The sequence below is a fragment of the Acinetobacter kookii genome, assembly GCF_900096895.1.
GTDB classification, from domain to species: domain Bacteria; phylum Pseudomonadota; class Gammaproteobacteria; order Pseudomonadales; family Moraxellaceae; genus Acinetobacter; species Acinetobacter kookii.
Window position 1 is genome coordinate 288358 of sequence record NZ_FMYO01000002.1, and the last position, 42761, is coordinate 331118.

Genomic DNA, 42761 nt, shown 5'->3' on the forward strand with positions numbered 1-42761 from the left:
CGACCCGCATCAGCAGGCAACCTTAAGCCGGATGATTTCGAAACAGACACAGCGGATTGACCGGATTATACAAGACACCCTGAATATGGTGCGCAATAAAGAAACCCATCCCTCAACCATTGAGCTGAAACAGTTTATTCCCTTACTCATTCAGGAAGATTTGGCTGATATTGCGACCCAAATTAAATATACTGTTCACAGTAATATTTTTGTTCATTTTGACGAGGCACAACTTCGTCAAGTGCTGATTAACCTGATTCGCAATGCCATTCGACACAATTCCCCAGAACATTCACATATCGAATTGAATGTTAACTTACATGAAGCCAATGTGCGCATTGATGTTCGTGATTTTGGGGCGGGCGTTGCTTCCAAGGACTTGGCTAATTTGTTTCAACCTTTTTTTAGTACCGAAATCACGGGAACTGGTTTAGGATTATACTTATCACATAGTTTTTGCGAAGCCAACCAGGCAAAACTGAACTATGTAAAACAAGAACAGGGAGCATGCTTTCGAATAGAATGCCTGCGAGTCGCTTTATAAATGAAAATTGCTGGGGTGTATTGTGGAACAACAACCACTTGTTTTATTGGTGGATGATGAGGAAGACTTGTGTACCCTCATGCAAATGTCTTTATCCCGGATCGGGATTAAAACCCATATCGCCTATCGTCTTGAACAGGCCAAAAAATTCTTGTCTGAATACCGCTATGATGCCTGTTTAACCGATTTAAATTTACCGGACGGCAATGGCCTGCAACTGGTGGAATGGATTAACCAACATTATCCATCCATACCCGTGGCGGTACTGACCGCATATGGCAATATGGAAATTGCCATCGCAGCACTTAAAGCGGGTGCCTTCGATTTTGTTAGCAAACCCGTGAATCAGAAGCATCTGGAACAGCTCCTGCAAAAGGCTTTCAACAAACCACAAGAACTGTTACAGATCAAGGAAGATAGTCTGGAGCAAAAATTGCTGGTCGGACAATCCCTGCCGATTCAACAGTTACGGGTGACCTTAAATAAAATTGCCCGCTCTCAGGCACCCGTCTTTATTACCGGTGAATCCGGAACGGGAAAAGAAGTCATTGCCAATCTGGTGCATCGCCTCAGTAACCGCAATGAAGGCCCTTTTATTGCCATTAACTGCGGAGCCATCCCGACTGAATTAATGGAAAGTGAACTGTTTGGGCATAAAAAAGGCAGCTTTACCGGCGCCACTCAGGACAAACAGGGTCTGATTCAATCTGCCCACGGCGGCAGTTTGTTTCTGGATGAAATTGCTGAACTGCCTTTAAGTATGCAGGTTAAACTGCTGCGTGCCGTACAGGAAAAACGCATTCGTCCAGTCGGTTCAGACTGTGAAATTGATGTCGATTTCCGCGTGATTAGTGCCAGCCATCAGGATCTGGAAGCCCTGGTTCAGCAAGGTCGCTTTAGACAGGACTTGTTCTTCCGCATTCATGTCATGGATCTGGTCTTGCCTCCACTGCGTGAACGCGGTGACGATATCATTTTATTGGCCCATCACTTTATTCAGAAAATTTCTCAGGAATGGGCTATTCCTCAAAAACAGCTGACTGATCGTGCGAAAAGCTTTTTACTGAGTCAATATTATCCCGGCAATGTGCGTGAACTGCGCAATATCATTGAACGCGCGATTACCTTAAGCGATGATGAAATCATCGACTTGCAACACTTGCAAAGCGCACCTTTACGCTATCCTACTGCGGCAGCATCAGAGGTAACGGAAGACCAGCACAGCTTGCGTAGTGACATCCTGATATCTTCCAAGAAATTGCCTGATGAAGGTCTGGAGCTTTATCTGGAAAATATTGAAAAAGATATTTTACTCAATGCACTGAATTTAACCCATTGGAACAGGACCCTGGCGGCCAAGAAACTGGGCATGTCTTTCCGTTCCTTGCGTTATCGTCTGAAGAAATTTGGTTTAGATACCGACGAGGACTAGGCTATTTTTAAGGATTAGACGGTTTTATTTATGGCTTAAAATGATCTCTGCAACATGTTCCAGATAGTTTTCTTCTTTCATGTCATGTTGCAGCAGATAGGGTTGATTGGGCTGAATCCCCACCCCTTCAATCATTTGCCCTTTAGGGGTGTAGTAATGCGATACCGTCATCTGTAAAGCTGCACCATTGGAAAGGGGAAACAGTTTTTGCACTACGCCCTTTCCATAGCTTTTATCACCCACCACCCAGGCACGCCCATGATCTTTCATCGCTGCAGTAAACACTTCAGCAGCAGAGGCAGAACGGTTATTGATTAAAATACCCAACTTTAAATTCTGAAATTCAAAACTGGGTAAGGCCTGAAACTGCTGGTCGCCTTCAGAACGGCTTTTGGTCGAAACGATGATGCCCTGATTCAAAAAAAGATCGGCCGATTCAACCGCAGCAGACAACAATCCGCCCGGGTTATTTCTTAAATCCAGCAATACCGCTTTCAAGCGTGAAGAAGAATGCTCTTCAATCAGGCGTTTGATTTCATTGGCTGTATCTTGCTGAAATACCTTGACTTTGATCACCAGCACCTGATTATGCAGCAGGGTTGCCTGAATATCGGTTTCTATTTTTTTATTACGGACTAAAATCAGCGGCTTGCTACTTGGTGCCAGCTGTAAACTTAAGGTAGAGCCAATCGAACCATTCAGCAAGCTGTTCACCTGATCATGATTGAATTTTTTCAGTTCCTGATCATCAATCTTAAAAACACTGACCCCATTGCGCAAACCTTGCTTGGCTGAATCCGCATTTTCCTTTAATCTTCGAATGACCCATTGATGCAACTGTGAGTCATAAGCCAGTTCAAAATCGACAGAGGCGATATCACCTTCGGTATATTGTAACAGCTGCTTATAATCTTCTGGACTTAAATAACGGGAATAACGATCCAGGCCACTGACCAGACCTTTAATGGCCTGTTGAAACAAGGCTTCATCATTTTTGGCATCGACATAATTTTCTTTGACAATGCTGTAAATCTGCACGAACTGCTGAATTGATTCCACCGGAACTTCAGCATAATTCTGTTCCACTTCATCATCAAAATCTAGAACTGGCTGAACCTTGCCTTTTACCGCGGCAAGGGCGGAATGGCTCACACACATGAATAACGTTGTTAAAATGACAACCTTGTTCCAGCGCTGTAAAGCCATCCATCCACCTGTTTATACGAAAATTTTTATGATTTTAAAGTAATCAAATTACGACCTTGCATTTCTGCAGGTACAGGAATTTGCATGAGATTCAACAATGTCGGTGCGACATCTGCAAGCACCCCCCCTTCAGCAATCGTGGCAGAAGTCGGGCCTGCATAGATAAACGGAACCAGTTCAGTGGTATGTTGGGTATGTACCTGACCGCTCTGGTAGTCCTGCATTTGCTCTACATTACCATGATCGGCAGTAATCAGCATATGACCTTTTTGTGCCATCACCGCTTCATAAACACGGCCCAGACAAGTATCCACCGCTTCCACTGCTTTCACTGCGGCATCAAATACACCGGTATGCCCAACCATATCACCATTGGCATAGTTCACCACCAAGAGGTCGTATTTACCTGAATTAATTGCAGCAACCAGTTCATCAGTCACCTCATAAGCACTCATTTCCGGTTTCAGGTCATAAGTCGCCACGCTTGGAGATGGAATCAAAATGCGTTTTTCACCCGGGTATTCATCTTCACGACCACCACTGAAGAAGAAGGTCACATGGGCATATTTTTCTGTTTCGGCAATACGCAGCTGGGTTTTACCCAGACTGGATAAATACTCGCCAATCGAGTTTTTCAGCCCTTCCGGCATGTAAGCAACCGGCGCATCAATGGTCGCCTGGTAACGGGTCAGCATCACAAATTTAGACAGGCTTGGAACCACTTTACGCTCAAAACCGGCAAAGTCCTTTTCTACAAAGGCTTTAGTAATTTCACGCGCACGGTCGGCACGGAAATTCATGAACACTACACTGTCGCCATCCTGAATTTTCGCCACATCACCAATACGGGTCGCTTTGACAAATTCATCACTTTCTTCAGCTGCATACGCCTGTTCCAGACCTTCAACAGCTGTTGCAGCGGTACGTACGGCTTCACCTTCAGTCAGCAGACGGTAGGCCTGTTCTACACGATCCCAACGGTTGTCACGGTCCATGGCAAAATAACGGCCGATCAGGGTCGCAATACGACCCTGGCCCGGATATTGGGCAAATAACGCATCTAATTTTTCAAGCGAAGGCTGCGCACTTTTAGGCGGTGTATCGCGACCATCCAGAAAAGCATGCAGATAAACTTTGGCACTGCGTTTCAGTGCCAGTTCAGCCATGGCCACAATATGGTCTTCATGCGAATGCACGCCACCTTGCGACAGCAAGCCCATAATATGTACTGCACCATTTGCAGCTTTGGCTTTTTCAACGGCATCGACCAGCACTTCGTGCTCAAAAAAAGCACCGGTACGGATGTCTTTGGTAATACGAGTGAAATCCTGATACAGCACACGGCCTGCACCCAGGTTCATATGACCGACTTCAGAGTTGCCCATTTGACCATCAGGCAGGCCGACATCTTCACCTGAACCTGAAATCAAACCATGCGGATGCTTTTGTTGTATAGCAGTTAAATTAGGTCGTTTTGCTGCCAGGAAAGCATTGTCTTCGACCGCTTCGCGATGACCCACACCATCCATGATTACCAATACGTGAGGGATTTTGCCAGCAGTTGCATCCGTCATAATGAACACTCTTTTGTTTACAATTTCATCGTCATATCTTACCGAATTTTCGGTCAAGACTCTATGTGCAGATCATGACTAAAGCTGATCATGCACATTGTTTTTATCACTGTCGGGTCTGTTAACGTGCGCGGCGCAGTAAATAACCGCCGACCAGCATCATCAGCACAATCGGTACAAACACAAACCAGGCCGGCGAAGGTGAATAGACCAGACTTGCATAGCCCATAAAATCTTGCAGGTAGAAGAATCCCAGACCGATAAATAAGGCAATGACCAGACGGAAACCCATCGACTGTTGGCGTAAAGGACCAAAAATAAAGGAACAGGCAATCAGTACCAAGGCAATCAGCGCAAAAGGCGAAGCGACTTTTTGCCAGAATGCCAGCTGATAGGTTTTCGGCACCTGGCTATATTCATGCATGTAGCTCATGAAACTCACCAGCTGACTTGGAGATAAATCTTCCGGGTCAATGGTGACCATATGCACATATTTCGGTTGCAGGGCTAAAGCCAGCGGTAGCTGTGCTGTCTGTGCCAGAGTAGCATTGCCTTGAGGCAGAATATCTATCTGGGTTGCCTGCTGCAGCTTCCAGTCACCATCTTTAATGAACTGGCCCTGTTCCGCATTCAATACACCTTTCAGATAATAATTGTCATCAAAGTCGACCACCTGAACATGCTGAAGCTGGCCTTGTGCATTGGCATAATCAATATAAATAAAACGCTGACCTTCCCGGGTCCAGTAGCCCCTCACCTCGCCCAATGCACTGGCGCTACGGTGATCCTTGACACTTTTGGCCTGTTCATTGGTATACGGAATTACCCATTCACTCAAGACAAAGGATAAAACCACCAGAATCAGCGCCGAACGGATGACCCAACCCACAATACGCCACAGGCTGATTCCCACCGAGCGCATCACCACCAGCTCACTATTGGAAGCCAGGGTGCCTAAACCCAGCACCGCACCAATCAGGGCAGAAATAGGTAAAATTTCATAAAGATAACGCGGCGCACCCCATAACACATAGAGAAATGCCTGCCAGGCTCCGTAGTTCTCGTTCAGTGAACCCAATTCACCCAAATAGGTAAACAGCACCTGTAAAACAGAGAGTACCGCGGTTGCCCCCAGCATGGCGAGTGCCGTGGTTTTGGTCACATGTTTGGCGACTATTCGACGTGCTAACATTTTAAGACCTCACCTGCTGAATTCGTTTCTTGATTTTGGGTGCCAGTTTCTGTTTGCGGGAAAACAGTGCTGCCGCAACAGCATAGGCCAGCAACACCAGAGGATAGGCCCATATGCCCATTTCATCTTTACTGATGCGCGTTTTGACTGCCATCAGGGCGACAATCAGGCTGGCAAAAATCAGTAAGGCCGGGAACAGTTTTAAATAACGTCCCTGACGCGGACTCACTTCACACAGGGCAATCGCCAGCATTAAGGCAGCCACAATGGAAAAGGGTACGAAGATCCGCCAGCCCAATTCACTCGCAACGACAGGATCGTTGCGGTTGGTCCAGAGCTTGGCAATTGGCAAGGCTTCCACTTCGGCGCTTTCAAATTTGGCTTCTTGATCATTTTCCAGACGTAAACGGTAAGACTGGAATTCGGCCTGGGTATACTTGGGGGTGCCGGGGAAAATCTCATAACGGCGCCCTTCTACCAAATCGACAATACTGGCGGTTTCATTGGCCACTTCAACACGGGTGGCTTCTTTGGCCAAAATCATGATGTCAGGTTTGCCCGGTTTCTGGGCACGCTGATAGAAAAACACATCTTTCAGATTTCGACGGTCTTCGGACAGGTCTCCGGCATAAATGGTATAGGGACCCGAGGAAATAAACTCTTTGGGACGGACCAGATCGAAACCGGTTCTCACTGCCTGCTTGGTGGTCAGCTCTTCAAACTGACGCAGTCCCCAAGGAGACATCCACACCATTAACACCGTTTGCACGGCAAGAAAAACCACCGTCAACGGAATCAGCAAACGTCCCAACTGGTTACGGCTGATGCCACTGCCATTCATGACCGCCATCTCATGATCGACATACAATCGGCCAAATACCAGCATCAAACCGATAAAGAAACCTAGTGGAAGAATTAAGGTTAAAAATTCCGGTAGCCGATAACCAATAATACTAAACAAAATACTGGCATCCAGACGGCCTTGTGCCGCAACACCAAAGTACTTGATCAGTCGACCACCCATCATAATTAAGGTCAATAAGGCAATTACCACCAAGGATGTAGACAGCACTTGCTTGACCAGATAACGCCGAATAATCAAATTAATTCTTCCAGAAAAAGGGCAAATAAAAACTAGCGCTAGTTTACCCGAATGGTGAAAATATAAAACCTATACTGTTGTTGCGCATTGAAACTCTATTCATAGAAATGTTTCAATGGTTTAATGGTTTGCAATCTTTCCAAGGCATGAATACAGCACATGAAACTGACAATTAATACGTCATTCCAAGAGAATGCATCTAGCCCATGTTTATTGATATTAGTAGATTCCGAGCAGCTTCAAAAGGCTTCTACCACTTATCAAATCAATGATTTAAATAGTTTAGTCGAAGCAGCACAATTCAAGGCGAGCCTAAGCGAATCTTTAGCCCTGATTGGGAAAGTGGCGGCCTGTACCAATACCACGCTGATTGGCTTGGATAAAGCCGCTGAAATTCAGCCGGCTAAATTAGCAAAAATCGCACAAACCATTATCAAAGCGTCACAAAAAAAATTCAAACAGATCAGCATTGATATTTCTGCCCTAGCCCCTGAACAGCATTATTTGTTTGCACTGGCGCTGACTCAGGCCAGTTACGCATTTGATGAATACAAATCAAAGAAAAATGAATTTGTGCTTGAAGAAATTCATCTGATTGCCGACAACAGCACCTTAAACCTGCAACAGTTATCTTTGATTCATGCGGTACAATCCGGTCAAAATTTGGCCCGCGATTTAGGCAACCGTCCAGGCAATATCTGTTTTCCTGAATATCTGGCTGAACAGGCTCAAGCCTTGGCAGCACAATATCCGGACTTGCTGAAAGTGACCGTGATTAATGAACAGCAAATGGCTGACTTGGGCATGAATGCCTTTCTGGCCGTGAGCAAAGGTTCAGACCGTCCGGGCCGTGTCATTACCCTGGAATATAAAGCCCATACCGAACAGGCACCTGTGGTACTGGTCGGTAAAGGCGTAACCTTTGATACCGGCGGTATTTCACTGAAACCGGGTCTGGGCATGGATGAAATGAAATTCGACATGTGCGGCGCAGCATCCGTTCTTGGCACCATGCGTGCATTATGTGAGGCAAAACTGCCGATTCATGTAGTCGGTGCCATTGCCGCTGCGGAAAACATGCCTTCAGGTCATGCGACCCGTCCGGGTGATATCGTGACCAGCATGAGCGGACAAACGATCGAAATTTTAAATACCGATGCGGAAGGCCGTTTGGTGCTATGTGATACCTTAACTTACATCCAACGCTTTAATCCGGCGCTGGTGATTGATATTGCCACCTTGACCGGTGCCTGTGTGGTGGCCCTGGGTTCAGTGTTGTCGGGTTTATTTACGCCAGATGATGAATTGGCTGCAGAAATTAGCGCTGCAGGCCAGGCTTCATTTGACCGGGTATGGCGCATGCCGGTGATTGAGGATTATCAGGAGCAGCTGGATTCGCCATTTGCCGATATTGCCAATATCGGTGGACCGAAAGCCGGTTCTGTGACGGCTGCATGTTTCTTGCAACGTTTTACCCGTGAATACCGCTGGGCACATTTAGACGTTGCCGGTACGGCATGGAACTCAGGTACAGCCAAAGGTGCAACTGGCCGTCCTGTACCGCTATTGGTTCAATTCCTGGCAAACCGTGCGCAGTCGAATGGCTAAAGTCAGCTTTTACCTGTTTGAAAAAAGCAATGAACGGCAAGTGCAAAGCACTTGCCGTTTGTGCCGCAAGATTCTGAAACAGCCGGCACAGATCTGGTTGTATTGCGACAATACCGACTTGCAGCAGCAGCTCGATGAACAGTTGTGGACTTTTGATCCCGGCAGTTTCATTCCGCATGGCATTGACCAGGAACAGGCCACTATTTGCATTTCATCCCGGCTGCCGCAACAATCTGACTGTATTGTGTTTAATTTTAACAATCAAGCCCTTGAACAGATTGATAAATTTAGTCACATTATAGAAATTATCGAAAATAATGAATCGGCAAAACAACTGGGTCGTGAAAAATTTAAACAATATCGACGCTTAGGTATTGAGCCGCGAACGTTCAAGCTTTAGCCGATCAATTGAAATAAGGAGAGATGTGGTGGCATTAAATGTCGGTCAAGATTTTAAACAGCGCTGGTTAAATGTACCTGAGGCTGTTCGTCAGGCATTTATTGATGACCTACACCGCGTCTGCAATGTCCTCAAACCTGAAACCAATATTCATAAGTGGCTGGAAAAAGATAAAGAAGCCCAGCAGCAGTCTTATGAAAAAATTGAACGTGCCTATGTCGAACGTAAGGCCCAGCTGATTGAAGAAGCGCGCTTGCGCAAGCAACGTGCCCTGGAACAGTCACTGAAAAATAAGCGCGCCGAGCAGGCTGCTTATGCACGGGCATTACAGTTAGATGAAGAAAGACAATTTGCCGAACAAACCCATACCCTGGCTTTGATTCGTCAAAATATAGAGCACGAAACGCAAACCTATACTGCACGTTACCACAAGAACCCTGCCGGCCCGGCCCTGAATTTTGCCAAGGGCATGTTCCCGATGGCTGACCATGAAATATTATCGGAGCTGGAAAGCCTGCGTTTACGTCTGGAACTGGAAGCGGAAACGCTGATTGAGCAAGCGGTGACCGTGTTTCGTGCCAAGCTGCATCAAGCCAGTCAGGAAGAAATTGAATATATTTTAAAGAATTCGAATTTATCTTCGGAAAAACCTGCATCTTGAGGTTTCATCCTCGGTATTTCAGGTCTTCTTTAAATGTTATGAGCATGCCAGAAACAGTCCATTTCGGTGGGCTTTTTTAACTTCAGCATATGGAATGAGGCTGAAATCCAAAGCATTCAAAATTAAAACAAGTCCACGGCAAGACCTAACATATTCCCTGCGCCATAACCTATTCCCAATAACACGGCAATCCAGATGAAACCGCCGGCCACGTTATACAGCATAAAACTCAAGAGATTCATATGCCCTGCCCCTGCAGCAAAGGGCGCAAATGAACGTACGAACGGCACAAATCGGGCCACCAGAATGGTTTTACCGCCATGCTTGGTAAAATAATGGTTGGTTTTTACGATATAGGCCGGTTTTAAGTAGCGTGAATGTTCATGGAAAAACTTAAACCCCAAGATTTGCCCGGTATAATAATTGACGATATATCCCAGTACCGCAGCACTAAACAGCAACAATCCCATGGTGTTTAAATGGATCACATCTGTGGTTGAGCAGAGAGCCCCTATCGCAATCAACAGGCTGTCTCCCGGCAAGAAGAACATAAATACCGAACCGGTTTCGGCAAAGATAATCAGAAATAAAATGGCATAGATCCATAGACCATACTGATCTAGCAAAGTAGGTAACCATTGTTCTATATGCATTAGAAAATCAAGCATCTTCACCTACTCACTTTAACCACATTATTTTCATAACTTATTAAAAATAAAAACTAAAAATAAAAAAACAGCCTGACTTTTCAGTCAGACTGTTTTCTATTTTAGGATGTTTTACTTCAAGAAGCCATTTTCTGCCAGAAAAGCCATGCTTATTTTTGACTGTTCTGTGGTGTCTGCAGCCTTGTCACCCAGCATTAAACGCTCGATATAACGCGCTAACACATCGACTTCCAGATTCACTTTCGCTCCGGTTTTCCAGGTGCCAATATTGGTTCGTTCTGCCGTATGTGGAATCAGGTTCAGGCTGATGATATTGCCGCGCAGATGGTTAATGGTCAGACTGATGCCATCCACGGTCACCGAGCCCTTTTCGGCCAGATATTTGGCGATTTCCGCCGGAGCCGTCACCTCATAATAAATGGAACGGGCATCTTCACGTACCAGCGTGATTTCACCGACCGCATCGACATGTCCACTGACGATATGTCCGCCAAAACGGGTTGTCGGCAACATGGCTTTTTCCACATTGACCGCCTGCCCCACTTTCCAGGTACCTAAAGTGGTTCGATTCAGACTTTCACGTGAAACGTCAGCAGCATACCAGTTTTCGCCCCATTCAATTACGGTCAGGCAAATGCCGTTGGTGGCAATCGAATCGCCCAAATGAACATCAGACATGTCAAGGTCAGTGCCAATACGCAAACGCACATCGCCACCCACACTTTGCAAGCTTTCCACTTTACCTAAACTTTCAATAATGCCTGTAAACATAACTTTTTCTCTAATTCTGTCCCTGTTTTTACCACAATGCCAGTTGGGTGCTTACCCCGGTCGTATCCACACCGCCCAGTTCAGCAAAATGATACAGCTGACCCAAGAGTTGGCGTAATGGCGGACCTGATTTGGCATGGGTATCGGTGATGACAATAAATTCAAGTACACGTGCACGTTCTGACTGGCGCTGCTTGCTGACCCGGTAACGCGGCACATCCTGGGTCAACAAGGTGACGCGGCCACGCTTCAAGTTGGCCTGCAGCAAATCGCCCGCTTCAATATTACCATCGGTCGAATAGCTGGTCAGAATATAACGTGCATTAATGGTTGCCAATAATTTTTCATAGGCTTCTTTGGCATGCTTGGAAGAATTGTACTGGCTCGGACGCTCTTTACGCCACGCCCGGTCAATCCCGCTTTTGAAGCCTTTGGTGTCGGGACTCGGCAAATCGACCTGATCCCATAGCGTCAGGGCATTCAGCACATGATAGTTACTGCTATAGGCATGCTGGTTATACGGCGGATCCAGATAAGCGATATCGACTTCAAAATTACTCATCTGGTTGGCCAGATGCTGCGCATCGACACACCACATTTCCGCGGCCGGCTTTTTCGGGTCGCCAATTTCACAGAAGCGGCTTGGTGTCAGCCATAATAGCGATTCAATCCGTTCCAGAGCCGTTTGGGTTTTACCGCCCCAGCCATGATGGAAGCTTTTAAATACCCCGGAGGTATTGCTGACAAAACTGGCCGAATACAGCAAGGGCGCCAGCAATGCCGACATTTCTACATCATCAATGGCACCTTGTGCCTGCCAGGTCGCAATCTGCTGACGGATGGCATCGATGCGCATACCGTTACGACGTTTAAAGAACAGTCGGTCACGGGTCGGATCATAGATTTCATCATTGCGCGGACAAAGATTATGCGTCACCCAACCCTTCACTTCAGGCAAACGGTTCAGATAATCAATGGCTTTTTGATAACCGCCCAACTCTTTAAATGCGGGGGCTTCGACACAGGATAAAATCGCATTGTTCAAAGCATGACTGTAGGGTTCCCAGTCATTGGCAATGACCCGATAGCCATTTTGTCGCGCCAGACGCGAAACCACACCGGAACCGGCAAAAAAGTCGGCAAAAATCGGGGCCCGGCCATTGTGGCTATTCAAGGTTCCCGTACTCTCAAGGGCTTCCAAAATCAGATGCAATAAACGGCGTTTATTCCCCAAATATGGAACAAGCTGATTGAAAAGGTATTCATCTGTAGTACGCGCTGAATGACGACGTTTATGATAAACCGAAGACTCTGAATTCATACTGTCTCTTGAGAAGGGATTAACCTTAAGCGCACATCATTCCCGACTTGGGTCAGGTCTATGAGCTTAAATCGAAGTTGCTCTGCCATGCGGTCAAATTCCGCATTAAACATCGCACGAGCGGTTTGACCTAAAAAGGTCGGTGCAACATAGCTGATCATTTCATCTACCAGCCATTCCTGCAAAAAGGCCGTGGATAATGTTGCTCCTGCTTCCACCAACACATCATAAATTTGATGCTGGGTAGATAAGGTCTGTAGCACGTCTTTTAAAGGCTGTACTGCAAATTGTAGCACGCCTAAATCGGCCAGTTCCTGACGGAAAGGCCCCATCACCATGACTGTTTCAGGTTGCTGGAGTATTTTTGCATTCAGCGGTAAACGTCCCTGACGATCCAGCACCAGACGTTTGGGCTGAACCACCGTGTTGATATCTGCAACACCATTCAGCTGACGTACATTTAATTGGCAGTCATCGGCAAGAACCGTTTCTATGCCCGTAATGACGACACCGGAAATGGCACGCCAGTGCTGTACATCCTGACGGGCCTCGCTTCCAGTAATCCATTTAGATTCACCAGAAGCCATCGCTGTGCGGCCATCCAGACTGGAAGCCACTTTTAGACGTACATAAGGCATGCCGTTTGCCATGGCTTTTAAAAAACCGCGATTGAGCTGTGCTGCATCCTGTTCACAGATACCCATTTCAACTGCAATGCCGGCATCTTTTAGAATTTGTACACCCTTGCCAGCGACCAAAGGATTGGGATCAGGACAGGCAACAATGACTTTAGCAATTCCAGCTTCGACCAGGCCTTTGGCACACGGCGGTGTACGGCCATAATGCGCACACGGCTCCAAAGTCACATACGCCGTTGCACCGCGTGCCTGTTCACCAGCCTGGCGCATGGCAAACACTTCCGCATGCGGTTGCCCGGCCTTCGGATGAAAGCCCTCCCCAACCAGTTGACCATCTTTCACGATGACACAGCCGACATTAGGATTGGGTTTAGTTGAATATTGTCCGAGTCGTGCCAATTCAATTGCACGTTGCATCCAGGCTTGATCTTGTTGGGAGTTTTGATTTAACTCAGACATTAAATTGCTCTTGGAAAATAAATCTTAGTGTTCGCGCTGTTGCATCTGTTCAATTTGACGACGGAAGGCTTCAACATCCTGGAAATCCTGGTAAACCGAGGCAAAACGGACGTAAGCGACATGGTCTAAGGCAAATAAAGCCTGCATGACAATTTCACCAATGGTACGTGATTTGACATCCCGCTCACCTAAACGGCGAATCTGCAACTGGATATCACTGAGGACGGTTTCAATCTGTTCCTGGGTCACCGGACGTTTTTGCAAGGCATGCATCAGGGAACGGCGCATTTTTGCTTCGTCGAACGGTTCACTCTTGCCATCGGATTTGATCACCCGGGGCATGACCACTTCATAAGTTTCAAAGGTGGTAAAACGTTCTCCACAGCTGATACATTCACGACGTCGACGAATCTGGCAACCTTCGGCAGCCAAACGCGAATCGATCACTTTACTATCTGCGGCGTTGCAAAATGGACAATGCATAGCGGTTTAATTGAACAAATCAAATCGGATTTAGAGTGTAGCAAAAATTCTGCCCTTTGTAGAGGCTTACGCAAGATATGGAAAAAAAACAGCCCTGACGGGCTGTTTTACACAATATATTGATTATGAGTTTTTATCTTATTCTACACGTTCGCCATGTTGACTCAGGTCAAGACCCATACGTTCGTCATCATTCGCCACACGGATACCCATCACCAGATCAATCACTTTCAGAATGATGAAGGTCAATACTGCAGAGTAAGCGATGGTTGCCAATACACCTTCAAGTTGTACCCATAATTGATGCATCATATCTGTCGGTGCTTTATCGCCCATGATGAATTCACTGGCAAATACCGCAGTCAGGATTGCACCCACAATACCACCTACACCATGCAGACCAAAGGCATCCAGAGAGTCATCCGCTTTCAGTGCACGTTTAAGCGCCGTAATACCCCAGAAGCAGACTACACCACCAATCAGACCCATGGCTAAAGCACCGCCTACAGTCACGAAACCTGCTGCTGGCGTAATGACCACCAAACCTGCAACTGCACCAGATGCACCGCCCAATACAGAAGCTTTACCACGAATCACTTTTTCAGTGATCAACCAGGCAATGGCTGCTGCCGCTGCTGCAACTTGGGTTACGATCAATGCATAACCTGCTGAACCGTTTGCGCCGAGTGCAGAACCGCCATTGAATCCAAACCAGCCAACCCATACCAGGCTTGCACCAATTACGGTTAAAGTCAGGTTATGCGGAGCCATCGATTCACGGCCCAAGCCCATACGTTTACCCAGCATGTAAGCAGCAACCAGACCTGCAACACCCGAGTTGATATGAACCACCGTACCACCAGCAAAGTCGAGTGCACCATCATTCGCTAACCAGCCACCACCCCATACCCAGTGGGTAATTGGCGCGTAAACCACGATGCTCCAAATGGTAATGAAGGCAACGAAAGCTCCAAATTTCATACGTTCTGCAATCGCACCGGTAATAATGGCTACAGTAATGATGGCAAAGGTCATTTGGAAAATGACAAACAGAATTTCTGGAATCGTTCCTGTTAAGGCATCTGTGGTAATGCCGGATAGCATGATTTTATCCAGATTACCAATAAAAGCATTGCCACTGCCAAAGGCCAGGGTATAACCAATCACCACCCAGGTAATACTGACAACGGCTGCCGCAACAAAGCTATGTGCCATGGTGCCCAGTACGTTTTTCTTACGAACCATACCGCCGTAAAATAATGCGAGTCCCGGAATGGTCATCAATAAAACCAGAGCTGTAGACACTAAAATCCATGAGGTGTCACCTGTATCTAATTTTGGTTCTTCTTCGGCAGGTGCTGCTGGTTCAGCTGGAGCAGGGGCTGCAGCCAATTCGGAATTTGTTGTTAAAGATGGATCAGTAGTTTCAGTGACTACTACATTTTCAGAAGGAGTGGATGCTGCTGTTAGCGCTTCTTCAGCCCATGCAACAGAACCACCTAAAAGTGCGCCAGATAAACTCAGCGCAATGAGCATTTTTTTCATTCGTATCCCCCAACCTAGTTTTTTTGAGTTATTAGCTACTCAGCAAACTTCATGCCAAATTAAACAGCATCTGCACCTGTTTCACCGGTACGGATACGGATGACTTGTTCTAAATTAGTAACGAAAATTTTACCGTCACCAATTTTACCTGTGCTTGCCACACGCGTAATCGATTCAATGACTGAATCCACCATTTCATCGCTAATCGCAATTTCAATTTTTACTTTAGGCAAAAAATCAACAACATATTCTGCACCACGGTAAAGTTCAGTGTGACCTTTTTGACGACCAAAGCCTTTGACTTCAGTTACGGTGATCCCTTGAACACCAATGTCAGAGAGTGCTTCACGCACGTCATCCAATTTAAAGGGTTTTACAATTGCAGTTACGAGCTTCATGTTTGTTTTCCTTCGGCTTCTTTCACCAGTAAGGTTTTATGTTCAAATTTCGTGCCAAAAATTCTAAGGTTGGGGGAAATAGAAACTTTGACACGAGTTTTCTTTATAACCTATTTTATACTTTTAGATGTAGTCCGAGTTTTAAAAACTAGACATTTTTACTATAAAATTAACGATTTTACACATCGGATAAAGCTATATCCGGTCGAGTGGGGCTATGGTCCGGGTAGGAGCGATGTTACACTAGCGCCACTTCTCCATCCTTATATGGACACTGCAATGATTGAAACCTTATTACAAGCCATAATGGAACAACTTGATCAACCGAAAAAAGATGTCGAACATAATTTACGGGTCTTACTGAATGAAGCCGTCAGCAAGATGGATCTGGTTTCCAAAGATGAAATTGAACGTCAACGTACTGCACTCAATAATGCCAATTTACGTTTGAATGAACTGCTTAAACAAGTTGAAACTTTAGAAATTAAAATCAAGAACAATAAATAAGCACTTTTCTAGTGCACAAAAAGACCAAAAACGATTAAAAATAACGCACTACAATGGAACAATAATAAATGTCTTTTGCGAAAATCTATACACGAGGTCTGCTTGGACTTCATGCGCCTTTAATTGAGGTGGAAGTTCATGTCAGTCAGGGTTTACCCTCTTTAACCATTGTCGGGCTACCTGAAGCAGCAGTTCGTGAAAGTAAAGACCGGGTACGTTCTGCCATTATTAATAGTGGTTTCCAGTTTCCCACCAAACGTCTCACCATCAATCTGGCGCCTGCAGACTTACCCAAAGATGGCTCACGACTGGATTTGCCGATTGCTTTGGGAATTCTTATTGCGTCAGGGCAACTCCCTGAAAATGTGACAGATCAGCTGGAATTTATTGGTGAGTTGGCCCTGGATGGTCAACTTCGTCCCATCAGCGGTATTTTAAGCATTGCCATTGCCTGCCAGCAGTCTGGACATCAACTGATTTTGCCGCAGCAGAATGCCCAAGATGCCTCGCAACTGCCCGGTTTTGAAGTGTTTGCTGCCCATCATCTGAAAGATGTCTGTGAACATTTATCCAGCCAGCATCCGCTTCCACAATATCAGGCCAATACCACCAGCCCTATTGACCAATACAAATTTGATTTAGCCGATGTCAAAGGTCAGCTCCGTCCACGGCGAGCCTTGGAGATTGCTGCAGCGGGCGGCCATTCTTTATTGTTTAAGGGACCTCCAGGAACCGGAAAAACCCTGTTGGCTTCACGGCTGGCCAGTATTTTACCGCCTCTAGACATGCAGGAGAATCTGGAAGTTGCCAGTATTTACTCGGTTGCCAACAGTTCACATCCCTTTGGGCAGCGCCCTTTTCGTGCACCACATCATACCGCTTCCGCGATTGCCTTGGTCGGTGGCGGTTCACATCCCAAACCCGGTGAAATTACCCTGGCGCATTTGGGCGTATTGTTTTTAGATGAGCTGCCTGAATTTGATCGCAAGGTTCTGGAAGTATTAAGACAACCGCTGGAATCTAAAGAAATTGTGATCTCACGTGCCTCCAGGCAAATTACCTTTCCAGCAAACTTTCAACTGATTGCTGCAATGAATCCCTGCCCTTGTGGTTATGCCTTTAATCAGGATATACGCTGTCAATGTTCAGCGGATGCGATTAAACGTTATCAAAATCGCATTTCAGGTCCACTCCTGGACCGGATTGACCTGCATATTGATGTGCCTCCTTTGCAAGCACATGAATTGCAAGATACATCACCGGTTGAAAATTCACAGACAGTGCGGCAACGGGTGATTCAGGCCTATGAACAGCAGATGCAACGGCAACAATGCCTGAACCATGCTTTAACGCCCCAACAGCTGGAGCAGTTTGCCTGTCTCGATGCACAGGCACAGAAAATTATGGAAACAGCACAGCAACGCCTCAACCTGTCTGCCCGGGCTTATCATCGGGTATTACGCGTTGCGAGAAGCATTGCCGATTTATCGCAACATGCCGCGATTCAAAGCCAGCATTTAACCGAAGCGTTGTCCTATCGGGCACAACAGGGCTAATCCGAAATGCATAATTTACTGATTCGTAGTGAACATCCTGCTGATCATGCGGCAATTGCCCAGGTGATTGAACAGGCCTTTAAAAAGCAGCCCTATTCCAGTCATAACGAACAATTCATTGTCGCCGCACTGCGCAAGGCCAATGCGCTGACCATTTCTTTGGTGGCTGTTTTAAATCAGCAGATTGTCGGACATGTGGCTATTTCACCGGTACTGATTTCTTCCGGGGTGCAAGGCTGGTATGGCTTGGGGCCTGTCGCTGTTTTGCCGGAATGGCAACTGCAAGAAATCGGTTCAGCACTCATCCGGTCGGCTTTGGTTCAATTAAAAACTCATGCAGCCAAAGGCTGTGTAGTTTTAGGTGATCCGAATTTTTATTCTGAATTTGGCTTTAAAGTTGTACCTGATCTGATTTTAGACAATGTTCCGGCGGAATACTTTCAGGCTTTGTCTTTTGATGAGGATATCCCTCAAGGTCATGTGAGCTATCATGCTGCATTTTCTGCCCCATAAGCAAAATAAAGCATGGCCTTGGGGTTAGTGTAAGCAATGAAATGTTAGCCCCTTAAATTATCTCCATAAAAAAACCTCCAAAGTACAGCTTTGGAGGTTTTTTTAATCATTTTAAATTAAAATGCTTTGGTTAAGGTAAAGACCGCCCCTGTCTCTACGCCACGATTTTCAGGATCAATATCCGTACCAATCGCAGCCAATTCGGCAGTTAGTCCCTCAACGGAAGCGAATGAATAGGTTACCCCAGCTTTCCAGTCAAAATAGCTGTCCTCACTGCCAAAATAATTTTCATCCGCCAGCGTATAACCCAGTGCAGCAACACCGCCAAAGCCAGCAGCAAAAGGTACAGAATACGTTGCATTCAGGTACCATGCATCAGTGTCTAAACCCAGGAAATCATTGGTATAGTTAACCGCTGTTAATAGACTAGCACCTTCTGTCAACACGTCATTGAAAGTCAATTTACCGTATAATTCCAACCAGTTTAAGTCACTTTCACTTGGATAGGCGTAATACCACAAACCTACATCCAGTAACGGTTTATTGGCAAAGCTATCTAAAGTCGTTGCAAAACCGATGTAAGGGTCTAGCTCAATGTGTGCTGTACCGCCAAAATCAACATTTGAACCCCACACACCCGCATATACACCTGAGTCATGTGACAATACAAAACCTGCTTGTACGGCTGGATCATTAAAGGTTTGCGTCATACCACGATAACGGTAGTCCGAGGTTATTGCTGCAGTGCCACTTACAGATAAGCCGAATGGTGATGCTGGTGTTTCATCTGCAAAAGTGAAGCTAGACGCTGTTGCAACTACAGCTAAAGATAATGCTTTAAAAGTAAATTTCATTCTTGGATTCCCCCTACATCGTAGCACGATGCTATGTTTGGTTATTTCGTTAGACTCATATCAGAGTTAGCAATAGCTGTGCCAAAAACAGATTCCAGCCTTTAAAAAGACAGTCGTAAAAAAATATATAATTATAAATAATTGTTTTTATTATTTTTTTATTTATAAAGATAAATTTCCAATATCTGCGGAACAGCCAAGAATGCTAACCACATAGGACTGATATGAGCTTGACTCGACCATCCTATAAAATTCATATTTGCTTACATCACGCCTCTTTTTAAGGCTATTTTTTCACCTGTTTTTTTAATTATGCATAAAAAAAGTGCACAATTTTAAGGCAAACTGTACACTTTCAATTATTTCAACCTGTCAGGAAGTTATAAATTGAAAATTAAAGCCCAAACCCCTGATGGTCAAAATCTGTATCAAAATGGTCCTTGCCTCCCATCCCATAATCTACAGAAGCAGTCGCTCCAGTATTGGCTATTTCTTTACTTAAACCGATACGCACTTCCTTGAAAGCCCCATCACTTTTCGTTTCAATCCTGCTGTCATCACGGCTGCTCTTATCAATAGACGCACCAACCGAAGTGTTTAACATAAAATTTTGCGGTAAAGCATAACGATAAGCTGCTGTTAAATACCTATCTGCAGCATGACCTAAAGAAGCCTCCATCAGCATCACTGCCGTGCTTAACGTTAAATCCTTATAAGCCAGTTTGCCCAGTACATCAAATGCGGTGGTTTTAGGTTTATCGTCATTTTCATCATACCGTACCGCCATTTTGATCGTTATAAACGGCAGCTTGAACTTTATAGCTCCAATCCTGGTTCAGTGTCGTGCTATACACGACATAAAAATAACGCAATTTTGTGTGAAATTTTCAGCATTACATCTTCTTATAAAACCTGCTTGAGATTCTTGTTTAATGATAAATTCAGCTGTGAATTCTAAAAACTTTTATACTTTTTGGTTAATTTCTTTAAATCATTATCTTCTTACTTCTCTGCTACTAAAAACCAATAAAACCACCTAATATTGAATTAAAATCGAGTGTATTTTCAAAAAAATGAGATGACTTTTACACAAATATGAAACTTTTTAAAGTTTAAGGCTTTTCCTCTCGCCTTCTACCGAAAATCAATCATTCAGCCTCTCGAATCAATATTAGACTAAAGTTTAAAGCAGAAAAATTTCATAAATTTACCCTTAAATAGGGAATTTCGACTCGCTATTAGTGATCAGAATTACACGACAAATTATTTATACTTTAAATATATTATTGTTTTATAAAATAATTTTTAAAAATAGCAAACCTTAAATATTTTTATTGACTAAAAGGTATAAAATCACATTAAAAAATATTTAACTTTAGTTAAATAAAATGTATTAAAAAATGATTTTTTTGCGATACATTATGTATACAATTCCTTTCATTTCCTTCTCCCATTTTGTATAAGGCTCTCTCCCAATGCAAAAATCACAAAAACTTACTTTAGCAGTTTTAATTCAGGCTGCATTAATCTCAACAGCATATGCAAGCGAGCAAAGCGAGTCTAAAGGCTTTGTTGAGGATGCTGAAGGCTCTGTACTTTTCCGTACCGGTTATATCAATCGTGACAAGAAAGCACCTGGTGTTAAAGATCAAAGTTCTGCTGCACAATCTGCTATCGTCAAACTCGAGTCTGGTTTTACCCAAGGTGTGGTAGGTTTTGGTGTAAATGTGGTTGGTGATGCTTCATTTAAACTGGGCGAAAACAAAAATGCGAATAATGGCATGATTCCTAAGCATGCACCGACTGCAGAAAATCCAAATGGTGATGCTTATGATCATTGGGCTCGTGGTGGTGCAAGTGTCAAAGCACGTATTTCAAATACAACTGTTGAGTACGGTACTCAAGTATTAGATATCCCTGTTCTTGCAAGTAATACAGGCCGTATGGTTCCTGAATATTTCACCGGTGTGCTTGCAACAAGCCACGAAATTGAAAATTTGGAAGTTATTGCGGGTAAATTCACTAAAAACCAGTATTCAGATCAAATCAACACTGATGGTGAAAACTTAGACCGTGCAGTAGTTTGGGGCGCAAAATACAAATTTAATGATGCTTTAAATGCATCGTACTATGGCTTAGATAGCAAAAATAAATTAGAGCGTCATTACGTAAATGCCAACTATAAACAAGCCTTGGCTAACGACAGCTCACTCACTTATGACTTCAGCGGTTATCACACTGAGTTTGATGAACAAGCCGCTACTTATTCTTCAACAATTGGCAATAAAGATGTTTCCGGTCGAAGCAACAATATTTGGGCAATTTCAGGCACTTATAATACTGGTCCACACAATGTCATGTTGGCTTACCAACAAAATACTGGCAACACTGGTTATGATTACGGCCAAAATGCTGACGGCTACCAAAGTATTTACTTGCCAAACTCTTACTTGTCTGACTTCGTCGGCAACCATGAGAAATCAGCACAAGTTCAATATACCTATGACTTTGGCGCAATGAAGGTTCCGGGCTTAACCTGGACTACTGCTTATGTCTATGGTTGGGACATCAATGTTGCTGGTAAAACAGGCGAAGGTAAAGAAAATGAATTCTTTAACCAAGTGAAATACACTGTTCAAAGCGGTTTTGCCAAAGATGCCAGCTTGCGTGTACGTAACTCAATCTATCGTGCCAACGATGTGTATGACAGTGCTTACATTGGTGACACCAATGAATGGCGTATTTTCCTGGATATTCCTGTGAAATTATTCTAATTCCACAGCTTTATTTAAGGGAAATAAAAAACCTGCACAATGTGCAGGTTTTTTTGTGTAAGCCTTTCAGGCTAAATTCGAAACAAACAATTATTTGTTTGCTTCTGCATAAGCTGCAATTGAGCTAAGCACTTCTTGTTTTGCAACGTCAGCACCTTCCCAACCACTTAACTTCACCCATTTTCCTGGCTCTAAGTCTTTGTAGTGTTGGAAGAAGTGTTCGATTTGGCTGATCAAAAGCGGAGGAAGATCGGTATATTCCTGAACGTCTTTATAGATTGGCGTTAATTTGTCGTGTGGAACTGCAACCAGTTTCGCATCAACACCACCGTCATCTTCCATGTTCAATTTGCCCACAGGACGGCAACGAATCACTGAACCTGGTTCAACCGGGTGTGGAGTCACAACCAATACGTCTAATGGATCGCCATCAAGAGACAAGGTGTTTGGCACATAACCGTAGTTTGCCGGGTAGAACATTGCAGTACCCATAAAGCGGTCTACAAATAATGCATCAGAATCTTTGTCGATTTCGTATTTGATTGGTGCTGCATTTGCAGGAATTTCAATAATTACATAGATGTCGTTTGGTGCATCTTTACCCGCTGGGATATTGCTGTAGCTCATAGCATCACTCTTTAACAAGTTAAATCTTTTTTAAACCGCAACGATTATAACGGTTTTTGCGTATTAAATAACTTTTCGATTATACATCTGCTGGATGAAAATATGTATTTGCACATTTTCAGGCTCAGGTGGTTAATTTAATCACCAGCAGTAGCAGGAAAATCGGACAAAGCAAGGACAAGGTCCAGATAATGGAACGCAAAGTGGCCCAATTGGCTAAATAGCAGATGCCGTAGAAAATACGGAGTAAAATATAGGCCATACCAAAGGTCATGATCAGGTTTTGAGAAACCACCATATATTCTGCCATTAAAATCGAGGCAATAAATAAGGGTAAACTTTCAAAACTGTTTTGTTGTACCGCATTGGCACGTGCGGCCAAACCTGTGGTTCTAGCCAGAAATTCACGCGGGTTCTGGTTATCTCGTGCTTTAAAACCTGCTGCTTTTTTTGCAATTGCGGTAAAAACGTAAGGCAATAAACATGCGATTAAGATGAGATAAATTATTCCGCTAATGCTTTGCATCTCATTTTTCTCATTAAGATTTTATGCTGCCTATCATAGCATGGTGTTTTCGCAATATTTTTTGTAAATTATAGTGTTTTTATAAATGAGCAATAAGGATCCATGATGGTTAATCCTGATCAAGAGAAAATGTTTGATGTACTTGAAAAGCAGCGCCAGCATCAACTTAAAGTGGATCGGATACTCAAAGTCGTATTGCCGATTGTCGGATTTTTACTTTCGGTCATGTGCGCCAATTTCAATCGGCTTTCCCTTATTTTCACCATTGTTATTTCAATTCTCGCGCTTTGGATGGTGGGAATTAAACGTCAGGCCCTGTGGATATGGACTACCGTCGTTGCGTTCTACTGCTTGCTTGATAATTTATATAGTTTTGGTGCATTTGATTTAAAGCGATACGTTTATCAATTCGGTAGCATCACGACCTTTCTATGGATTACGGGTATAGCACGTCCCTATATTGATCGATGGATGTTGAAAGATTAAAGCCCAAATAAAAAAGCGCCGATCACGGCGCTTTTTTATTGCAGTATTTATGCAGTTTTACGCAAGTCTTTACGCAAGATTTTACCCACGTTGGACTTTGGCAATTCATCTATAAACTCAACATAACGTGGACGTTTGTAGCCGGTTAAGTTTTCTTTAGCGAAAGCAAGTACTTCTTCTGTGGTGAGTGACGGATCTTTTTTCACTACAAACAGTTTAGGCACTTCACCTGATTTTTCGTCAGGTACACCAATCGCAGCAACTTCCAGCACTTTAGGGTGCTTAGATATTACTTCTTCAATTTCTGAAGGATAAACGTTAAAGCCAGACACCAAGATCATGTCTTTTTTACGATCGACAATCTTGATATAGCCACGAGCATCCATGACCCCAATATCACCGGTACGGAAGAAACCGTTGATCATCACTTTTTCAGTTTCATCTGGACGGTTCCAGTAACCTTTCATGACTTGTGGACCACGAATAGAGATTTCACCCTGTTCGCCAAGCGGCACTTCATTGCCGTCATCATCCAAAATAGCCACTTCAGTCAATGGTAATGGAATACCAATGGTACCGCTAAATTCAGTGGATTGCGGTGGATTGGCTGTTGCAACAGGTGAAGTTTCAGATAAACCGTAACCTTCAATAATATTCGTACCGGTAACTCTCTTCCATGCTTCAGCAGTAGAAGGCAATACCGCCATACCACCACCCATCGCCATTTTCAGTTTGCTATGGTCAAGCTGTTTAAATTCTTCATTATTTACCAAGGCATTAAACAGGGTGTTTACTGCCGGGAAGAATGACGGCTGGTATTTACGCAGTTCTTTCATTACCGCTGGTAAGTCACGCGGGTTTGGAATAAGCACGTTCGCCTGACCTTTATACATACCGTACAACGCACATACCATGAATGCAAAGATGTGATAAAGCGGCAAGGCACAGAAAATACGGTCGTCCGGTTGCCCATCTTGAGCACCAAATTTACTTTGGAAAATACCGTCACACTGCAACATGTTCGCAACCAGATTGCGATGCGTCAGTTCAGCACCTTTCGAAACACCCGTGGTACCGCCGGTATATTGAAGTACGGCTGTATCACTCAGTGTAAGATTAGGACGTTTATAGTTGCTTGGATTCACTTTAGACATTGCCGCGTTAAAGCGGATATGTCCTGGAATATTCCAGGCTGGAATTTGCTTACGTACCGAACGTAACACAAAATTCACTAATGTACCTTTTAAGGCACCCAGCATGTCGCCCACAGAGGCAACAACCACGTGCTTCACAGGAGTTTTACCAATAATCGCCTGGTAAACAGAGGCAAAGTTTTCAATAATCACCAGCACTTCAGAACCGGAGTCATTTAACTGATGCTCAAGTTCACGAGAAGTATAAAGCGGGTTCACGTTTACAAGGACTAGACCTGCACGGAAAATCCCCAATGCGACAACAGGATATTGAAGGACGTTTGGCATCATCACCGCCACACGTGTACCTTTTGCCAAACCTAAACTTTGCAGATAAGTCGCAAATTTACGGCTTGCTTCTTCCAACTCACTAAAAGTGAGAACTTTATCCATAAAAATAAAGGCGTCACGTGAGCCAAATTTCTGGAAATTGCGCTCAAATACATCAACCAATGAGGTATTTTCAGCTGGTAATTCTACAGTTTCCGGAATCCCGGTCTTCTGGTATTCAGCGAACCAAATCTTTTCCATAATGCCTATCACTCCAATCTTAATCCTTAGTTTTTAAACTGTTTTTTTCTTTGCTGAACCTGGTTTTTTCCTTTTGTATTGTTCAACAAAGCATCCATTTGCACGAATTACACCATATATAGCCTATTTCGTATTGGGGATGCTAGTTTTATCTTTGAATGAACAGTTTATTTGCTTTTTGATATCCTCGTGGTAAGAGTTGACCTTTAGTGCCTCGCTTACCAATATATTTTTGAAGATCATCACCTTTTAGTTTTAATTGTTGCTGTCCAGCAACCACTTGAATTATTTCATCTAAATTTAACATTGTCATGGATACGATTTGATCTTTTGCCTCGAGTTGTATCAATTTGTTACCTTTACCCTTACTCAGGCTTGGCAATTCTGACAAATCGACCACCAGCATTCGGCCGGCTGAACTGAGTAAGGCCACATGAGTCGCCTGTTCTACTGCTTGCAGTGGCATCGCTTTGCTATCGTCAGGCACAGTCAGAAAGGATTTACCTGCCTTGGCATTGGTATCCAGTTGTTTCGCCTGGGTTTTAAAACCATAGCCTTTGGAACTTAAGGCCAGAATTTCAGCTTCATCCTCGGCAATAAACACCTGAAGGAACCCCACCCCGCTGGCCGGAGAAAGTTTGGAACTTAAAGGTTCACCCAAACCCCGTGCCGATGGCAGCGTGTTAATGGCCAGTGCATAACTGCGACCGGTTTCGTCCAGCACATAGACTTTCTGATTGGATTTACCTTGGGCATGACTTAAATATTGGTCACCGGCACGGAAATTCAGGTTTTCGGCATCGACCTCATGACCTTTGGCAGAACGGATCCAGCCTGCTTCAGACAACACGACCGTTACAGGATCGGCCGGCAACATGTCCTGTTCATTAATGGCAAGTGCCTCGGCACGACGCACGATTGGTGAACGGCGGTCATCACCGAATTTTTTCGCATCTTCTTTCAGCTCATTAATGATCAATGCTTTTAAAGATTCAGGATTGGCCAGCTGCTCGCGGATAATGGCAGCACGCGCTTCCAGCTCTTCCTGTTCACGGCGCATTTCCATTTCTTCAAGTCTGGCCAAATGACGTAACTTGAGTTCTAAAATGGCTTCGGCCTGAATTTCGTCAATATTGAAATGGGACATCAGCACCGGTTTCGGCTGATCTTCTTCACGAATAATGCGAATCACTTCATCAATATTTAAATAGGCAATGATTAGACCCGCGAGAATGTGCAGGCGTTTTTCAATTTTATTTAAATGGTATTGCAGACGGCGCGTCACTGTGGTTTTACGGATTTCAATCCATTCCAGCAAAATGCGGCGAATCGATTTCACTTGTGGACGGCCATCAGCACCAATCATGTTCATGTTGACGCGATAGCTGGATTCCAGATCGGTTGTCGCAAATAAATGGCTCATCACTGCTTCGGCATCAATGCGGTTGGAACGCAGCACGATCACCAGACGGGTTGGATTCTGATGATCCGATTCGTCCCGCAAATCACTGACCAAAGGCAGTTTTTTTGCCTGCATCTGATCGGCAATCTGGGTAATGACCTTGGAACCTGACACCTGATACGGCAGGTCGGTAATCACGATTTCATTTTTTTCAACTTTATACACCGCACGCATACGGTAACTGCCACGTCCTGTGGTCTGTACTTTAAGCAGTTCTTCAGGGGCAGTAATAATTTCGGCTTTGGTCGGCAAATCTGGGGCTGGAATATATTCCGCCACTTTTTCATCGGACAGGTTCGGATTGCGAATCAGGGCAATGGTGCCTTTCACCACTTCACGCAGGTTATGCGGTGGAATGTCGGTGGCCATCCCCACGGCAATCCCGGTGGTGCCATTCAACAAGATGTTCGGCACACGCGCAGGCAAGTTCACCGGCTCTTTCAGGGAACCATCAAAGTTGTCCTGCCAGTCACAGGTACCCTGCCCCAGTTCAGACAACAGCACTTCGCTGTATTGCGACAGTTTGGCTTCGGTATAACGCATCGCCGCAAAGGATTTCGGGTCATCCGGCGAACCCCAGTTGCCTTGCCCCTCAATAAATGGATAACGGTAACTGAATGGCTGTGCCATCAGCACCATGGCTTCATAACAGGCAGAATCACCATGCGGATGGTACTTACCCAGTACATCACCCACGGTACGGGCAGATTTTTTCGGCTTGCCGCTATGCTTTAAGCCCAGTTCACTCATGGCATAGACAATACGGCGCTGTACCGGTTTTAAACCGTCACTGATATGCGGCAATGCACGGTCCATAATCACGTACATGGCATAGTTAAGGTAAGCTTGTTCAGTAAATTCGGCTACGGAACGATTTTCTGTCGCATGATGCACAAGGCTGGTCATAAAAGCGTGAAATCCTAAATAATTCGTTTTTGTATCTACGTTGTTATGCTATGTCGCAGCTGCGGACTACACAAGGGCAGTAACCCACACTCTGCGACAAATTGTGTCTTATGGACTAAAAATATCCATTTTATAAGGGTCAATCAACTAAAAAATCGGCAATTTTATAAGCCAATCGACTCTAAAGTTTTACCTTTAGTTTCTTCACCCAGCAGCAGAATGATCAGCGCTACGGCAATTAAAACGGCGGTAAACATCATAAAGACATAGCTGAAACCTTGCTCCATAACCATCATATGCGTCACAGCAAAGGGAGCCAGAATACCGCCAATACGACCAATCGCTCCGGCCCAGCCTGAACCGAAAGCACGGATATTGGCAGGATACTGTTCTGGGGTATAAGTATATAAAACGCCCCACGCCCCCAGGTTAAAGAAGGACATCAAACAGCCCCACAGCACAATCTGGGTCACATTGTCGGACTGGCCAAAGAAATAGGCCGACACCGCACACATGGCAATAAAACCGGCCAGGGTTGCCTTGCGTCCGAGTTTTTCCACCAGCCATGCCGCAGCAATATAACCCGGCAACTGGGCCAGAATCATCACCAATACATACTCGAAAGACTGCACGATGGTATAGCCTTCTTTGACCAGTAAACTTGGCAGCCAGGTAAAAATACCATAATAAGAAAATACGATACCAAACCAGATTAACCACAGCATGAGGGTACGGCGGGCAAAAATGCCGGACCAAAGTTGAGAGAAGCTAATGTCATGCTTTTCAGCCACCGGTTTGACTTCAAAAATTTCAATCACTTCCACGCCACATTGCGCTTCAATTTTTTTCACCAAGGCATGGGCTTCTTTATGTCGCCCCCGGTTAATTAAATAGGGAACGGATTCAGGTACTATTTTCCAGATCACGATGGCATACAGTGCAGGAATACCCCCAATCAGGAAAGCGGCATGCCAGCCAAAATCGGGAATCACAAAACGTGAAACCAGCGCCGCAACCAGCCAGCCCAAACCCCAAAAACTTTCCAGCAGCACAATAAAGCGTCCGCGGACATGGGCTGGAATATATTCACTTACCAGCGTTACGGCCACAGGTAGCTGACCACCCAATCCAAGCCCCACAATAAAACGAAACACCAGCAGCCAGGTCAGGTTCGGCGCAAAAGCGCAAGCCGCAGTTGCCAGGCTATAAATGACCAGAGTGGAAGCAAAGACTGTTTTACGTCCCCAGCGATCCGCAAGACCGCCTGAACACACCGCCCCAATCGCCATTCCAATAAAACCAATGGAAACCACCCAGCTTTTATCATCTGGCGTCATGGCCCAGTCTTCGGCCATTTTGGCCAGAATAAAGGAAATTAATCCGGTATCCATGGCATCAAACATCCAGCCCAGACCAATCACCCATAGCAAGGTATAGTGAAACTTACCAATCGGTAAACGTTGTATACGTGAGACTAAATCCATAACAAGAGCTCTGATTTGGTGAAAGAATGCATGCTGCTTTCCCAACAGGATTTATTGTTGTATTAATTTTTATACGCCAATTTGCAGATGATGACCGCTCATTTCGTCGGTCATTCATCATATTAAGGCAATATTCTAGGAAGCATCTTTGGAAGATGCAGACTGGTCGTCGTCATCTTTATAGATAAATTTCGGCATTTCCAGACCAAAATAAATAGCGATGCAGCGCAAAGAGAAACCGAAGATCAAGGTCGAAATGACCGTGATTTCCAGCGAGAAGCCAATTTCCTGACAAACCCAGTAACAAATTACGGAAACAAAGGAAATACTGGCATACAGTTCACGGCGGAACACCAATGGCACATCGTTACACAGAATATCGCGCAGAATACCGCCGGAAACGCCGGTCAGGACGCCAGCGACGGCGGAAACCACAAAACCATGCCCCATCTCCAGGGCAATCTGACAGCCAATGATGGTAAAACCGATTAAACCCAGGGCATCAAGAATCAGGAAGATGGAACGTAAATGGCGCATCCATTTGGCAATCAGGATGGTGACAAAGGCAGCACAACAGGTCAGCACCAGATATTCCGGATGCTTGACCCAGGTCAGCGGATAATGCCCAAGCAATACATCCCGGACCGAACCACCGCCCAGCGCAGTCACGCAGGCAATCAGCGTTACCCCAAACCAATCCATACTACGCCGACCTGCCGACAGTGCTCCTGTCATGGCTTCAGCCGTAATCGCAATAATATAAATGACCAATAGCAACATTGCCCTGCTTCCACTGAGGGTTATCGATGCGCGCTATTCTAAGGCAAATTCAGGTGAAAATTACAAAAATTGCGCACAACATTGCTTAAATTTTTTCCCTGAACCGCAAATACACGGCTGTTTCATGGTGATTTGCATGTTTGTGGTCGGATCAAGGAAATACCAGGCATCTGCATGCTTCACAAAATGTGAAACTTCATGATGGACCTGCGCCTGATTGCCATCGTGATAATGGGCCTTGAATTCGACCTGGGCATGGTTCTTGTCCAGTTTTTCCCGGGCCTGAACGACTTCCAGCTTGAGCCACTGATTGGCCTTGCTCCAGTCACGAATTGCCGCCACATCCAGCGCCTGTTGCTGGCCTAAGGCTGTGGTTTTCACAATATAGTCAATTTCATGCCGGGCAAAGGCACTATAACGCGAACGCATCAATTGTTCTGCACTTTGTGCTTTGAGCTGCCCCAAATGCAAGGGCTGGCAACAGCGGGCATACTCCCCTGCACCACATGGACACTTTTCTTCTGACATCAATTTTTTCCAATAAAATAGCCCGACTCTGCGGGCTATTTTAATTCAATCTCGGGGTTGAAAGATCATCTGTGCAGGATGAAATTAACTTTCAGGTTCATTTTGATTGAGCGGGATAATATGGACCTTATCAATTTTATGGCCATTCATCGTCACCACTTCAAAAATGTGTTCGTCGGCTTCCAGTTTCTCGCCGCTTTCCGGCAGACGTCCCAGATGGAACAGGATATAACCGGACAAGGTCGAATACTGTTCGGACTCATCCACCAGATCACGGTTTAACAGTAAGGAAACATGACGAATATCGGTAGAACCTTCCAGGATTAAAGTCCCATCTTCCAGACTTTCTGCTGCAGTTTCAAATTCATCTTCATCCGGGAATTCACCGGCAATGGCTTCTAGCACATCAATCGGAGTGGCAATCCCTTCAATCGAACCGTATTCATTCAGTACAATCGCCATTTGCAGCGGTGCCTGACGCAATTGCTCCATCACCATCAATACCTGGGCATTTTCATGCATGATGACTGGCTCGCGTAAATGGCCTTCAAAATTCAGTTTTCCGGTTTCGATATATTCGTTCATGACTTTATGGGTCAGTACCACACCGGCAATATTATCCAGCTCACCATGCGCCACAATTAAACGCGAATGGGTCGTGCTTAATAACTGCTCTTTAATGGAGGCTTCGTCTTCATCCAGATCAATCCATTCCAGTTCCGGACGCGGTGTCATCACCGATTTGACTGGCCGCTCCGACAGTCCAAGCACGCCTTGCACCAGCACACTATGGTAAACCCCGTTGTCTTCATCAAAAACCTCATCGGCAAAGGCACGGGTCGCCAGCACATCTTCGGCTTCATTGTTTTGCGATTCGCTTTTCCCCCCCAGCATGCGCATGACGGCAGAAGCGGTGCGGTAACGCAGGTCTGTCGTGGTCACCATCCGCTCCTGGTTACGGCGCATGGTCTGGTTGATAAATTCGACAATCACCGAGAAACCAATCGCGGCGTATAGATAGCCTTTAGGAATATGGAAACCGAAGCCTTCTACAATGAGAGAGAAACCAATCATCATCAGGAAGCCGAGGCACAGAATCACCACGGTCGGATGTCTGTTGACAAAGGTCATCAGCGGTTTGGATGCCCACAGCATGATCCCGACTGCAATCACCACTGCAATCATCATCACCGACAGGTCTTTGACCATGCCGACTGCGGTAATCACGCTATCCAGGGAGAATACGGCATCCAGTACCACAATCTGGACGATCACCATCCAGAACGCTGCATGCACCGGGTTTTCTTCTTTCTGCGGTTGGGCACCTTCTATGCGCTCATGCAGTTCCATGGTGCCTTTAAATAACAGGAATACACCACCAAACAGCAAAATCAGGTCACGGCCGGAAAAAGGATGATCCAGAACGTGGAACAGTGGCTGGGTCAAGGTCACCACCCAGGCAATCGAGGCCAGTAAAACCAACCGCATACACAAGGCCAGAACCAAGCCGATGATACGGCCTGCATTACGCTGTTCCGGGGGCAGTTTTTCCGCCAGAATGGCAATAAAAACCAGGTTGTCGATACCCAGTACAATTTCTAGAACCACTAAAGTTGCCAGTCCAATCCATGCCGATGGATCTGACATCCATTCAAAGATCATTGGATGTTCTCCTGTGCAGGATGATGAGGGACTGATTTTAGAAGGTTCATATTAAAATCGCTGAATATGCGATGAACAGCATTCTTTGTATTTTTTACGGAAGCATTGAAGTGTTCAGAGCGAGGACAACCACTACTCATGTTAATTCATTTATTGGAAAACAGATTTTTAGTATAGCAAGATGAAGTAGAAATTCATCCCTTTTTGCGTACCGGGCTGTTTTTCGCTCACCCAATATCAACAAATCTTTGCAAAGTCAGTATAAGGCGGATCACGGCCTGTCATATTTAACCATTAAGCTAGAGACTGAAAAAATAAAATGCTATGGTAAAAATATAATGATGAACAGTGTATTAAAAATGACTCCCAAACATAACAATCCTACTCCCAAAACAACTCAACCTTTAATTGCACTTTACTGTGGTTCACGTTCAGGCAATAAACCGATTTATCAGGAAAAAGCCGTGGCTTTGGCTCAGGCACTGGCGGACCTGGGTTTCGGAATGGTCTATGGCGGCGCAAGTATAGGCCTCATGGGGCAAGTGGCAGATGCCGTCAGACAGCGTGGCGGTGAAACGGTCGGGGTAATTCCTGAATTTATGCTGGATTATGAGATTGCACATCACCAGCTGACCGAATTACACATTGTACAAAGCATGCATGAACGTAAGGCCATGATGGCGGAACGTGCCAGTGCTTTTGTCGCTTTGCCCGGCGGCTTGGGCACTTTTGAAGAAATCCTGGAAATTGCCACCTGGGGGCAGTTAAATCAGCACCAGAAACCCATGATGCTCTATAACGTGAATGGCTTTTATGATGCCCTGATTAACCAGCTCGATCATGCCGTCAGTGAAGGTTTTTTACCGCCGCAGCATCGCGCCAAACTGATTATCTGCAATCATGCCGATCAGATTATCAATGCCATTAAAAATCTGGATGCACCAAAGCACTTTGCCATTTAAACCGATGTCCGAATACAAAAAGCGAGCTTACGGCTCGCTTTTTTTAAAGTTCAATTGAGCAGCTGTAAACATTAATCCCGAAGCCCTGTATCAAGCTGCGAATACTGAATTTGATCTGATCGAGTTTTTATTTGATTTAACTTTCAACTTTTTTATAACGCTGATCTTGTGCATGAACACCCCTCCCATTTCTGGACCAATTCATCTTCCTGGCTATGAATAGCACAACTTTTTCTTACACCCTCTTGAACGGATTGCTTTAAACTCTGTAAAAAATCGCTTTAATATTGTTATGAACGCCACCCCTTCGCATCAAGCCCTGCAACCTGAATTCCGACTGCTGGTTCTGTTGGTATCAATCGGTTTTTTTATGCAAGGTTTGGACACCACCATTGTCAATACCGCAATTCCGGCCATGGCAGCCAATCTGGCTGAAGATCCGCTGCAGATGCATAGCGTGGTGGTAGCCTATGTGCTGTCGGTAGCAGCCTGTATTCCCTTAAGCGGCTGGCTGGCCGACCGTTTTGGCGTGCGCAATACCTACTTTGCCGCCATCATTATTTTTACTCTTGCCTCACTGGGCTGCGGACTGTCCAGCAGTTTAAACCAGCTGCTCTTTTATCGGGTAATTCAGGGAATTGGCGGTGCCTTGTTACTTCCTGTAGGCCGGCTGGCAATGCTCAAAGTCATTCCGCGTACCCAGTTTTTATCTGCCATGAGCTTGATGAGCCTGGCCGGCCTGATGGGTCCCCTGATTGGCCCGACACTGGGCGGATGGATGGTCGAAGTGGCAACATGGCACTGGATTTTTTTAATTAATATTCCGATGGGGCTTTTAGGGGTTCTCATCACCTTTAAAGCCATGCCCAACGTGACCGAGCCTGGCGTCAAGCCATTTGATTTTTCAGGTTTTATTTTGCTGGTGATTGCCATGGTGGGTCTTTCACTGGGCATTGAAAATTTTGCCAGCCCGCATCAATCGTTATGGTGGAGTATGGGTCTGGTGCTTGCGGGTGTATTGGCAGCGATTATCTATGCCATTCATGCACATACGCATCACAACGCGCTGTTCCGGAGCACATTATTCAGCAATAAAATTTATGCCATTGGCATTATAGGGAATTTCTTCGCCCGCCTGGGCGGCAATGCCATGCCTTTCCTGCTCCCCCTGATGTTGCAGGTCGCCTTTGGCTTTGAACCGTTTATTACCGGCCTGTTGATGATTCCGACCGTGCTCGGTTCGCTCGCCTCCAAGCCGATTATCCGCCAGATTATTCAACGCTTTGGTTATCGTCAGGTATTGCTGGTCAATACCTTATTGGTCGGCGCATGTATTGCCAGTTTTGCCCTTACCACGGCGGATACGCCGATCTGGTTAAGAGCCTTACATTTCTTTGTCTTCGGCATGCTGAATTCTTTGCAGTTTGTTTCCATGAATACCCTGACGCTCAAAGATTTACCCCAGCAGGATGCCAGCAGTGGCAACAGCTTTTTATCCATGATCATGATGGTCTCGATGAGTATTGGTGTGGCATTAGCCGGAACCTTGGTCAATGTCTTTAGCGCCTATTTCGGTAGCGAGCAGATCGTGACGGCTTTTCACAGCACCTTAATTTTCCTCGGCTGCATTAACCTGATTACCGCAGCCATTTTCTGGCAAATTCCACGTCATACCCAGATATAATCATACGCTATCAGAAACAGCGTGGTCTGAATGTTCAGATCGCGTTATCATGTATTTGATAAATCATGCCTAAATTATCTATGCCTAAAAAACGATTCGCCAAAAACAGTCATAAAAAGCTCTACGCCTCTTGCATGGGCTTGGGACTGATTTGCGCTGCAATCGTATTGTATGTTTTTGTCTTGCATCATAATCCTGCTTCAGCACAGGAATATCCGGTCAAAGGTTTCGATGTTTCACATCATCAGGGTGACATTCAATGGCAGCAGATTTCCCCGCAGCGTTATCAATTTGTCTATCTGAAAGCCACAGAAGGCGGTGATTTTAAAGACCGGAAATTTCAGGACTACTGGTTACAGGCACGTGAACATGGTTTAAGGGTGGGTGCCTATCATTTTTACCGTTTATGCCGGGATGGTGCAATTCAGGCACAAAATTTTATTGAAACCGTACCGAATAAAGCCGATGCCTTGCCCCCGGTGATTGATCTGGAATATGACAGTAACTGCATCAACACCTATACCCGGGAACAACTGCTGAAAGAAATTCAGGTCATGCATGATCGACTGTATCAGCACTATGGCAAGCAACCGATTTTCTATATTTCCAAGTCATTCTATAACATTGTTCTGGCGGGAGAGTTTTCAAAAACACCACTGTGGGTCCGTGAATATCACGGCAAGCCAGATTTAAAAGGCAAGCCAAAATGGCTGTTCTGGCAGCATACCAATCAGGGCACCATCAAGGGCATTAACAAAGCTGTCGACTTAAACGTGTTTAATGGGAATGAAGATGACTGGACACGCTTTTTAGAACACAATGGAATCTATCCACTTAAAAAAGTTGAAGATTTACCCCCAAAATAACAGGATAAGTCCCTACCTTTAACCACAATAAAAAATAAAACTGCATAAAAACGGGAAACTTATGGCAAATCAAAAAGGGTTTTGGCGCGTGGCAGTAGGCATCGGCATACTCGTTGGAGTTGCTGCTGTCGTTTTGCTCCTGCAACCTTCAGGTCAGATGTCGAATTTTCAAAAATGGCAATATTCATCCTCTGAAAAAGCGGCTGCACCTGCAACGCTTCAGGTCAAATTCTTTGGCGTTTCCACCCTGCTTTTTGATGATGGCAAAACCCAAGTGCTGATTGACGGTTTCTTTAGCCGTCCTTCCATTGCACAGGTGCTGTTCACCAAAACTCAAAGTCAGCCTCAGGTCATTCAGCATATCGTGCAACAGCACCAGTTACAGCGCACCCAAGCCATTTTCGTGACCCATTCACATTATGACCATGCGCTGGATATTGCCGAACTCGGGAAACAGTTGCCAAACAGCAAAATTATCGGTTCACGCAGCACTTTAAATATCGCCCGAGGCGGACAGGTTTCAGAGCAGCAATTGCTCCTGGTGCAGCCTTTAAGACCCATGATGTTTGGCCAGTTCAGAGTCACTGCCATTCCTTCACAACATACCCCACCTACTGCCGTGAATAATGACCTGGGTGAAGAAATTACCCAGCCGCTGCAACTTCCTGCCCATTTCTCGGCATTTAAAGAAGGTCATAGTTTTGACTATCTGATTGAACATTCAGGTCAGCGCATTTTAGTCAAAGCCAGTACGGGTGCTGTACCGGATCAACTGAAAAATTTAAAAGTGGATACTTTATTTTTAGGCATTGCCCAGCTGTCACGCCAATCGGAACAATTTCAGCAAAACTATCTGGATCAAACCCTGAGAAGCTTACAACCTAAAGTCGTGGTACCGGTTCATTGGGATAACTTTTTCCAGCCGATTGACCAGCCTTTGGAATTTTTACCGTACTTGGCAGACAATACTGAACAAAGTTTAAAAATACTGATTCGGGCAGCCGAACAACAACGCACCCGGCTGGTTTTACTTAGTCAACCTGTGTCGTATCCACTTGATCCTGCTCTACAATCTGATCGGTGAAGATGAGATACTGAAGCCCAGCACGTACAGGCAGAGTTTGGGACTGCATGAGAAAAATCATTCACATCGATATGGATGCCTTTTTTACATCCGTGGAACTCAAAGACCGGCCGGAGTTACAGCATTTGCCGGTGGTCGTGTCTTCACATCATCCACGGGCAGTCATTTGTGCAGCGTCCTACCCTGCGCGCGAGTTCGGCTTGCGCTCTGCCATGTCGATGGCACAAGGCCGAAAGCTTTGTCCCCACGTGGTCATCATTGAACCCGATTTTGAAAAATATCGTGCCATTTCTGCGCAAATTCATCAGGTATTTCAAGGTTACACCCCGCTGATTGAACCCTTGTCTTTAGATGAAGCCTATTTAGATGTTACAGAAAATCTGAAAAATATTCCGAGTGCCACAGAAGTGGCCATGCGTATACGGGAAGATATTTTCAAAGTTACCGGTTTAACTGCCTCTGCCGGGGTCGCACCCAATAAATTTTTAGCCAAAATTGCTTCGGACTGGAACAAACCGGATGGCATTTGTGTCATTAAGCCATCCCAGGTGCAGCATTTTATTCAGGATTTACCGCTAAAGAAAATTCCCGGTGTAGGAAAAGTGATGCAAGAAAAGCTCAAGCGGCTGCAATTGCAAACGTTGGGAGATTTACAAAAAATTGAGCAAAATGTGCTGGTTCAGCATTTTGGCAAATATGGCAAACGACTTTTTCTCTATGCCCAGGGGATTGATGAACGGCCTGTACAAGTTGAACGTGAACGCCAGCAAATTTCCAAGGAAACCACCTTTGATGATGACCTGACCTTAATACAATGCCAGAATGCTTGGCCTCGACTGATTGATCAGGTCTGGAGCAGTTTGGAGAGAAAACAACTCAGTGCACGCGGGGTTTCAGCCAAACTCAAGTTAAAAAATTTTCAGGTCTTGCAACACAGCAAAAGTTTCAAACAGCCTTTACAAAATCGGCAACAACTGGAACAGGTACTGCAACAGCTAATCACTGAAATGCATATTCCAGAAAGTTATCAGTTTCGCCTGATTGGCGTTGGTCTGTACCAGCTTTCGGAGCAGCAGGATCAGTCACAGCTTTCACTGTGGTAGTATTTGCACGTTTTTCAATCAAAAGAATAAAATTAGACCAATTAATGATACACAAACATGATTTTTGCGGTAATCTATGGGCGCGATACATTTATCCATGTAAACGCCGAGATGCTAAAAATCACCTTTACTTTTAGCATGCTGTCCTGTGATTGGCGTGACGATCAAATCCGAATGTTACAGGGCAACTCTGTTGAACCGCATGGACTCTCCATCACATCTCTTCTGCATTTTTTATACACTCTCAAAAAACAGCATATTTTCATACTGCACTGAATCATTTTATCAATGCTGCTGTAAATCCGTCTGATTTGCTCCGGTATGTTCTGATTTTCCTCCCTGTTAATTTTAAAAATATCTTCCGTGACAGTTTCAGCTCCATCATGGCTGCCCCGATAAATGATTTACGCTAAAGGCGCATGGCATTATGATATTGCCATCTACTAGGCTGCAGGCTATGTGCCCACACTATAGCGCTTAGCAACTATGCCGAAAATAAAGGACTCTTATTATGACAGTACAACGTCTGCACGTTGAAAAGCGCTTTTCTGAAATTGCCATTTCAGGCAACCTGGTCCATCTGGCGGGTCAATTGGCTGCGGATACAACGCTAGACATTAAAGGTCAAACCCGGCAAACACTGGAAATTATTGATCGCTTGCTGGCCGATGCCGGTACAGACAAGAGTCAGATTATGTCGGTGACCATTTATTTAAAAGATATTGAAAATGACTACGCAGCGATGAATGAAATCTGGGATGCCTGGGTCGCTGATATTGAAGCCCTGCCTCGCACCTGTGTCGAAGCCAAGCTGTATGCCCCTGATGTTTTGGTGGAAATGACCGTCACTGCTGTGCGTGCATCAAATTAAAAGCAAAAAAATAAGCATGAACAGTCATTCATGCTTATGCTGATTTAACCTAACATTCGGATTTTCTTTCGTCCCAAATCTGGATAAAACTCATACTTTTTTATTGTAGCTTCTGTTAACTCATCCAGCTGAAAATCAGCAGGGTTTTCAATTAAAAAATCTTGTCTTAACTGAAAATATTCCGGTACATCTTCATAGCGAATCACCCGATATCCAGCCATCGCCAACAGCGCATCCTGATATTGGGCATTTTGCGGATGCCTTAAAGCCATCGGATCATCCAGTGCAATAATGGCAGAAACCTGATGATGTTCATCTAAAATCACAAAATCTGCCACCATGTTACGATATTTATGGCGGGTACGGCTGTATTTGGTCGTCAACAAGGCATCAAATGAAACATGCGTCAACACTGTGCTGTGCGGCAATATTTCTTTGAGACGTGTAAAAGTTATCTGTTCACTAATATTAAAAATAGCTCTTTGTTTTAAAGCACTATCTTGCTGTTTAGCACTACCTTCCAGACTTTTCCAAGCCTTCAGCAGAACGCCAAACAGAAGTAAACTTCCGACCAAAATATAAATTATCATCCTCTTAATCCTTTAATTTTTTATAGTCTTTTCCGGTGTCACACCGATGATTGTTATAAAATTCAGTATACAACAATTATTTTTATTAAATATTTCAAGTAAACAAACTGCATTTAATCATGACAAAATCATCATAAATGCTGACAAAAAGTTGTACTGATTTTATTTTTACCTCTATGTCCAAATTGAATCCATTTTCAGACACAAAACAACTGTATCGCAAGGCACAGTAGGGATGCAAGATTACTTTTTGAGATTGTCCTACAATTCCGACGAACTGTTTCATTCGCCATTATTTTTTTAACTTAATGATAAAAAAAGAACGCCGGAGCGCTCTTTTTTATTTTTAAATCAAGCTTTTGATTTAGGTTTAGATTTAGTTTTGGATTTAGAACCCGCAAATGGACGTTTTTCCCCGGTTTCACGTGGTGGCAAGCCGGTATGTTGAGTCAAAATCTGGCCTTTTTTAGGACGATTATTGTCATTTGTATTGGCAACATTACGTGATTGATTACGTGCAGTATTTTCACCTGTACGTTTTGCAGAATCTCCCGCCAAGGTCGAGTTTTTCTTGCGTGCAGACTGATATTGCCCTTCTGTGCCTTGTGGTTGATAGCTCGGAATCAGATGTTGTTTCGAATTACCAATCAAGTCTGAGCGGCCCATTTCTTTCAAAGCTTCACGTAACATTGGCCAGTTATTTGGATCATGGTAACGCAAGAAGGCCTTGTGCAAGCGGCGACGTTTCTCACCTTTCACAATATCCACATTTTCAGTATAACGCGCCACTTTCGCCAGCGGGTTTTTACCGGTGTAATACATGGTCGTTGCTGTGGCCATTGGCGATGGATAGAAGGTTTGTACCTGATCGGCACGGAAACCATTCTTTTTCAACCAAATCGCCAAATTCATCATGTCGTAATCGGTCGTTCCCGGATGCGCCGCAATGAAGTAAGGAATCAGATACTGTTCCTTACCTGCTTCTTTACTAAAGCGGTCAAACATCTGCTTGAAACGGTCATAAGTGCCAATACCCGGCTTCATCATCTTCGACAACGGACCTTTTTCGGTATGTTCAGGCGCAATCTTGAGGTAACCACCAACGTGATGGGTGACCAATTCTTTGACATATTCAGGGTTTAATACCGCCAGGTCATAACGTAAACCTGAACCGATCAGAATTTTCTTGATGCCCTTAATCGCGCGTGCTTTACGGTATAATTGCGTCAACGGTGCATGGTCGGTATGCAGGTTTTGACACACGCCCGGGAACACGCACGATGGTTTACGGCAGTTCTTTTCAATCTCCGGATCTTTACAGTGCAAACGGTACATGTTGGCCGTTGGACCACCCAAGTCCGAAATAATGCCGGTAAAGCCCGGTGCGGTATCACGAATCTTTTCCACTTCACGAAGAATTGAGTCTTCCGAGCGGTTCTGGATAATACGGCCTTCATGTTCCGTGATTGAACAGAAAGTACAGCCACCGAAGCAACCACGCATAATGTTGACCGAAAACTTGATCATGTCAAACGCTGGGAAACGTGCATTGCCATATGCAGGATGTGGCAGACGTGCATAAGGCAGATCAAACACATAATCCATTTCTTCTGTGGTCAATGGAATAGGTGGCGCATTCAACCACACATCACGTTCCCCATGCTTTTGTACTAAGGCACGTGCATTTCCCGGATTGGTTTCCAGGTGCAAAATACGGTTGGCATGCGCATACAGCACAGGATCATTCACTACTTCTTCAAAAGCAGGTAAACGGATTACCGCCAGTTCACGTGGTGGCAATTTATGTTTAATGGCTTTAGAAGCAGGTTGTAACTGCACAATTTGCGTATCGGCATCCAGATTGTCGCCTTCACGAACAACTGGATTTGCTACATGTTCTTTCTGGAAACCTTGGTATTGGCTTGAGTCTTTCCCCTGTTCAATCTCACAACCTTCAATATCTTCAGTCATGACATAAGGGTTAATAATCGGATCGACACGACCAATCGCATCCACATCATTCGATGCAATTTCAACGAATTTGGCTTTAGAGGCCCTGTTATGTTTATTGACAATAAATGCCGTACCACGGACATCCGTGATGTCGGTAATTTTTTCGCCTTTGGCCAAACGGTGCATCACTTCGACAATCGAGCGTTCGCCATTACCGTACATGAGAAGATCAGCTTTAGAATCCATCAATACCGAACGCCGAACTTTGTCTGACCAGTAGTCATAGTGCGCAATACGACGTAACGACGCTTCAATACCACCGAGCAATACCGGCACATCAGGATAGGCTTCGCGCACACGCTGGCAATACACGGTTGCCGCGCGGTCAGGGCGTTTATTCGGCACATTGTCTGGTGAATAGGCATCATCTGAACGGATTTTACGGTCGGCCGTATAGCGGTTAATCATCGAATCCATATTACCTGCGGTCACACCCCAGGCAATATTCGGTTTACCCAATACACGGAACGCATCCACACTGGTCCAGTCCGGCTGAGCAATAATCCCGACACGGAAACCTTGAGCTTCCAAAGTACGGCCAATGATGCCCGAACAGAAAGAGGGATGGTCAATATACGCATCACCGCAGACCAGAATAAAGTCACAACTGTCCCAACCGAGTTGATCCATTTCCTCGCGTGACATCGGCAAAAATGGCGCAGGTTCAAAACACGACGCCCAATATTTGTCGTAATCAAACAACGCTGTAGGCGCTGTCTGCATGGTATAAGCAGTAGACATGGCTAGCAATTCTCGGCTGGCAGATGATGGAAGACCTGAAAATTAGATCAAAGATGAAAGCCGAGTATTTTAGCATGAATTCGGCTGAGGTTGCTTGATTATAATTTGTACAAAACCAGTGATTTAATTTATCTTCCCAAAATAATCACTTCAGTTGAAAAAGCTTCTCCAGTAAGTGATCACCTATAGGGTTAAACATACTCATTCTTTGAAATATGCAAATTGGATGGGATAAGATTTGAAATATTTTAAAGTCAGCAAACTCCAAAATCTGATGATTAGAATGTTTGGACTCGAATCTTAGGAGCTAAATATTTCCCACGCATAAAAAAAGCCCCCTGCTTATGCAGAGGGCTTTTTAGAATAATGAGCTGGCGATGACTTACTCTCACATGGGTAATCCCACACTACCATCAGCGCTAAGAGGTTTCACTTCTGAGTTCGGGAAGGGATCAG

39 protein-coding genes and 1 rRNA gene (1 of these 40 running past the window's edge) are annotated in these 42761 nt (G+C 44.8%); 16 read left to right on the forward strand and 24 right to left on the reverse strand.

Features of this window, described 5'->3' with window-relative positions; translation table 11 throughout:
• Positions 1–544, forward strand: partial view of a sensor histidine kinase gene (locus BLP85_RS05965; protein WP_092819205.1) — the 3' end only. 1022 nt of this gene lie to the left of the window's left edge; only the last 544 of its 1566 coding nucleotides appear in the window; the start codon falls outside the window, past its left edge; its stop codon occupies positions 542–544.
• A gap of 19 nt (positions 545–563) precedes the next feature.
• On the forward strand, positions 564–1976 hold the full coding sequence (locus tag BLP85_RS05970) for a sigma-54-dependent transcriptional regulator (RefSeq protein ID WP_165493266.1): 1413 nt from the start codon (positions 564–566) through the stop codon (positions 1974–1976).
• A 24-nt stretch (positions 1977–2000) separates the two neighbouring features.
• On the opposite strand, the gene BLP85_RS05975 is transcribed toward BLP85_RS05970, so the two are convergent.
• The 4 genes from BLP85_RS05975 to lptF form a co-directional block, all read right to left on the reverse strand.
• A complete protein-coding gene (locus BLP85_RS05975; RefSeq protein ID WP_092819207.1) occupies positions 2001–3182 on the reverse strand; it encodes a S41 family peptidase in 1182 nt (393 codons plus the stop codon).
• Positions 3183–3208: 26 nt separating this feature from the next.
• Complete coding sequence (gene gpmI / locus BLP85_RS05980; protein ID WP_092819208.1) at positions 3209–4756, reverse strand: 2,3-bisphosphoglycerate-independent phosphoglycerate mutase; 1548 nt, start codon at positions 4754–4756, stop codon at positions 3209–3211.
• Between the two features lie 121 nt (positions 4757–4877).
• A complete protein-coding gene (lptG, locus tag BLP85_RS05985; protein ID WP_092819209.1) occupies positions 4878–5948 on the reverse strand; it encodes an LPS export ABC transporter permease LptG in 1071 nt (356 codons plus the stop codon).
• 1 nt (position 5949) lies between these two features.
• Positions 5950–7050, reverse strand: a complete 1101-nt coding sequence (gene lptF / locus BLP85_RS05990; protein WP_092819210.1) for an LPS export ABC transporter permease LptF — start codon at positions 7048–7050, stop codon at positions 5950–5952.
• A 159-nt stretch (positions 7051–7209) separates the two neighbouring features.
• Here lptF and BLP85_RS05995 point away from each other — a divergent pair, with 159 nt between their 5' ends.
• From BLP85_RS05995 to blhA, 3 genes are read left to right on the forward strand one after another with little or no spacing between them, the layout of a single operon-like run.
• On the forward strand, positions 7210–8658 hold the full coding sequence (locus BLP85_RS05995; protein ID WP_092819211.1) for a leucyl aminopeptidase: 1449 nt from the start codon (positions 7210–7212) through the stop codon (positions 8656–8658).
• Positions 8651–9058: a DNA polymerase III subunit chi gene (locus tag BLP85_RS06000; RefSeq protein WP_092819212.1), complete on the forward strand. Its 408-nt coding sequence runs from the start codon at positions 8651–8653 to the stop codon at positions 9056–9058. Before BLP85_RS05995 ends, BLP85_RS06000 begins: the two co-directional genes overlap by 8 nt.
• Positions 9059–9083: 25 nt before the next feature.
• Positions 9084–9719: a cell division protein BlhA gene (gene blhA / locus BLP85_RS06005; protein ID WP_228143253.1), complete on the forward strand. Its 636-nt coding sequence runs from the start codon at positions 9084–9086 to the stop codon at positions 9717–9719.
• Between the two features lie 122 nt (positions 9720–9841).
• Here blhA and BLP85_RS06010 read toward each other — a convergent pair whose 3' ends face one another.
• From BLP85_RS06010 to glnK, 7 genes are all read right to left on the reverse strand, one after another.
• Positions 9842–10387 carry a VTT domain-containing protein gene (locus tag BLP85_RS06010; RefSeq protein ID WP_092819214.1) on the reverse strand — a complete coding sequence of 182 codons (546 nt, stop codon included), beginning with the start codon at positions 10385–10387 and terminating at the stop codon, positions 9842–9844.
• 111 nt (positions 10388–10498) lie between these two features.
• Positions 10499–11158 carry a riboflavin synthase gene (locus tag BLP85_RS06015; protein ID WP_092819215.1) on the reverse strand — a complete coding sequence of 220 codons (660 nt, stop codon included), beginning with the start codon at positions 11156–11158 and terminating at the stop codon, positions 10499–10501.
• A gap of 28 nt (positions 11159–11186) precedes the next feature.
• Positions 11187–12479, reverse strand: coding sequence for a DNA adenine methylase (locus BLP85_RS06020; protein ID WP_092819216.1), 1293 nt, complete (start codon positions 12477–12479; stop codon positions 11187–11189).
• Positions 12476–13576: a bifunctional diaminohydroxyphosphoribosylaminopyrimidine deaminase/5-amino-6-(5-phosphoribosylamino)uracil reductase RibD gene (gene ribD / locus BLP85_RS06025; protein WP_092819217.1), complete on the reverse strand. Its 1101-nt coding sequence runs from the start codon at positions 13574–13576 to the stop codon at positions 12476–12478. The genes BLP85_RS06020 and ribD overlap by 4 nt, the downstream gene beginning before the upstream one ends.
• 24 nt (positions 13577–13600) lie before the next feature.
• Positions 13601–14059 carry a transcriptional regulator NrdR gene (gene nrdR, locus BLP85_RS06030; RefSeq protein WP_086174158.1) on the reverse strand — a complete coding sequence of 153 codons (459 nt, stop codon included), beginning with the start codon at positions 14057–14059 and terminating at the stop codon, positions 13601–13603.
• A 138-nt stretch (positions 14060–14197) separates the two neighbouring features.
• Positions 14198–15604 (reverse strand): ammonium transporter, encoded by a 1407-nt coding sequence (locus BLP85_RS06035; RefSeq protein WP_092819218.1) that lies wholly within the window; start codon positions 15602–15604, stop codon positions 14198–14200.
• Positions 15605–15663: 59 nt separating this feature from the next.
• Complete coding sequence (glnK, locus tag BLP85_RS06040; protein ID WP_086174160.1) at positions 15664–16002, reverse strand: P-II family nitrogen regulator; 339 nt, start codon at positions 16000–16002, stop codon at positions 15664–15666.
• A 279-nt stretch (positions 16003–16281) separates the two neighbouring features.
• On the opposite strand from glnK, the gene BLP85_RS06045 reads away from it, so the two are divergent.
• The 3 genes from BLP85_RS06045 to BLP85_RS06055 all read left to right on the forward strand — a co-directional run bounded on the left by BLP85_RS06045 (position 16282) and on the right by BLP85_RS06055 (position 18578).
• Positions 16282–16509, forward strand: coding sequence for an accessory factor UbiK family protein (locus BLP85_RS06045; RefSeq protein ID WP_092819250.1), 228 nt, complete (start codon positions 16282–16284; stop codon positions 16507–16509).
• Positions 16510–16577: 68 nt separating this feature from the next.
• Positions 16578–18065 carry a YifB family Mg chelatase-like AAA ATPase gene (locus BLP85_RS06050; RefSeq protein WP_092819219.1) on the forward strand — a complete coding sequence of 496 codons (1488 nt, stop codon included), beginning with the start codon at positions 16578–16580 and terminating at the stop codon, positions 18063–18065.
• 6 nt (positions 18066–18071) lie between these two features.
• Positions 18072–18578 carry a GNAT family N-acetyltransferase gene (locus BLP85_RS06055; protein WP_092819220.1) on the forward strand — a complete coding sequence of 169 codons (507 nt, stop codon included), beginning with the start codon at positions 18072–18074 and terminating at the stop codon, positions 18576–18578.
• Between the two features lie 116 nt (positions 18579–18694).
• On the opposite strand, the gene BLP85_RS06060 is transcribed toward BLP85_RS06055, so the two are convergent.
• Positions 18695–19432 carry a TorF family putative porin gene (locus BLP85_RS06060; RefSeq protein WP_092819221.1) on the reverse strand — a complete coding sequence of 246 codons (738 nt, stop codon included), beginning with the start codon at positions 19430–19432 and terminating at the stop codon, positions 18695–18697.
• Between the two features lie 394 nt (positions 19433–19826).
• Positions 19827–20219, reverse strand: a complete 393-nt coding sequence (locus tag BLP85_RS06065; protein WP_228143254.1) for a hypothetical protein — start codon at positions 20217–20219, stop codon at positions 19827–19829.
• 688 nt (positions 20220–20907) lie between these two features.
• Between BLP85_RS06065 and BLP85_RS06070 the strand changes: the two genes are divergently transcribed.
• A complete protein-coding gene (locus BLP85_RS06070; RefSeq protein WP_092819222.1) occupies positions 20908–22206 on the forward strand; it encodes an OprD family outer membrane porin in 1299 nt (432 codons plus the stop codon).
• A 90-nt stretch (positions 22207–22296) separates the two neighbouring features.
• Here the strand turns inward: BLP85_RS06070 and ppa are convergent, their stop codons facing one another.
• Positions 22297–22833 (reverse strand): inorganic diphosphatase, encoded by a 537-nt coding sequence (ppa, locus tag BLP85_RS06075; RefSeq protein ID WP_005233448.1) that lies wholly within the window; start codon positions 22831–22833, stop codon positions 22297–22299.
• Between the two features lie 124 nt (positions 22834–22957).
• Entirely contained in the window at positions 22958–23359 is a 402-nt protein-coding gene (locus tag BLP85_RS06080) for an MAPEG family protein (RefSeq protein WP_092819223.1), read from the reverse strand.
• Between the two features lie 105 nt (positions 23360–23464).
• On the opposite strand from BLP85_RS06080, the gene BLP85_RS06085 reads away from it, so the two are divergent.
• Positions 23465–23845 (forward strand): hypothetical protein, encoded by a 381-nt coding sequence (locus tag BLP85_RS06085; RefSeq protein WP_092819224.1) that lies wholly within the window; start codon positions 23465–23467, stop codon positions 23843–23845.
• Between the two features lie 47 nt (positions 23846–23892).
• Here BLP85_RS06085 and BLP85_RS06090 read toward each other — a convergent pair whose 3' ends face one another.
• From BLP85_RS06090 to BLP85_RS06115, 6 genes are all read right to left on the reverse strand, one after another.
• Positions 23893–25569: an AMP-binding protein gene (locus BLP85_RS06090; protein ID WP_092819225.1), complete on the reverse strand. Its 1677-nt coding sequence runs from the start codon at positions 25567–25569 to the stop codon at positions 23893–23895.
• A 148-nt stretch (positions 25570–25717) separates the two neighbouring features.
• Positions 25718–27937, reverse strand: coding sequence for a DNA topoisomerase IV subunit A (gene parC / locus BLP85_RS06095; RefSeq protein ID WP_092819226.1), 2220 nt, complete (start codon positions 27935–27937; stop codon positions 25718–25720).
• A 164-nt stretch (positions 27938–28101) separates the two neighbouring features.
• A complete protein-coding gene (gene niaP, locus BLP85_RS06100) occupies positions 28102–29421 on the reverse strand; it encodes a niacin transporter NiaP (RefSeq protein ID WP_092819227.1) in 1320 nt (439 codons plus the stop codon).
• A gap of 135 nt (positions 29422–29556) precedes the next feature.
• A complete protein-coding gene (locus BLP85_RS06105) occupies positions 29557–30201 on the reverse strand; it encodes a trimeric intracellular cation channel family protein (protein ID WP_092819228.1) in 645 nt (214 codons plus the stop codon).
• Positions 30202–30261: 60 nt separating this feature from the next.
• Entirely contained in the window at positions 30262–30729 is a 468-nt protein-coding gene (locus BLP85_RS06110) for a YchJ family protein (protein ID WP_092819229.1), read from the reverse strand.
• Positions 30730–30813: 84 nt separating this feature from the next.
• On the reverse strand, positions 30814–32391 hold the full coding sequence (locus BLP85_RS06115) for a TerC family protein (RefSeq protein WP_092819230.1): 1578 nt from the start codon (positions 32389–32391) through the stop codon (positions 30814–30816).
• Positions 32392–32732: 341 nt separating this feature from the next.
• On the opposite strand from BLP85_RS06115, the gene BLP85_RS06120 reads away from it, so the two are divergent.
• The 6 genes from BLP85_RS06120 (at position 32733) to BLP85_RS06150 (ending at position 38961) form a co-directional block, all read left to right on the forward strand.
• Positions 32733–33353, forward strand: coding sequence for an LOG family protein (locus tag BLP85_RS06120; RefSeq protein ID WP_092819252.1), 621 nt, complete (start codon positions 32733–32735; stop codon positions 33351–33353).
• A gap of 292 nt (positions 33354–33645) precedes the next feature.
• Positions 33646–35037 carry a multidrug transporter subunit MdtD gene (mdtD, locus tag BLP85_RS06125; protein WP_092819231.1) on the forward strand — a complete coding sequence of 464 codons (1392 nt, stop codon included), beginning with the start codon at positions 33646–33648 and terminating at the stop codon, positions 35035–35037.
• A 65-nt stretch (positions 35038–35102) separates the two neighbouring features.
• Positions 35103–35903 carry a glycoside hydrolase family 25 protein gene (locus tag BLP85_RS06130; protein ID WP_409449179.1) on the forward strand — a complete coding sequence of 267 codons (801 nt, stop codon included), beginning with the start codon at positions 35103–35105 and terminating at the stop codon, positions 35901–35903.
• Between the two features lie 61 nt (positions 35904–35964).
• Positions 35965–36987 carry an MBL fold metallo-hydrolase gene (locus BLP85_RS06135; protein WP_092819232.1) on the forward strand — a complete coding sequence of 341 codons (1023 nt, stop codon included), beginning with the start codon at positions 35965–35967 and terminating at the stop codon, positions 36985–36987.
• Positions 36988–37034: 47 nt separating this feature from the next.
• On the forward strand, positions 37035–38090 hold the full coding sequence (gene dinB, locus BLP85_RS06140; RefSeq protein ID WP_092819233.1) for a DNA polymerase IV: 1056 nt from the start codon (positions 37035–37037) through the stop codon (positions 38088–38090).
• A gap of 511 nt (positions 38091–38601) precedes the next feature.
• Positions 38602–38961 carry a RidA family protein gene (locus BLP85_RS06150; RefSeq protein ID WP_092819235.1) on the forward strand — a complete coding sequence of 120 codons (360 nt, stop codon included), beginning with the start codon at positions 38602–38604 and terminating at the stop codon, positions 38959–38961.
• Between the two features lie 44 nt (positions 38962–39005).
• On the opposite strand, the gene BLP85_RS06155 is transcribed toward BLP85_RS06150, so the two are convergent.
• The 3 genes from BLP85_RS06155 to rrf all read right to left on the reverse strand — a co-directional run.
• Positions 39006–39551, reverse strand: a complete 546-nt coding sequence (locus BLP85_RS06155) for a DUF2726 domain-containing protein (protein ID WP_092819236.1) — start codon at positions 39549–39551, stop codon at positions 39006–39008.
• Positions 39552–39902: 351 nt separating this feature from the next.
• Complete coding sequence (locus BLP85_RS06160; RefSeq protein WP_092819237.1) at positions 39903–42305, reverse strand: YgiQ family radical SAM protein; 2403 nt, start codon at positions 42303–42305, stop codon at positions 39903–39905.
• Between the two features lie 369 nt (positions 42306–42674).
• Positions 42675–42761, reverse strand: a 5S ribosomal RNA gene (rrf, locus tag BLP85_RS06165); the annotation flags it as partial.

Excerpts from the sequence above, each read along its gene's own strand:
- BLP85_RS05975 (WP_092819207.1), bottom strand. The coding sequence starts at position 3,182 with ATGGCTTTACAGCGCTGGAACAAGGTTGTCATTTTAACAACGTTATTC.
- BLP85_RS06160 (WP_092819237.1), bottom strand. The coding sequence starts at position 42,305 with ATGTCTACTGCTTATACCATGCAGACAGCGCCTACAGCGTTGTTTGAT.
- BLP85_RS06020 (WP_092819216.1), bottom strand. The coding sequence starts at position 12,479 with ATGAATTCAGAGTCTTCGGTTTATCATAAACGTCGTCATTCAGCGCGT.
- BLP85_RS06155 (WP_092819236.1), bottom strand. The coding sequence starts at position 39,551 with ATGATAATTTATATTTTGGTCGGAAGTTTACTTCTGTTTGGCGTTCTG.
- BLP85_RS06045 (WP_092819250.1), top strand. The coding sequence starts at position 16,282 with ATGATTGAAACCTTATTACAAGCCATAATGGAACAACTTGATCAACCG.
- BLP85_RS06090 (WP_092819225.1), bottom strand. The coding sequence starts at position 25,569 with ATGGAAAAGATTTGGTTCGCTGAATACCAGAAGACCGGGATTCCGGAA.
- BLP85_RS06055 (WP_092819220.1), top strand. The coding sequence starts at position 18,072 with ATGCATAATTTACTGATTCGTAGTGAACATCCTGCTGATCATGCGGCA.
- niaP (WP_092819227.1), bottom strand. The coding sequence starts at position 29,421 with ATGGATTTAGTCTCACGTATACAACGTTTACCGATTGGTAAGTTTCAC.
- BLP85_RS06010 (WP_092819214.1), bottom strand. The coding sequence starts at position 10,387 with ATGCTTGATTTTCTAATGCATATAGAACAATGGTTACCTACTTTGCTA.
- BLP85_RS06065 (WP_228143254.1), bottom strand. The coding sequence starts at position 20,219 with ATGGCGGTACGGTATGATGAAAATGACGATAAACCTAAAACCACCGCA.
- BLP85_RS06035 (WP_092819218.1), bottom strand. The coding sequence starts at position 15,604 with ATGAAAAAAATGCTCATTGCGCTGAGTTTATCTGGCGCACTTTTAGGT.
- BLP85_RS06085 (WP_092819224.1), top strand. The coding sequence starts at position 23,465 with ATGGTTAATCCTGATCAAGAGAAAATGTTTGATGTACTTGAAAAGCAG.
- BLP85_RS06115 (WP_092819230.1), bottom strand. The coding sequence starts at position 32,391 with ATGATCTTTGAATGGATGTCAGATCCATCGGCATGGATTGGACTGGCA.
- lptG (WP_092819209.1), bottom strand. The coding sequence starts at position 5,948 with ATGTTAGCACGTCGAATAGTCGCCAAACATGTGACCAAAACCACGGCA.
- mdtD (WP_092819231.1), top strand. The coding sequence starts at position 33,646 with ATGAACGCCACCCCTTCGCATCAAGCCCTGCAACCTGAATTCCGACTG.
- BLP85_RS06110 (WP_092819229.1), bottom strand. The coding sequence starts at position 30,729 with ATGTCAGAAGAAAAGTGTCCATGTGGTGCAGGGGAGTATGCCCGCTGT.
- BLP85_RS06130 (WP_409449179.1), top strand. The coding sequence starts at position 35,103 with ATGCCTAAATTATCTATGCCTAAAAAACGATTCGCCAAAAACAGTCAT.
- BLP85_RS06000 (WP_092819212.1), top strand. The coding sequence starts at position 8,651 with ATGGCTAAAGTCAGCTTTTACCTGTTTGAAAAAAGCAATGAACGGCAA.
- BLP85_RS05995 (WP_092819211.1), top strand. The coding sequence starts at position 7,210 with ATGAAACTGACAATTAATACGTCATTCCAAGAGAATGCATCTAGCCCA.
- BLP85_RS06060 (WP_092819221.1), bottom strand. The coding sequence starts at position 19,432 with ATGAAATTTACTTTTAAAGCATTATCTTTAGCTGTAGTTGCAACAGCG.
- BLP85_RS06105 (WP_092819228.1), bottom strand. The coding sequence starts at position 30,201 with ATGTTGCTATTGGTCATTTATATTATTGCGATTACGGCTGAAGCCATG.
- gpmI (WP_092819208.1), bottom strand. The coding sequence starts at position 4,756 with ATGACGGATGCAACTGCTGGCAAAATCCCTCACGTATTGGTAATCATG.
- BLP85_RS06135 (WP_092819232.1), top strand. The coding sequence starts at position 35,965 with ATGGCAAATCAAAAAGGGTTTTGGCGCGTGGCAGTAGGCATCGGCATA.
- BLP85_RS06150 (WP_092819235.1), top strand. The coding sequence starts at position 38,602 with ATGACAGTACAACGTCTGCACGTTGAAAAGCGCTTTTCTGAAATTGCC.
- ribD (WP_092819217.1), bottom strand. The coding sequence starts at position 13,576 with ATGTCTGAGTTAAATCAAAACTCCCAACAAGATCAAGCCTGGATGCAA.
- BLP85_RS06015 (WP_092819215.1), bottom strand. The coding sequence starts at position 11,158 with ATGTTTACAGGCATTATTGAAAGTTTAGGTAAAGTGGAAAGCTTGCAA.
- ppa (WP_005233448.1), bottom strand. The coding sequence starts at position 22,833 with ATGAGCTACAGCAATATCCCAGCGGGTAAAGATGCACCAAACGACATC.
- glnK (WP_086174160.1), bottom strand. The coding sequence starts at position 16,002 with ATGAAGCTCGTAACTGCAATTGTAAAACCCTTTAAATTGGATGACGTG.
- dinB (WP_092819233.1), top strand. The coding sequence starts at position 37,035 with ATGAGAAAAATCATTCACATCGATATGGATGCCTTTTTTACATCCGTG.
- nrdR (WP_086174158.1), bottom strand. The coding sequence starts at position 14,059 with ATGCATTGTCCATTTTGCAACGCCGCAGATAGTAAAGTGATCGATTCG.
- parC (WP_092819226.1), bottom strand. The coding sequence starts at position 27,937 with ATGACCAGCCTTGTGCATCATGCGACAGAAAATCGTTCCGTAGCCGAA.
- BLP85_RS06120 (WP_092819252.1), top strand. The coding sequence starts at position 32,733 with ATGAACAGTGTATTAAAAATGACTCCCAAACATAACAATCCTACTCCC.
- BLP85_RS06070 (WP_092819222.1), top strand. The coding sequence starts at position 20,908 with ATGCAAAAATCACAAAAACTTACTTTAGCAGTTTTAATTCAGGCTGCA.
- BLP85_RS06050 (WP_092819219.1), top strand. The coding sequence starts at position 16,578 with ATGTCTTTTGCGAAAATCTATACACGAGGTCTGCTTGGACTTCATGCG.
- BLP85_RS06080 (WP_092819223.1), bottom strand. The coding sequence starts at position 23,359 with ATGCAAAGCATTAGCGGAATAATTTATCTCATCTTAATCGCATGTTTA.